General features: G+C 62.5%; 61 protein-coding genes and 1 tRNA gene (1 of these 62 cut by a window edge). 23 read left to right on the top strand and 39 right to left on the bottom strand.

Features of this window, described 5'->3' with window-relative positions:
- Both G6N73_RS02695 and melA read right to left on the bottom strand, forming a co-directional pair.
- On the bottom strand, positions 1–1,110 hold the 5' portion of the coding sequence (locus G6N73_RS02695; protein ID WP_165023017.1) for an ABC transporter substrate-binding protein. Its footprint begins 975 nt before the window's first position; only the first 1,110 of its 2,085 coding nucleotides appear in the window; its start codon is at positions 1,108–1,110; the stop codon falls past the left edge of the window.
- Between the two features lie 176 nt (positions 1,111–1,286).
- Complete coding sequence (gene melA / locus G6N73_RS02690; RefSeq protein WP_165023014.1) at positions 1,287–2,759, bottom strand: alpha-galactosidase; 1,473 nt, start codon at positions 2,757–2,759, stop codon at positions 1,287–1,289.
- 236 nt (positions 2,760–2,995) lie between these two features.
- Between melA and G6N73_RS02685 the strand changes: the two genes are divergently transcribed.
- Complete coding sequence (locus tag G6N73_RS02685) at positions 2,996–3,844, top strand: AraC family transcriptional regulator (RefSeq protein WP_165023582.1); 849 nt, start codon at positions 2,996–2,998, stop codon at positions 3,842–3,844.
- Between the two features lie 41 nt (positions 3,845–3,885).
- Here G6N73_RS02685 and G6N73_RS02680 read toward each other — a convergent pair whose 3' ends face one another.
- Positions 3,886–4,752, bottom strand: coding sequence for a helix-turn-helix domain-containing protein (locus G6N73_RS02680; protein ID WP_165023579.1), 867 nt, complete (start codon positions 4,750–4,752; stop codon positions 3,886–3,888).
- Positions 4,753–4,855: 103 nt separating this feature from the next.
- Here G6N73_RS02680 and G6N73_RS02675 point away from each other — a divergent pair, with 103 nt between their 5' ends.
- From G6N73_RS02675 to G6N73_RS02655, 5 genes are all read left to right on the top strand, one after another.
- Positions 4,856–6,127 (top strand): extracellular solute-binding protein, encoded by a 1,272-nt coding sequence (locus tag G6N73_RS02675; protein ID WP_165023011.1) that lies wholly within the window; start codon positions 4,856–4,858, stop codon positions 6,125–6,127.
- Positions 6,128–6,193: 66 nt separating this feature from the next.
- Positions 6,194–7,051, top strand: coding sequence for a carbohydrate ABC transporter permease (locus G6N73_RS02670; RefSeq protein WP_165023008.1), 858 nt, complete (start codon positions 6,194–6,196; stop codon positions 7,049–7,051).
- Positions 7,048–7,884: a carbohydrate ABC transporter permease gene (locus G6N73_RS02665; protein WP_165023005.1), complete on the top strand. Its 837-nt coding sequence runs from the start codon at positions 7,048–7,050 to the stop codon at positions 7,882–7,884. Before G6N73_RS02670 ends, G6N73_RS02665 begins: the two co-directional genes overlap by 4 nt.
- A 10-nt stretch (positions 7,885–7,894) precedes the next feature.
- On the top strand, positions 7,895–8,983 hold the full coding sequence (locus G6N73_RS02660; protein WP_165023002.1) for a sn-glycerol-3-phosphate ABC transporter ATP-binding protein UgpC: 1,089 nt from the start codon (positions 7,895–7,897) through the stop codon (positions 8,981–8,983).
- Positions 8,984–9,048: 65 nt separating this feature from the next.
- Positions 9,049–11,064 (top strand): aldo/keto reductase, encoded by a 2,016-nt coding sequence (locus G6N73_RS02655; protein WP_165022999.1) that lies wholly within the window; start codon positions 9,049–9,051, stop codon positions 11,062–11,064.
- Positions 11,065–11,158: 94 nt separating this feature from the next.
- Here the strand turns inward: G6N73_RS02655 and G6N73_RS02650 are convergent, their stop codons facing one another.
- From G6N73_RS02650 to G6N73_RS02625, 6 genes are all read right to left on the bottom strand, one after another.
- Complete coding sequence (locus tag G6N73_RS02650) at positions 11,159–12,010, bottom strand: NAD-dependent epimerase/dehydratase family protein (protein ID WP_165022995.1); 852 nt, start codon at positions 12,008–12,010, stop codon at positions 11,159–11,161.
- Positions 12,011–12,105: 95 nt separating this feature from the next.
- A complete protein-coding gene (locus G6N73_RS02645) occupies positions 12,106–12,819 on the bottom strand; it encodes an ABC transporter ATP-binding protein (protein ID WP_165022992.1) in 714 nt (237 codons plus the stop codon).
- Positions 12,812–13,573, bottom strand: a complete 762-nt coding sequence (locus tag G6N73_RS02640; protein ID WP_165022989.1) for an ABC transporter ATP-binding protein — start codon at positions 13,571–13,573, stop codon at positions 12,812–12,814. Before G6N73_RS02640 ends, G6N73_RS02645 begins: the two co-directional genes overlap by 8 nt.
- A complete protein-coding gene (locus G6N73_RS02635) occupies positions 13,573–14,559 on the bottom strand; it encodes a branched-chain amino acid ABC transporter permease (protein ID WP_165022986.1) in 987 nt (328 codons plus the stop codon). Before G6N73_RS02635 ends, G6N73_RS02640 begins: the two co-directional genes overlap by 1 nt.
- Positions 14,560–14,566: 7 nt before the next feature.
- A complete protein-coding gene (locus G6N73_RS02630) occupies positions 14,567–15,382 on the bottom strand; it encodes a branched-chain amino acid ABC transporter permease (protein ID WP_206078637.1) in 816 nt (271 codons plus the stop codon).
- A gap of 73 nt (positions 15,383–15,455) precedes the next feature.
- Positions 15,456–16,631: an ABC transporter substrate-binding protein gene (locus G6N73_RS02625; RefSeq protein WP_165022980.1), complete on the bottom strand. Its 1,176-nt coding sequence runs from the start codon at positions 16,629–16,631 to the stop codon at positions 15,456–15,458.
- Positions 16,632–17,063: 432 nt separating this feature from the next.
- On the opposite strand from G6N73_RS02625, the gene G6N73_RS02620 reads away from it, so the two are divergent.
- The 4 genes from G6N73_RS02620 (at position 17,064) to G6N73_RS02605 (ending at position 21,253) form a co-directional block, all read left to right on the top strand.
- Positions 17,064–17,831 (top strand): GntR family transcriptional regulator, encoded by a 768-nt coding sequence (locus G6N73_RS02620; RefSeq protein WP_165022977.1) that lies wholly within the window; start codon positions 17,064–17,066, stop codon positions 17,829–17,831.
- Between the two features lie 38 nt (positions 17,832–17,869).
- A complete protein-coding gene (locus G6N73_RS02615) occupies positions 17,870–18,790 on the top strand; it encodes a methylenetetrahydrofolate reductase (protein WP_246251577.1) in 921 nt (306 codons plus the stop codon).
- Positions 18,777–20,180 carry a vanillate/3-O-methylgallate O-demethylase gene (gene ligM, locus G6N73_RS02610; protein WP_165022970.1) on the top strand — a complete coding sequence of 468 codons (1,404 nt, stop codon included), beginning with the start codon at positions 18,777–18,779 and terminating at the stop codon, positions 20,178–20,180. Before G6N73_RS02615 ends, ligM begins: the two co-directional genes overlap by 14 nt.
- 95 nt (positions 20,181–20,275) lie before the next feature.
- Positions 20,276–21,253: a catechol 2,3-dioxygenase gene (locus G6N73_RS02605; protein ID WP_165022967.1), complete on the top strand. Its 978-nt coding sequence runs from the start codon at positions 20,276–20,278 to the stop codon at positions 21,251–21,253.
- A 24-nt stretch (positions 21,254–21,277) separates the two neighbouring features.
- Here G6N73_RS02605 and G6N73_RS02600 read toward each other — a convergent pair whose 3' ends face one another.
- From G6N73_RS02600 to G6N73_RS02580, 5 genes are read right to left on the bottom strand one after another with little or no spacing between them, the layout of a single operon-like run.
- Positions 21,278–22,564 (bottom strand): TRAP transporter large permease, encoded by a 1,287-nt coding sequence (locus G6N73_RS02600; RefSeq protein WP_165022964.1) that lies wholly within the window; start codon positions 22,562–22,564, stop codon positions 21,278–21,280.
- Complete coding sequence (locus G6N73_RS02595) at positions 22,561–23,058, bottom strand: TRAP transporter small permease (protein ID WP_165022961.1); 498 nt, start codon at positions 23,056–23,058, stop codon at positions 22,561–22,563. The genes G6N73_RS02600 and G6N73_RS02595 overlap by 4 nt, the downstream gene beginning before the upstream one ends.
- Positions 23,059–23,112: 54 nt before the next feature.
- The gene (locus G6N73_RS02590) at positions 23,113–24,105 is read right to left on the bottom strand and encodes a sialic acid TRAP transporter substrate-binding protein SiaP (protein WP_165022958.1); all 993 of its coding nucleotides are present in this window, start codon (positions 24,103–24,105) and stop codon (positions 23,113–23,115) included.
- A 45-nt stretch (positions 24,106–24,150) separates the two neighbouring features.
- Positions 24,151–24,816, bottom strand: coding sequence for a GntR family transcriptional regulator (locus G6N73_RS02585; protein WP_165022955.1), 666 nt, complete (start codon positions 24,814–24,816; stop codon positions 24,151–24,153).
- Positions 24,813–25,712 carry a dihydrodipicolinate synthase family protein gene (locus tag G6N73_RS02580; protein WP_165022952.1) on the bottom strand — a complete coding sequence of 300 codons (900 nt, stop codon included), beginning with the start codon at positions 25,710–25,712 and terminating at the stop codon, positions 24,813–24,815. The genes G6N73_RS02585 and G6N73_RS02580 overlap by 4 nt, the downstream gene beginning before the upstream one ends.
- 141 nt (positions 25,713–25,853) lie before the next feature.
- On the opposite strand from G6N73_RS02580, the gene G6N73_RS02575 reads away from it, so the two are divergent.
- From G6N73_RS02575 to G6N73_RS02565, 3 genes are read left to right on the top strand one after another with little or no spacing between them, the layout of a single operon-like run.
- On the top strand, positions 25,854–26,861 hold the full coding sequence (locus G6N73_RS02575) for a sialic acid TRAP transporter substrate-binding protein SiaP (RefSeq protein ID WP_206078625.1): 1,008 nt from the start codon (positions 25,854–25,856) through the stop codon (positions 26,859–26,861).
- A 15-nt stretch (positions 26,862–26,876) separates the two neighbouring features.
- Positions 26,877–27,377 (top strand): TRAP transporter small permease, encoded by a 501-nt coding sequence (locus tag G6N73_RS02570; protein ID WP_165022949.1) that lies wholly within the window; start codon positions 26,877–26,879, stop codon positions 27,375–27,377.
- Positions 27,374–28,669: a TRAP transporter large permease gene (locus G6N73_RS02565; RefSeq protein ID WP_165022946.1), complete on the top strand. Its 1,296-nt coding sequence runs from the start codon at positions 27,374–27,376 to the stop codon at positions 28,667–28,669. Before G6N73_RS02570 ends, G6N73_RS02565 begins: the two co-directional genes overlap by 4 nt.
- 48 nt (positions 28,670–28,717) lie before the next feature.
- Here the strand turns inward: G6N73_RS02565 and G6N73_RS02560 are convergent, their stop codons facing one another.
- Genes G6N73_RS02560 through G6N73_RS02545 form a run of 4 tightly spaced genes read right to left on the bottom strand, consistent with a single transcriptional unit; the run spans position 28,718 to position 32,120 of the window.
- On the bottom strand, positions 28,718–29,782 hold the full coding sequence (locus G6N73_RS02560; RefSeq protein ID WP_165022943.1) for a 4-oxalomesaconate tautomerase: 1,065 nt from the start codon (positions 29,780–29,782) through the stop codon (positions 28,718–28,720).
- A 10-nt stretch (positions 29,783–29,792) separates the two neighbouring features.
- The gene (locus G6N73_RS02555) at positions 29,793–30,671 is read right to left on the bottom strand and encodes an NAD(P)-dependent oxidoreductase (RefSeq protein ID WP_165022940.1); all 879 of its coding nucleotides are present in this window, start codon (positions 30,669–30,671) and stop codon (positions 29,793–29,795) included.
- A gap of 43 nt (positions 30,672–30,714) precedes the next feature.
- Entirely contained in the window at positions 30,715–31,389 is a 675-nt protein-coding gene (locus tag G6N73_RS02550; RefSeq protein WP_165022935.1) for a 4-carboxy-4-hydroxy-2-oxoadipate aldolase/oxaloacetate decarboxylase, read from the bottom strand.
- The gene (locus G6N73_RS02545) at positions 31,386–32,120 is read right to left on the bottom strand and encodes a PIG-L deacetylase family protein (protein ID WP_165022932.1); all 735 of its coding nucleotides are present in this window, start codon (positions 32,118–32,120) and stop codon (positions 31,386–31,388) included. Before G6N73_RS02545 ends, G6N73_RS02550 begins: the two co-directional genes overlap by 4 nt.
- Before the next feature lie 351 nt (positions 32,121–32,471).
- Between G6N73_RS02545 and G6N73_RS02540 the strand changes: the two genes are divergently transcribed.
- A complete protein-coding gene (locus G6N73_RS02540) occupies positions 32,472–32,702 on the top strand; it encodes a hypothetical protein (RefSeq protein WP_165022929.1) in 231 nt (76 codons plus the stop codon).
- A gap of 226 nt (positions 32,703–32,928) precedes the next feature.
- Here G6N73_RS02540 and G6N73_RS02535 read toward each other — a convergent pair.
- The 4 genes from G6N73_RS02535 to G6N73_RS02520 all read right to left on the bottom strand — a co-directional run bounded on the left by G6N73_RS02535 (position 32,929) and on the right by G6N73_RS02520 (position 36,058).
- Positions 32,929–33,004 (bottom strand) — tRNA-Lys (locus G6N73_RS02535).
- 104 nt (positions 33,005–33,108) lie between these two features.
- A complete protein-coding gene (locus G6N73_RS02530) occupies positions 33,109–34,017 on the bottom strand; it encodes a PhzF family phenazine biosynthesis protein (protein WP_165022927.1) in 909 nt (302 codons plus the stop codon).
- A gap of 195 nt (positions 34,018–34,212) precedes the next feature.
- Positions 34,213–34,929, bottom strand: a complete 717-nt coding sequence (locus G6N73_RS02525) for a hypothetical protein (RefSeq protein WP_165022924.1) — start codon at positions 34,927–34,929, stop codon at positions 34,213–34,215.
- Between the two features lie 13 nt (positions 34,930–34,942).
- Positions 34,943–36,058 (bottom strand): endonuclease/exonuclease/phosphatase family protein, encoded by a 1,116-nt coding sequence (locus G6N73_RS02520; RefSeq protein ID WP_165022921.1) that lies wholly within the window; start codon positions 36,056–36,058, stop codon positions 34,943–34,945.
- A 165-nt stretch (positions 36,059–36,223) separates the two neighbouring features.
- Between G6N73_RS02520 and G6N73_RS02515 the strand changes: the two genes are divergently transcribed.
- Positions 36,224–36,727 (top strand): BA14K family protein, encoded by a 504-nt coding sequence (locus G6N73_RS02515; protein WP_165022918.1) that lies wholly within the window; start codon positions 36,224–36,226, stop codon positions 36,725–36,727.
- Positions 36,728–36,789: 62 nt separating this feature from the next.
- Here G6N73_RS02515 and G6N73_RS02510 read toward each other — a convergent pair whose 3' ends face one another.
- The 5 genes from G6N73_RS02510 to G6N73_RS02490 form a co-directional block, all read right to left on the bottom strand.
- The gene (locus tag G6N73_RS02510) at positions 36,790–37,080 is read right to left on the bottom strand and encodes a PilZ domain-containing protein (protein WP_165022916.1); all 291 of its coding nucleotides are present in this window, start codon (positions 37,078–37,080) and stop codon (positions 36,790–36,792) included.
- A gap of 171 nt (positions 37,081–37,251) precedes the next feature.
- Positions 37,252–38,271, bottom strand: coding sequence for a ketol-acid reductoisomerase (gene ilvC / locus G6N73_RS02505; RefSeq protein ID WP_008837000.1), 1,020 nt, complete (start codon positions 38,269–38,271; stop codon positions 37,252–37,254).
- A 289-nt stretch (positions 38,272–38,560) separates the two neighbouring features.
- Entirely contained in the window at positions 38,561–39,196 is a 636-nt protein-coding gene (locus G6N73_RS02500; RefSeq protein ID WP_165022911.1) for a TetR/AcrR family transcriptional regulator, read from the bottom strand.
- Between the two features lie 99 nt (positions 39,197–39,295).
- Positions 39,296–39,673, bottom strand: a complete 378-nt coding sequence (locus G6N73_RS02495) for a VOC family protein (RefSeq protein WP_165022908.1) — start codon at positions 39,671–39,673, stop codon at positions 39,296–39,298.
- 51 nt (positions 39,674–39,724) lie between these two features.
- A complete protein-coding gene (locus tag G6N73_RS02490) occupies positions 39,725–40,465 on the bottom strand; it encodes a pyridoxine 5'-phosphate synthase (protein ID WP_165022905.1) in 741 nt (246 codons plus the stop codon).
- A 107-nt stretch (positions 40,466–40,572) separates the two neighbouring features.
- Here G6N73_RS02490 and G6N73_RS02485 point away from each other — a divergent pair, with 107 nt between their 5' ends.
- Positions 40,573–40,977: a SpoIIAA family protein gene (locus tag G6N73_RS02485; protein ID WP_165022902.1), complete on the top strand. Its 405-nt coding sequence runs from the start codon at positions 40,573–40,575 to the stop codon at positions 40,975–40,977.
- Here G6N73_RS02485 and G6N73_RS02480 read toward each other — a convergent pair whose 3' ends face one another.
- A complete protein-coding gene (locus G6N73_RS02480) occupies positions 40,978–42,105 on the bottom strand; it encodes an ATP-dependent DNA helicase (protein ID WP_165022899.1) in 1,128 nt (375 codons plus the stop codon).
- A 152-nt stretch (positions 42,106–42,257) separates the two neighbouring features.
- On the opposite strand from G6N73_RS02480, the gene G6N73_RS02475 reads away from it, so the two are divergent.
- The 6 genes from G6N73_RS02475 to G6N73_RS02450 all read left to right on the top strand — a co-directional run bounded on the left by G6N73_RS02475 (position 42,258) and on the right by G6N73_RS02450 (position 45,125).
- Positions 42,258–43,322, top strand: a complete 1,065-nt coding sequence (locus G6N73_RS02475; RefSeq protein WP_165022896.1) for a glycosyltransferase family 2 protein — start codon at positions 42,258–42,260, stop codon at positions 43,320–43,322.
- A 269-nt stretch (positions 43,323–43,591) separates the two neighbouring features.
- Complete coding sequence (locus G6N73_RS02470; RefSeq protein WP_165022893.1) at positions 43,592–43,801, top strand: cold-shock protein; 210 nt, start codon at positions 43,592–43,594, stop codon at positions 43,799–43,801.
- A 114-nt stretch (positions 43,802–43,915) separates the two neighbouring features.
- Entirely contained in the window at positions 43,916–44,125 is a 210-nt protein-coding gene (locus tag G6N73_RS02465; RefSeq protein WP_165022890.1) for a hypothetical protein, read from the top strand.
- Positions 44,125–44,502 carry a hypothetical protein gene (locus G6N73_RS02460; RefSeq protein ID WP_165022888.1) on the top strand — a complete coding sequence of 126 codons (378 nt, stop codon included), beginning with the start codon at positions 44,125–44,127 and terminating at the stop codon, positions 44,500–44,502. Before G6N73_RS02465 ends, G6N73_RS02460 begins: the two co-directional genes overlap by 1 nt.
- A 20-nt stretch (positions 44,503–44,522) precedes the next feature.
- Entirely contained in the window at positions 44,523–44,711 is a 189-nt protein-coding gene (locus G6N73_RS02455) for a hypothetical protein (protein WP_165022885.1), read from the top strand.
- 57 nt (positions 44,712–44,768) lie between these two features.
- The gene (locus G6N73_RS02450) at positions 44,769–45,125 is read left to right on the top strand and encodes a YkgJ family cysteine cluster protein (RefSeq protein ID WP_246251576.1); all 357 of its coding nucleotides are present in this window, start codon (positions 44,769–44,771) and stop codon (positions 45,123–45,125) included.
- A 17-nt stretch (positions 45,126–45,142) separates the two neighbouring features.
- On the opposite strand, the gene G6N73_RS02445 is transcribed toward G6N73_RS02450, so the two are convergent.
- The 11 genes from G6N73_RS02445 to G6N73_RS02395 form a co-directional block, all read right to left on the bottom strand.
- Positions 45,143–45,535, bottom strand: coding sequence for a nitrile hydratase accessory protein (locus G6N73_RS02445; RefSeq protein ID WP_281352821.1), 393 nt, complete (start codon positions 45,533–45,535; stop codon positions 45,143–45,145).
- A complete protein-coding gene (gene nthB, locus G6N73_RS02440) occupies positions 45,522–46,181 on the bottom strand; it encodes a nitrile hydratase subunit beta (protein ID WP_165022879.1) in 660 nt (219 codons plus the stop codon). Before nthB ends, G6N73_RS02445 begins: the two co-directional genes overlap by 14 nt.
- On the bottom strand, positions 46,178–46,795 hold the full coding sequence (gene nthA / locus G6N73_RS02435) for a nitrile hydratase subunit alpha (protein WP_165022876.1): 618 nt from the start codon (positions 46,793–46,795) through the stop codon (positions 46,178–46,180). Before nthA ends, nthB begins: the two co-directional genes overlap by 4 nt.
- Before the next feature lie 48 nt (positions 46,796–46,843).
- Complete coding sequence (locus tag G6N73_RS02430) at positions 46,844–47,440, bottom strand: LysE family translocator (RefSeq protein ID WP_165022874.1); 597 nt, start codon at positions 47,438–47,440, stop codon at positions 46,844–46,846.
- A gap of 117 nt (positions 47,441–47,557) precedes the next feature.
- On the bottom strand, positions 47,558–48,130 hold the full coding sequence (gene ilvN / locus G6N73_RS02425) for an acetolactate synthase small subunit (protein WP_008837017.1): 573 nt from the start codon (positions 48,128–48,130) through the stop codon (positions 47,558–47,560).
- 48 nt (positions 48,131–48,178) lie between these two features.
- Entirely contained in the window at positions 48,179–48,574 is a 396-nt protein-coding gene (locus G6N73_RS02420; protein ID WP_165022871.1) for a type II toxin-antitoxin system VapC family toxin, read from the bottom strand.
- The gene (locus G6N73_RS02415) at positions 48,558–48,839 is read right to left on the bottom strand and encodes an AbrB/MazE/SpoVT family DNA-binding domain-containing protein (protein ID WP_165022868.1); all 282 of its coding nucleotides are present in this window, start codon (positions 48,837–48,839) and stop codon (positions 48,558–48,560) included. Before G6N73_RS02415 ends, G6N73_RS02420 begins: the two co-directional genes overlap by 17 nt.
- A 72-nt stretch (positions 48,840–48,911) precedes the next feature.
- Positions 48,912–50,699: an acetolactate synthase 3 large subunit gene (locus G6N73_RS02410; RefSeq protein WP_165022865.1), complete on the bottom strand. Its 1,788-nt coding sequence runs from the start codon at positions 50,697–50,699 to the stop codon at positions 48,912–48,914.
- Positions 50,700–50,929: 230 nt separating this feature from the next.
- Positions 50,930–51,352 carry an OsmC family protein gene (locus G6N73_RS02405; RefSeq protein ID WP_165022862.1) on the bottom strand — a complete coding sequence of 141 codons (423 nt, stop codon included), beginning with the start codon at positions 51,350–51,352 and terminating at the stop codon, positions 50,930–50,932.
- Between the two features lie 68 nt (positions 51,353–51,420).
- Complete coding sequence (locus tag G6N73_RS02400) at positions 51,421–51,720, bottom strand: hypothetical protein (protein ID WP_165022859.1); 300 nt, start codon at positions 51,718–51,720, stop codon at positions 51,421–51,423.
- Positions 51,717–52,289, bottom strand: a complete 573-nt coding sequence (locus G6N73_RS02395; protein ID WP_165022856.1) for a helix-turn-helix domain-containing protein — start codon at positions 52,287–52,289, stop codon at positions 51,717–51,719. The genes G6N73_RS02400 and G6N73_RS02395 overlap by 4 nt, the downstream gene beginning before the upstream one ends.
- Positions 52,290–52,446: 157 nt before the next feature.
- Here G6N73_RS02395 and G6N73_RS02390 point away from each other — a divergent pair, with 157 nt between their 5' ends.
- Positions 52,447–54,282, top strand: coding sequence for an ATP-binding protein (locus G6N73_RS02390; RefSeq protein ID WP_165022852.1), 1,836 nt, complete (start codon positions 52,447–52,449; stop codon positions 54,280–54,282).
- Positions 54,283–54,574: the final 292 nt, after the last annotated feature.

The raw sequence follows: 54,574 nt of genomic DNA, 5'->3' as shown, positions 1-54,574 counted from the left end.
GGGAGCCGTTTCTTGTGCGGCGCGCTTCAGCGATTCCACGAAATTTTCCGGCTGCTCCAGGTTGGAGAAATCGCCGGAACCGGCGATCGCCTGGACGTCGCGGTCGGCCCAGGTCGACAGCTTGTAATGCAGTTCGTTGAGATAGGGCAGCTGATTGCCCTCTTCGTCCACCTTCCAATAGTAGGGGTTGCGGCGAAGCACGATAACGTCGTCCGAGCGGTACGCGACAGGCACCCAGGCGCCCATGACCGGCGTGTTCAGGTATTCCGGCGGAAACCCGTTCTTATATTCGTCATAGGTGGTGCCGGCATATTTTGGATGCTTGGTCTTCAGAATATGCGACGGGCCGGGGCAGAAGGTTCCGTAGGCCATCGTATAGAGATGCTGGCGCGGGAACGCGTCCTTGAAGGTCCATTCGATCGTGTACTTGTCGATCGCCTTCAAGGTCGTGCCTTCTCCGAAGGTTCCGGGCGTCGCACCGTTCAGCGGCGAGACGTTCGGATCGACGACGTTGTCGTCCCAGTAGAACATCACGTCCTCGGCGTCGAAGGCGTCGCCATCCGACCATTTTGCGCCTTCGATCAGTTTCATTGTCAGGGTGCGGCCATCTTCCGACCACTCCCAGCTTTTGGCCAGGTTCGGCAGCGGCTCGACGTCCCCGGCCTCGACCTGGAAGAGCGGCGCAGTGCGCGTCAGGCACTCGAACATGCCGATATCGATGCCGCCCCAGCCCTGCGTCTGGCCGGCGCTGTAGTTCCAGCCTTCGGGCCTGCCGCCGATCACATGGCGCATCGTGTCGCCATAGACGCCGACGCCGTCGGGCATGTTGCCCGTCTTGAAGACCATCGGCTCCTTCGGCAGGCGCTCGGCTACTGGCGGCAGTTTTCCGGTCTTGACGAATTTTTCGGTGACCCATTCCGGCTCGCTATATTCCGGCAAGGCCCTGAACTCGAGGATCGAGTCACGCGCGACATAGTTGATCTTGCCCTGCGCCGGAAACGGCGGCGGTTCGGGCACGACGGTCGGCTCGGAGGCCGAGGCATGGATGGTGAACGCCGATACGCCAAGCAGAAGCGCGGCGACGGTTTTCATTCGGCAAGAAATGTTCATTGTCCTGGTTTCTCCCTTATGCTTCAGGCCTGCCGCGATGGCATGGCCCTCCTCCTACAAGCATCGAACGAAGCGGTATTCCGCTTTCATAAATGACAGCGCAGTGCGTAGGCGCATTGCCGAGATGCAGCCTGTCCGCCCGGTTCTCCGGACATTGGCTTATCGCAACCAATGGCTCAGCCAGCCGCGCGCAACTTCATGGCTTCCTTTTCGGCCCTGATCTCTTCGATAGACCGAACCTCGCGGCGGGCGACGCCCTTCCATTCCCGCGTTTTTACCGTCGCCCGGCTCAGCCGCTCCTTGGCTCCCTCGGTCGCATGGGCGTATTGCGGCAGCCACTCAGCCTGCGCCACCACCATCTCGTCGACCATCTGCCAGACCTCTTCCGGCGTGCAGATGGCGCCGACCAGCGGATCGTGCAGCACGGCCAGTTTCAGGAGATCAATGTCTCCGGAGATCGCCGCGTGGACTGACATGCGCTGGACATTGATGGACGAAATGCAGGTAGCGGCACAGGCTTCCGGAAGCGTGATCCCCGCCACCATGTTGATGCCGAAGCGATCGACGAAGCCGGGCGATTCAATGATGGCGTCGGATGGAAGATTGGTGATCACGCCGTTGTTCTTGACGTTGAAGTGCCCGCGATAGACCCGCCCGGTCTCGAGCGCCTCCAAAATATGGCTGGCGTGCTCGTTCGAGCGGCGCGCCGGATCAATGGGCTTTCCCGCATCTTCGAGGAATTGCGGGAACTCGGTTTCGAACCAGTTCCGGGTTTCGGTCGAATAACGCAGATAACCGCCGGTTTCACCATGGATCCAGTCTGACATGTCGATCCACTTGGCAGTCTCCTCCGGCCGCTTGCGGTACCAGGGCAGGTATTCCGACAGGTGGCCGTTGCTTTCCGTCGAATAGACGCCGAAGCGCTTCAGCACGTCGATCCGAAGTTTTTCCTGCTGAGAGTACACCGGATGTGCCTCGAAGGCGGAGACGAGTTCGTTCTTACCGATCTTACGGCCCTTGACGCGAAGGTCGACAAACCAGGTCTGGTGATTGATGCCGGAGCAGATATAGTCGAGTTCGCCCTCCTCGGCGCCGAGGATCTCGGCGATCTGCTCGGCCCCATGCTGGACCCCATGGCAGAGACCGACGGTATCGACCTTGCCGTATTCGATCGCCGCCCAGGTGTTCATGGCCATCGGATTGGCATAGTTCAGGAATTTCGCGCCAGGCTCGGCGAGTTCGCGGATATCCTTGCAGAAATCCAGAATGACCGGGATGTTGCGCTGGCCGTAAAGAATGCCGCCGGCGCAGATCGTATCGCCGACGCACTGGTCGACGCCGTATTTGAGCGGAATGCGGATGTCGTCGGCGTAGGCGTCGAGCCCACCAACGCGCACGCAGCTGATTATGTAGCGAGCATCCTCGATCGCCTTGCGGCGATCCGTGGTGGCGGTAACACGGGTGGGAAGCCTGTTGGCCTCGACGACCCTGTCGAGGATCGTCTTGATCATGCCGAGATTATGCTCGCTCACGTCGGTAAGCGCGAATTCGACGTCGCTGAACTCCGGCACGCAGAGAATGTCGGTGAAGAGTTTTTTGGTGAAGCCGACGCTGCCGGCTCCGATGATAGCGATCTTGAAGCTGCTCACGCCGTCCTCGTCTCTGCTATAGAATGAATTAGAATAGGCAGGGTAAAATCAAAGCACCGAAACCGGCGGTTGCACGAGCGCCGCGATGCCTTTGCTTCCTCCCTGTGATGCCGTTTCATTCGGCCATCTTGCCATGTTTGGGATCAGTATGCGCATAATGCGGAGCCTCGCTAGAGAGGTATTATGCTTTCAAGGGTAATTTTGTGCTCAAGAAACTGATCGACAACGGCGCTGGCATGCGCACGGTTTCGCTGCCGCGCGGACGCCACAGCCTTCACACCATGCCGACCAGCACGGGCTATGAAATCCGCACGGATGCGAGCTACGACTGGGATGGCCGCAAGCGCGGGCAAACGCCGTTTACGGTGCTGCAGCATACGATCGCCGGCGCCGGCAACCTGCAATACGAGAACCGCAACTACCGGATCCGCGAGGGCGAGACGCTTCTGCTCCTCATCCCGCACAACCACCGCTACTGGCTGGAACAGAACGGGCGATGGGAGTTCTTCTGGATTTCCATGAACGGCGACGAGGCCCTGCGCATTCACAAGGCCATCCTCGCCGCGACAGGTCCGATCCTGAAGTTGAAGCCGGAGACGATCGAGCATCTCGCCGATTGCAGCCTGCGTTTGATATCAGGCGGCGCCGATGCCCCGGGCAGCGCCTCGGCGATAGCCTATGAGGCGGCGATGGCGCTTTTCGATGACGTATTCGGCTCGCATCCCGTGCTCAGCCTGGAATACCGCACGATGCAGCACGTCATCGATCACATCGCGGCCAATCTGGACCAGCCCCTCCCGGTCGGGGACCTGGCCAAGGTCTCCGGTCTCAGCCGGGCGCACTTCTCGCGCGTCTTTGCGGCCAGCGAAGGCATGCCACCAGCCGAATTCGTGCTGCGCAAGCGGCTGCAAAGAGCGACCAAGCTTTTGACAAAGACGGCTGACCTCTCTGTCAAGGAAGTCGCCATCATGTCCGGCTTCGAGGATCCGAATTATTTCGCCAAAGTGTTCCGCCGCTTCTTCGGTGCCAGCCCGACTGAATTCCGCACCACCGGAATGTATGCGAGCGTTCCGGCAGCATCATAAAGCCAATGGCGACTGGCTAATCGGCTGTCGATGGGGCTTTCTTACCTGATCGCCACCCGCCGGAAGTCGGATGGCGACATTCCGGCGAGCTTCCGGAAGGATTTGTTGAAGGCGCTCAGCGAGCCGAAGCCGCTCTCCATGGCGACCCGCAACACATTGGCGTCTTCTTTCATCAGCAGGGCCTGCGCGTAGCTGAGACGCAGCAGGTTGACGTATTCGTTCAGCGTCATGCCGGTCGATTTTTTGAAGACGTTCATCGCGTATTTGGGATGGATGTCGGCCGCTTCCGCTATATCGACGGAGTCGATCTCGTAGAGGAAATTCTCGGCGATGAAGTCGCACATGCGCCCGACATTGCGCGAAGATTGCTGATCGAAGGCGCCGGCGACGTCCCCGCCGGTCAAGGCTTCGGGCACGAGCCGGTAGGGCTCGAACCGCACCCGCTCCAGCCGCAACAGAAGCTCGTTGACGGCGTGCTGGGCTTTGACGGGATCGCCCGAACGCGCATAGCGGTTCCAGCGCTCGAAATTGTGATCGTCGGACGGATCGGTGGCGTTGGTCACCAGTGCGGCGCCCGTCATCAGGCGGTGCCGGATATCGGCCGGCAGATGCAGCCGGAAGAAATGCACCAGCGGCAGGTGCGCACCGGCGTAGACGGCGTCATCGGACGCCTCGTCCATCTGGTGCGGCAGGCCGCCCCAGAACAGGCACATGTCGCCCGCCGAAAGGGAAATCTCGTGATCGTTCATACGGTAGTGCACGTTGCCGCGCACAATGAAATTGACCTCGACCTGCGCGTGCCAATGCGGCTTGAGCATCACCAGCGGACGAGTGTGGAACATCTGCAGAACCAGCGGCCAGCCTTCCACACTGCTGGCGCCTGGCTGGTAGAACGGCCTATCCGATATCTTACTTTCCGCCAACTCCACTTTCCCTTTGTCGAGGACAGCCCCTTTTTTCCGCCTAGTCTAACCTCGCTCACGCTGAGAGCAAACGAAATGGGAGGACTTCATGCGTACCAAACTGGCATGCGCCACGCTTATGCTTGCCCTGGGCTCCGGCCCGGTCTTCGCGCAATCGGGGGAAATCACCATCTGGAGCTGGAACATCGCCGCTTCCTCGCTGAAGGCCACGGTCGCCGGCTTCAACAAGCAGTTCCCTGACGTGAAGGTCACGGTCGAGGACCTCGGAAACCAGCAGACTTTCGACAAGACGCTCGCGGGATGCGCCGCCGGCGGCGCCGGGCTCCCGGACATCCTTTCGATCGAAAACCACGAATCGGAAATCTTCTGGAGCCAGTTTCCCGATTGCTTCGTCGACTTGAAGACGCTGGGCTACACCGACGAGATCGCGGCGAAATTCCCCGACTTCAAGCGCACCGAACTCGAAGTCGACGGCAAGGCTTACGCGATGCCGTGGGATTCCGGTCCCGTCGCCATGTTCTACCGCCGCGACTTCTACGAGAAGGCCGGCATCGACCCGGCAACGATCAAGACCTGGGACGATTTCATCGCCGCGGGCAAGAAGATCCAGGAAGCCAATCCCGGCGTCACCATGACTCAGGCCGACATAAACGGCGACACCGAATTTTTCCGTATGATCGCGAACGAGCAGGGCTGCGGCTATTACAGCAAGGATTCCCAGGCAATCACGGTCAACCAGCCGGGCTGCGTGACCGCGCTGGAGAAGGTCAAGGCGCTTAAGGATGCCGGCGAATTGATCGCCGGAACCTGGGACGAGAAGATCCAGGCCAACAAGGCCGGCACAGTGGCCACGCAGATGTATGGCGGCTGGTACGAGGGAACCATCCGCTCGACCGCGCCGGACCTCGCCGGCAAATGGGGCGTCTACCTGATGCCTTCCGCCACCGCCGACGGGCCGCGCGCCGCCAATCTCGGCGGCTCCTCGCTCGCCATCACCTCGGCCTCTGAGAACAAGGAAGCCGCCTGGGCGTATCTGAACTACTCGCTCGGGACCAATGAGGGCCAGGTGACCATGCTGAAGGAGTTCGGCCTGGTGCCTTCGCTGCTCAGCGCGCTGGACGACCCGTATGTGAAAGCGGAACAGCCCTATTGGGGCGGCCAAAAGGTGTGGGTCGACATCCTGTCCACGCTGTCCAAGGTCAAGCCCAGCCGCGGTACGCCGTTCTTCCAGGACGCCGACAAGATCATGGTCGCCACGCAGCTCAAATACCTGAACGGCGAGTATGCTGACGCGAAGACCGCGCTCGACGACGCGGCCAACCAGATCGCGGGCGCAACCGGGCTGCCGATCGCCGAATAGAAGCGACGGCGCGGCCGGGCGGGCCCTTGGCCCGCCCGGCCATCCAACCGCACCTGGAATCCGATCATGCGGCTACGCACGCGGACGGCCTATGCCTTCCTGACACCCTATCTGCTCGTCTTCCTGACGTTCTGGATATGGCCGATCGCCAATTCGTTCTGGCTGTCTTTCCTGAACACCCGGTCGGCGAACTGGACATTCAATCCCCGGATGACCTGGGGCCGGCTGCTCGTCGATCCGGCTTTCGCCAACGCGCTCTGGAACACGCTGCTGATACTTGTGATCCAGGTGCCGGTCATGATCGCGCTGGCGACGGTGCTTGCCGTCCTCCTGAACTCGCCGATCCTGAAGGCTCGGGGGCTGTTCCGCTTCGCCTTCTTTGCGCCTGTGGTGGTCGGCGAGGTCGCCTATGCTGCGATGTTCCGCCTGCTGTTCAATGAGTTCGGCATCATCAACAAGTTGCTGGTGGCCACCGGCCTTGCCAGCATTCCATGGCTTTCCGATCCGAATGCGGCGATGGCGGTGATCATCATCGCGCTCACTTGGCGCTGGGCAGGATACAACGCCATCATTATCCTCGCCGGGCTGCAATCTATACCGGAGGACGTTTACGAGGCCGCGACGCTGGACGGCGTCTCGAAGGTCCGGCAGTTCTTCTACATCACGCTGCCGCTGCTCAAGCCCGTCATCGTGCTCTGCGTGGTTATCTCGGTCATCGGCACGATGCAGCTCTTCTCCGAGCCGTTCCTGATCACCAATCGGGGCGGCCCCGGCCAGGCGACCGAGACGCTCGGACTATTCCTCTACCGCCAAGGCTTCGGCGCCTTCAATTTCGGCTACGCATCGGCGATTGCCTACACCATCACCGCTCTCGCCGTCGCCATCTCGCTCCTCAATCTCTGGCTTGGAAAGGAACGCGAATGAGAAGCAAATCCTCTGCCGAACGCAGGCGCGGGATCGCGCTCCACGCGGCGCTCTTTCCGCTCGCCCTGATCTGGCTGTTCCCGTTGTGGATGATGTTCGTCTTCTCGACCCTGCCGGAAAATGGCATCTTCAGCCGCGACATCATCCTCACGCCGTCCGACCAATTCGTCGAGAATTTCAATCTTCTGGAGAGCGACACCGGCTTCATCCGGGCGACCACGATCTCGATCCTGGTTGCCGCGGCCTACACTTTCCTGTCCGTCGCCCTGACCTCGATGGCCGGCTGGTCGCTCGCCTGTTACCGTTTCGCGGGCAAGGGCGTCGTGCTGGCGACGATTTTGGGCACCCTGACGCTGCCTTACTTCGTCGTCGTCATTCCGCAATTCATCATGGTGGCGCGCGACTTCGGGCTCCACAACACCTTGTTCGCGCTGATCGTGCCGCCGCTGTTCAATTCGCTCGGCGTCCTGTTCATGCGCCAGACCTTCTCGATGATGCCGCATGAATTGTTCGACGCGGCCCGCGTCGAAGGCGTCAAGGAATGGCGCATCTTTCTCTTCATCGGCCTGCCGCTGGCGAGGCCGGCAGTCGCCGCGCTGTCCATCATTCTCTTCCTCCATAGCTGGAACAACTATCTGTGGCCGCTGCTGATCAACAGCAAGCCGGCGATGATGACCGCGCCGGTGGCGCTCGGCAGCCTGATCGGACTGACCAAGGTTTCCTGGGGCGGCATCATGACCGGCGCGGTGATGCTGACTGCGCCGATGCTGGTCCTGTTCGTCGCCCTGCAACGCCACTTCGTCGCCGGCATCTCCGCCGGCGCGGTCAAATAGGAGGGGCCGCGTGGCCGCAGTTTCGCTCAACAACGTCGTCAAGAAATTCGGTACGATGAGCGTCGTCCACGGCGCCAGCCTGGAAGTTGCCGACGGCGAATTCGTGGTCTTCGTCGGTCCCTCGGGCTGCGGCAAGTCCACCCTTCTGCGCATGATCGCCGGGCTCGAGGATATCTCGGCCGGCGAGATCGTGATCGGCGGCAGGGTCGTCAACGATGTCGAGCCCGCCGAGCGCGGCATCGCCATGGTGTTCCAGTCCTACGCGCTCTATCCGCATATGACGGTCGAACAGAACCTCTCCTTCGGCCTGCGCATGAATGGCAACGACAAGGCCGACACGCAACGCCGTGTCAGCCGGGCCGCCGATATCCTGCGCATTTCCGAACTCATGCACCGCCGGCCGCGGCAATTGTCCGGCGGGCAACGCCAGCGTGTCGCCATCGGCCGCGCCATCGTGCGCAACCCGCAGGTGTTCCTGTTCGACGAGCCGCTGTCCAACCTCGACGCCGAATTACGGGTGCAGATGCGGGTCGAGATCGCGCGCCTGCACAAGGAACTCGGCGTCACCATGATCTATGTGACGCACGACCAGACCGAGGCGATGACGCTGGCCGACAAGATCGTCGTGCTGCGCGCCGGCAATATCGAGCAGATCGGCCGCCCGCTCGATCTCTATGACGACCCTAACAATCAGTTCGTTGCCGGCTTCGTCGGCTCGCCCCGGATGAATTTCATGGCCGGCACGGTCGTGGAGAACAGCAGCAGCGTAGTCACGGTCAAGCTCGCCAACCAGGGCGGCGCGCTACTGAGAAAGCCTCTCGGCGGTCCGCTGCCGGCAATCGGCGCGGCGGTCGTGCTTGGCGTGCGCCCCGAGCATTTCGGGCTGGCCGGCAGGGGCGACAGCGACATCACGGTCAAAGTCGACGTTGCCGAGCATCTGGGGTCGACCAGCTACGTCTACGCCAATGCCGGCGGCGGCGAGGAACTTGTCATCGAGCGCGAGGAATCGCGGCATGAGGCAAGCCTCGACCGGATGACCGTCTCGCTGCGGGCGACCCATACCTACCTGTTCGACAGCGCCGGCCTGAGGCTGCGCTGACCTGTTTGCATCCGCCGCAGCGGCGCGGCGACCGGGCTTGCCCGGCTTCATCCAAGGAGATTTTCATGAATTCTGCGTCTTCACCCGTACGCTGGGGCATTCTCGGGCCGGGCAATATCGCCAAGGCGTTTGCCGGCGGCGTCGCTCATTCGCGAACCGGCAGGCTGGCGGCCATCGCCACCCGCAATCCAGGCAGGCCCGGCCTTGCCGAGGCTTTCCCGGGCGCGCGCGTCGTCGAGGGATACGAAGCGCTGCTTCGTGACCCGGACATCGACGCGGTCTATATCGCCATGCCGCATCCAAGCCACGCCCAATGGGCGATCAGGGCCGCCGAAGCCGGCAAGCATGTGCTTTGCGAAAAGCCGATGGGGCTGACCGCCTTCGAGGCCGAAGCGATGATCCATGCCGCGCGCAAGGCCGGCACGTTCCTCGGCGAAGCCTTCATGTACCGCTTGCATCCGCAGACATTGAAGCTGGTGGAACTGGTCAGGTCCGGCGTCATCGGCGAGGTGCGCATGATCAAGTCGAGCTTCGGCTTCGCCATGCCCGGCTTCATGCCCGAACACCGGCTCTATTCCAACGAACTCGCCGGCGGCGGCATTCTCGATGTCGGCGGCTATCCTGTTTCGATGGCGCGGCTGATCGCCGGCGCCGCTGCCGGGCAGCTCTTCCTGGAGCCGGACAAGGTCCGCGGCACAGCCCATCTCGGCAAGTCCGGCGTCGACGAATGGGCCTCCGCCCTGCTGCGTTTCCCGAACGGCATCGTCGCGGAAGTTTCCTGCAGCATCTCCCTGAACCAGGACAATGTGCTCCGGATCTTCGGCACCACGGGCCGCATAGAAGTCGCCGATTTCTGGTACGCCGGTGGCAAGGAAGGCGGCACTGGAAAAATCAGCATCATCCGGCCGGGTAACGGCAGCGAGATTGTCGAGGTCGCCGAAAGCGGCTGGCTCTACGCCTTCGAAGTCGATGCCGCTGGCGATGCCATTCTGGCGGGAAAGCAGGAGTTCGCGTGGCCCGGCATGGGCTGGGCCGACAGCATCGGCAATCTTACCGTGCTCGACAAATGGCGCGCGGCCGTCCGGCTCGAATACGACGTCGAAAAGACCGAAAGGCGGGTCAACACGATCTCCGGGCGGAAGCTCGGCCCCAATGGAACCGCTATTCCCAAACGCCGGATACCCGGCCTTGCCCGTCCGGCCTCGGTTCTGGCGCTCGGCTTCGAAGATTTCCGCACTTTCTCGTCGGGCTCGATACTGCTCGACGCCTTCTACGAAGCCGGCGGCAATCTCTTCGACACCGCCTTCGTCTATGGCGCCGGCAAGACCGAAGCGCTGCTGGGCGACTGGCTGAAAAACCGCGGCGTGCGCGAAACCTCCGTCGTAATCGGCAAGGGCGCGCATACGCCTCTCTGCTATCCGGACGTGATCGGCAAGCAACTCACCCAGTCGCTCGATCGGCTCAAGACCGACTATGTAGACATCTATTTCATGCACCGCGACAATCCGGATGTGCCGGTCGGCGAGTTCGTCGACGCGATGGACGCCGAGGTGAAGGCAGGCCGCATCCGCGGACCATTCGGCGGCTCGAACTGGACGCGCGAGCGCATGGACGAGGCGATCGCCTATGCCGACAGGAACGGCAAGCAGCGGCCCGGTGCGCTGTCCAACAATTTCTCGCTCGCCGAGATGCTTGAGCCGATCTGGCCGGGTTGTGTCACATCCTCCAGCGACGAATGGAAGGCCTGGCTCACAGCCCGGCAGATGCCGAACTTTGCCTGGTCGAGCCAGGGCCGCGGCTTCTTCACCGACCGCGCCGGTCGCGACAAGCGAAAAAACGAGGAACTGGTGCGCGTCTGGTATTCCGACAGGAATTTCGGCCGCCGCGACCGTGCGGTCGAGCTGGCCGCCAGGCTAGGCAAGAGCCCGATCCATGTGGCGCTTGCCTATGTGCTGGCGCAGCCGTTCCCGTCCATCCCGCTCATCGGTCCGCGCACGCTTGGCGAACTTGACGACAGCCTGCGGGCGCTCGACATCTCGCTTTCGCCGGATGATCTTAAATGGCTGGATGGGGTCAAATGACTCCGGACCGGTGAGTTGCTGCAGCGGAGCCTCGACTGCATTCGGCAGCAACGGTCAGACGGGCTACCGAAACTTTGACATTTTCGTCCAAAGCTCAGCCTCCACGCCAGCTGTATTGCGGCTCGTAACCGAGAAGCCGCCTCGCCTTTTCGATCGACAGCAGTGTCTCGTTGCCGCTTGCGCCTTGCGCCAGCGGCACGCCGGGATAGACCTCCGCCATCAGTTCCGCATTCGGCCGCGACATGACCGTGTCGGTATTGGCGATGACGAAGATTTCGGCGCCCCTGATCGGAGCTTCGAGCGCCCTTCGAATCGCCTGGGAGGCGTCGCGCGCGTCGATATAGGCCCAGAGGTTCCATTTCCTGAGGCGGGCATCGGCGTCGAACGAAGGAAATCGCGCGTAGTCTCCAGGCTCCATGACATTGGAGAAACGCAGCCCGATGATCTTAAGCTCAGGATCCCAACGGCAGAATTGCTTCGCCATTTCCTCGCCAAGCAGCTTGGAAAGCGAGTAAGCGGTCTCGGGCCGGCCGGCATAGTCCTCGTCCACAGGGGCATAGGGCGGCGGCTTGTCGAACGGAAGACCGAGCACGGTTTCGCTCGACGCCCAGACGACATTGCGGATCTTGAGGCGCCGGGCTGCCTCGAAGACGTTGTAGGTGCTGAGCGTATTGACCTTGAAGGTTGCCGCGTTCGGCTGCTTGCCGGGCGCCGGGATCGCTGCCAGATGGACGAGCGCTTCGATCTCGCCAAGCCGGTCATCGACCCCCGCCAGAACTTCGAATGCCTGGCCGAAATCGGTCAGGTCCGCCTGTACGAAGGGGCAATTTTCCTTGGCGGGCGGCATGGCGTCCACGTTCAAGACCTCATAGCCATGGCTCAGCAGGTCCTCCACGCATGCACGGCCGAGCTTGCCGCTACCGCCTGTTACGACCACACGCGTCATTTGCCATCTCCCCTGCGTTCGAAACTGCTATTGGGCGCGACAATGGCGAAAATTTATGGCCATTGCTATGGCACATCTTTGGCGGCGCCGGGTCCCTACCGCTCTTGCAGGCGCAAACCGAGATAGCGATCCAGCATGCCGGGATTGTCGAGGAGGTCCGACGACTGTGCGCGGTGGGCGATAATCCCGCGCTCGATCAGCACCGCCTCCTTCGTCAGCCTGAGCGCCACGTTGGCGTGCTGCTCAATCAGGACAAGCGCAATTCCATCCTCGGCCATCTGGCGGATCGCAGCGGTGAGTTCTTCGACGATGATGGGTGCAAGCCCTTCCAGCGGCTCGTCCAACAGGAGGACAGCGGGATTTGTCATCAGCGTGCGGGCGATCGTCAGCATCTGCTGCTCGCCGCCGGAAAGCTGGTGGCCCATGTTGACGCGCCGTTCCTTCAGCCGGGGAAAAAGCCCGTAGACAGCGTCGAGATCCCAGCGGCCGCGCCGCCATCCCACCTTCAGGTTCTCCTCGACGGTCAGCGAAGGAAAGATCTCGCGCTCCTGCGGCACCCAACCGAGGCCCATCCATGCGCGCTTGTGCGGCGGCAGGCGCGAAATGTCCCTGCCGTTGAACAGGACCGAGCCGCGCACCAGCGGGACGAATCCCATTGCAGTCAGAAGCAGCGTCGTCTTGCCGACACCATTGCGGCCGAGCACGGCGAGGCTGCCATGCGCCGGCAGCGCAAAGGACACGCCGTCCAGCACGACGGCCTCCGCGTAGCCGGAGCGCACATCGCGGAATTCCAGCAGCGGCTCAGGCATGGCTGGCTCGCCCCAGATAGACTTCGCGGACCCGCGGGTCGCTGCGCACGACCGCAGGCTCGGCCTCCAGCAGCACGCCGCCAGAGACCATAACGATGATGCGCGTTGCGAAGCTGAAGACGATATCCATATCGTGCTCGATGAAGAGCACGGAGATGTCATCGGGAAGCGCGGCGATGACGCTGAAGAGCGCCGCACTCTCGCCCTTCGGCACGCCCGCAGCGGGCTCATCGAGGAGCAACACCTTGGGCCTGGTGGCGAGCGCCAGCGCAATCTCCAGCAGCCTCTGCTGGCCGTAGGGCAAGGTGCGCGTCGGGCGGATCGCGACCTCGGCGAGTTGCAACTGGCGCAGGATCTCAAAGCCCTCGTCGATTGCCTCGCGATGAGCGGTGAGGCCTTTCCAGAACTGCCCGGCGAGCCGCTCGCGTTCGCAGATCGCCAGCGTGACCGCCTCGATCGGCGCAAGGTCGGGAAACAGCGTGTTGATCTGGAAGGTACGTGTCAGACCGTAGCGTACCCTCGCCATCGTCGGGTCCTGTGTAATATCCCTGCCGTCCAGCGCGATGCGCCCAGAATCGGCGCGCATCTCGCCGGTGATCAGGTTGATCAGCGTGGTCTTGCCGGCGCCGTTCGGGCCGATCAGCGCATGCCGCGCGCCGCGCGGCAACTCGATGGTGACGTCGCGCGCCACCTTGAGCGAGCCAAAGCTCTTGCACAGCGCCTCGGTGCGCAGGGCTGGCTGTTGCGTCTCCATCAGTCGCGCTCGCCCGCGAGCCGCGCCAAGCCGCCGAGGATGCCTTTCGGCATGACGAGAACGACAACCATCAGCAGCAGTCCGATCCAGAAGTACCAATATTGCGGGTTCATGTCGGCGAGCTGGTCGCGCGCCACCATGAAGATGATGGCGCCGATCACAGCCCCGTAAAGACGCCCGGTGCCGCCGAGTATCAGCATCACCACCACGTCGGCGGACCGCTGGAAGCTCAACGTGTCGAGTGAAACGGTGTCGGTGGTCTGGGTAAGCAACGCGCCCGCGCAGCCGGCCACGGCAGCCGAAATTGTGTAGATCTTCTGCAGGTGGCCGCGATAATCCGAGCCGACCGCCGGCATGCGTCTCACGTTCTCGCGAATACCGCGAAGCGAAAGACCAAAGGAGGAATGGACGATACGCCGGCTGAGCACGAGGCCGAGGAAGAGCGCGGCAAGCGCGTAGCCATAGGCGGTGTAGCCCCACAGATCGAAGCGGAAGACGCCGAGGATCGGCCAGGTCTCGACGCCCTGGAGGCCGTCCGTGCCACCGGTCAGCCAACTCATCGAATTGGCCAGTTCATAGGTCAGGAAGCCGAGGCCGAGGGTGATCATTATCAGGGCGAGGTGCTGGACACGCACGATGATGAAGCTCGCGACGTAGCCGACCAGTCCGGCGAAGGCCGCCGCAAAGATGAGGCCGGTCAGAGGTTCGCCCCAGCCGGCCTTGCTGATCAGGCCGGCCGCATAGGCGCCGAGACCGAAGAACATTGCGTGGCCGAGCGTTATGATGCCGGCATAGCCAAGCACAAGATCGACGGAGACGGCGAAAAGCGCGGTGACGGCGATCTGGCTGGCCAGCGGCAGGTATGTCTGAAACAGGAAGAACGGCAGCAGTGACGCGACCCAAAAGGCGATCTCGAAGGCCGACCAACGGCCCTTGCGCTCCAACCAGTCGTGCGGATCAGCGAGTGTGGGCGTCTCGACCGTCATTGCGCAGCTAACGCCTCCCGAACAGGCCGAGCGGCCGCACGAAGAGGATCGCCACGAGCAGCAGGTAGATGAGGAACGAGCCGATCTCCGGCACGAAATATTTGCCGGCCACATCGCAGATTCCCAACAAGGCAGCGCCGAAGAAGGAGCCCGCGACCGAGCCGAGACCGCCGACAGAGACCACGATCAGCACATAGACGAGATAATGGAAGCCGAAGGACGGATCGAGCCCGACGATCTCGATCGCCAGCGCCCCGCCGAGGCCGGCCAGCCCGCTGCCAAGTGCGAAGGTGACGGCGAATATCTTCTCCACATCGAGACCCAGTCCCTGGGCGACGCGCTGATTGTCCACCGCAGCGCGTATGCGGGCGCCGAGCCGGGTGCGTTCCAGCCCGAACACGAGAAGCCCGGTGACGGCCAGCGCCACGGCGATGATGAATATCCGATAGGCGCCGAGCCGCAGCCCTGCGACCTCGACCGAGCCGCGCAGCCAGCCGGGAAGCTGGATCACCTGCTGGACTGTGCCGAAGGCGTACGTCGCCATCGCGGTGGCGACGAAGACCACGCCGATGGTGAACAGCACCTGGTTTAGTTCGCCGGCCCTGTAGAGCCGGCGAAAGAGCGTCCGCTCGAGTAGGATGCTGATTGCTGCGGCCGCAAGAAAGGCGGCCGGCAGTGCGGCGAGAAAGGGCAGGCCGAGCCCGCGCATAGCCGTCACGGCGACATAGCCGCCCAGCATGCCGAACGCACCGTGCGCAAGGTTGATGAAGTTCATCAGCCCGAGCGTAACGGAGAGGCCCACGGACAGGACGAACAGAAGCATTCCGAAGGCGAACCCGTCGAAGAGGACGATGGCAAGCTGACTGATCACGATCCGCCCTTGGACCCGGTTCGTGCTACTTCGCCCCGTGCAGCGGATCCTTCACGTCCGGGATTTCGTGGATGATGACGTTCTGGAGCTCTCCGTCAACCTCCTTCACCTCGCGGATGTAGACGGTCTGCACGACGTCGCGCGTCTCGGGGTCGATGGACATCGGCCCGCGGGGGCTCATCCAGGACATGCCCTTGGCCGCCTCCAGCAGCGCGTCGCCGCTGGCGTCGCCATTTGTCTTCTTCAGCGCCTCGTAGATGAGGTGCATCCCGTCATAGCCGCCTATCGAGAACAGATCCGGGCTGCGCCCGTTATTCGCATCGCGATAAGCCTTCACATATTCATTGTTCAACGGATCGTCGCGCTCCAGCGTATAGTGGAACGTCGTGATGATGCCCTTTGCCGTCTCACCCATGCTTTCAAGCGCTTCGGGATGCGTCAGCTCGCCCTGGCCGAAAAGCTTGACGCTGGGGGGCGTGAGACCGCGGTCGGCGAGCGCCTTGCCGAGGGCCGCCGGCTGTGCGCCGCCGGGAATGAACACGTAGACGGCTTCAGGATTGGCGTCCTTCACGCGCTGGACGAAGGCAGAGAAATCCGGATTGGCGACCGGCGTCTTGTCGGAGCCGATGATCTTGCCGCCGGCCTCGGTGAAGCCTTTCGAGAACGAGCTTTCAGCGTCATGGCCCGGCCCGTAGTCGGAGACGAGCGTGTATGCCTCCTTGATGCCCCCCTGCTCGGCCGCCCATTTGCCGAAGACGTAGTTGACCTGCGGGATCGTCACCGATGTGCGGACGATATAGGGCGATTTCTCGGTGACGACCGACGTGGCGGCGTTCATCACCACCATCAGTTTCTGGGCCTCCGCGGAAACGTCCGCCGCGCCGAGTGCTTCAGGCGTCAGCGCGAAACCGGCGAGGATGTCAACTTGATCGCGCACGACCAGTTCCTGGGCGACACGCTTGGCGACGTCCGGCGCCGGGCCGCCGGTATCCTTGCGGACGATCTCGATTTTCTTGCCGGCGACCTCATCGCCGTTCTGCTGCATATAGAGCTTGATGCCGGCCTCGAGCTGGTTCGCGGCGTCGGCGAACGGACCCGAATAGGGCAGGATGACGCCGATCTTCACGGTTTCCTGCGCGAATGCACCCGAGGACAAACCCAGGCCCACGGCCACTACGGCAGCTGTTCTTCTTATAGACATGCCAAAATCCTCCCTTGCCTGCATACCTCCCGAGCCGTGAGCGCTTCACGGCTGCCGACCAAATGTATACAGTTGTTGCCTCATAAGCCAAGGGGCGCAGGCAAAGGGACCATCATTGCTTGCGCCAGCGAGCAGCTCCAGCGCGCAACGATTGCAGAGCGTCGGTTCCGGCGCACAGGAGCGGCGAAAAGGTACATTTGTGCCTGACAAAGCATTGGGGGGTCCCATTCTGTCGCGAACCGGCATTGCTTTGGTCTGGCCAGGTGGCGATCACGGCCATGGCGCCCATATCTGGTGGAACTGGTGACAAGCGCTTGGAAGTAAGCGTCGACCGACGACGCTGTTGACACTGCAGAGACGCCAGAACAGTATACAGGCTGCATGCAGCGGCAGCGTCATTGCTCTGTGGATGAAAATATGGAGCGTCAGAAAATGAGCCAGGTGGCGGAGCTTCCTTCGGCGTCGGAAGCCGACAAGGGCCAGTCGCGAACGGTAAAGGCCCTACTCATCATGCGCGAACTGATCCTTGAGGGCGCGCTCGCGCCAGGGAAACGCATTTCCGAGCTTTCGGTCGCGGAGCGAACCGGGATTTCCCGCACCCCCATTCGCGCGGCGCTGCAGCGGCTCGAAGAGGAAGGCCTCGTCGAAACCATTCCTTCCGGCGGCTTCGCGGTGAAATCCTTCTCGCAGCAGGATGTATTCGATGCCATCGAGATCCGCGGCACGCTGGAAGGTCTGGCCGCGCGTCTTGCGGCGGAGCGCGGCTCGATGGCGCGACTTGGACCGCTCAATGCTTGCCTGCAGGAACTCGACGAGGTGGTCGAATCCGCCATTGCCACCGAGGAAGGGTTCTCCCGCTACGTGACGGCGAATGCGCGCCTTCACGCGCTCATCGTCGATATGGCGGAAAGCCCGACGCTGGAGCGGCAGATCGAAAGGGCGGTTTCCCTGCCTTTCGCCTCTCCCAGCGGCTTTGTCATGGCCCAGGCACTGATGCCGGAATCGCACAGGGTCCTTTTTGTCGCCCAGGATCAGCATCGCTGCGTCGTCGAGGCGATAGCCAATCGCGAGGGTGCTCGCGCCGAAGCGATCATGCAGGAACACGCCCGCCTCGCCGGCCGGAATCTCAGGCTTGCGTTGCACCATGAGAAGGCGCTCGAACGCGTGCCGGGCGGCGCGCTCATTCGCAAGGTCCGATGACAATGAACTGGTCGCCCGCTCGCGCAGATATGAACCGAATGGCCGGCACTTCGGACCATGCGGTGCTGGCGCGGTTCCTCGGAAACTACTCCGTCGAAGTCACCGCGCGTGACGCCGACGCAGCGGTGCATCGCTTGCCGCCGGGCACGGAGGTGTTCATCGCCAATCTGCCGAAGGATAGCCCCGATATGCTGGTGGCTGCCGCCGCTCGATTGCACCGGGCCGAACTGGTCCCCGTCCCCCATATCGTCGCGCGCAAGATTCGCGACCGCCGTGAATTCGACGATCTGGTCGGTCGGCTGGCTGACGAAGCGGGAGTGGACCGCGTTCTGGCCCTCGGCGGTGACCATGACCGGCCCACGGGTGAATTCGACGCAAGCCTGCAACTGATCCGGACCGGATCGTTCGAGCGGCATGGCATCCGGCAGATCGCGATCGGCTGTTATCCCGAAGGCCATCCGCGCATTGCAAACCAGGTGCTGCAGGATGCTTTGGAAGCAAAGCTCGCCGCCATCGCGGAAAGGGGCCTTGCAGCGCGCCTTGTGAGCCAGTTCGCGTTCAAGCCGGAGCCGGTGCTGGACTTCGCGCGCGAGCTTCGGGCCGCGGGCGTTTCGGCGCCCTTGCGGATCGGCGTCGCCGGCCCTGCCCAGCGCGCCAAATTGGTGAAATATGCGATACGCTGCGGCGTCGGCGCGTCGTTGCGCGCCTTGACCGAGCGCAGGCAACTGCTGGGCGGCCTTCTCCGCGCCGAAACACCCGAAAAATTGCTGACGGCGATCGCCCTCGCCCATCGCGACGACCCGTCGCTGCGCTTTGAGGGCGCCCACTTCTTCACATTCGGCGCACCGGAACAATCGATCGAATGGGCGAATAGCCAGATCGAGGACGGCAGGAACGCTGCTGTACAGCCAACAATCAATTCGAGGCATCAGGGAGGTATGAGCCATGAAGAATCTTGAACAACTGCTGAGCGAAACCGACAACACCGTCGACATGCTCCGCAATTCCCAGATCGGAGCCTACATCTATCCGGTGGTCCCCAACGAATTCACCAGCTGGCGCGACGAGCAGTGGGCCTGGCGCAACACGGCGGTGCTGTTCGATCAGACCCACCACATGGCCGAGCTGATGATCGAAGGGCCGGACGCGCTGAAGCTCGTCTCGCATCTCGGCATCAACAGCTTCACCAATTTCCCGGTGAACCGCGCCAAGCAGTTCGTGCCGACGAGCTACAGCGGTCACGTCATCGGCGATGTGATCCTGTTCAATCTCGCCCAGAACCAGCTGTTGATCGTCGGTCGTGTTCCGACAATCAACTGGGTCGAGTTCCACGGCAAGACCGGCGGCTACAATGTCCAGATGGAGCGGGACGACCGCTCGCCCGCGCGGCCCGGACCGAAAGCCGTGTTCCGCAAGCGCTACCGCTATCAGGTGCAGGGACCGAACGCCTGGAAGATACTGGAGAAGGTTAATGGCGGCCCGATCCCCGACGTCAGGTTCTTCACGATGGATGCGATCAACATCGGCGGCCGCAAGGTGCGATGCCTGCGCCACGGCATGTCCGGCGCGCCCGGGCTCGAAGTCTGGGGTCCATACGAGGAGGCGGAAGAAATCCGCAATACGATCTTCGAAGCGGGCAAGGAATTCGGCATGCGGCTGTGCGGCTCGCGCGCCTACGCCACCAACACGCTGGAATCGGGCTGGATCCCCTCGCCTCTGCCGGCCGTCTACACTGACGAGCGGATGAAATCCTATCGCCAATATCTGCCGGCCCAGGGCTATGAGGGCCTTGGCGGTTCGATCGGCGGCAGCTTCGCCTCGGAGAACATCGAGGACTACTACCTCACGCCTTACGAACTCGGTTACGGCCCGTTCGTGAAGTTCGACCACGATTTCATCGGGCGCGAGGCGCTGGAGAAGATCGCCGGCAAGCCGCACCGCAAGAAGGTCACCTTCGCGTGGAACGCAGACGACGTGGCGAAGGTATTCCGCTCGTTCTTCGAGCCGGGCATCGAGAACTACAAATATATCGACGTGCCGAACGCCAACTACGCGTCCGCCAATTACGACATGGTTCTGAACGGCAGCAAGATGGTTGGCCTCTCGATGTTCGCCGGCTACTCCTATAATGAGCGCTCATACCTGTCGCTTGGCATCATCGACCCCGATATCCAGATCGGCGATGTGCTGACGCTCGTCTGGGGTGAAGAGAATGGCGGCACGAAGAAGACGACTGTGGAGCCGCACAAGCAGACCGAAATCCGGGTCAAGGTCTCGCCGGCTCCATATTCGCGCGAAGTGCGCGAGAACTATGCCGAAAGCTGGCGCACGCGCCAGCCGGCGGAGTAGCAGCGTCGACGGCACGCGCGCCCCGTGGGCGCGCGTGCCGTCGTTTGCGGATTAATGTATACAGAACTTGCATGGATCCCGCTCGGAAGCCATCGATGAAGAGCAACCAATTGACAGAAGAGCCCTGCTTCGACGTAGCGCATCTCGGCCATCTCGAACTGCTGACGAACAGGCCCGAGGAAAGCCTCGACTTCTTCGTCAATGTCTACGGCCTGACGGAAAGCGGCCGTGAGGGCGATTCCGTCTATCTGCGCGGCTGGGACGACTACGAATTCCACACCTTGAAGCTGACGGCTTCGAACACTACAGGGATGGCCCATGTCGGCTACCGGACCTCATCGCCGGCGGCGCTGGAGCGCCGGGTGGCCGCCATCGAGGCAATGGGCTGCGGGATCGGCTGGAACGAAGGCGACCTCGGCCATGGCCGGGCCTATCGTTTCAGAAGCCCCGACGGCCAGGTCTTCGAACTCTACTACGACACCCGCAAATACGAGCCGCCGGAGGGCGAGCGGCCGGCGCTGAAGAACGTCGCCCAACGCTTCCATGGCCGCGGCGCGGCGGTGCGCCGGCTCGACCATTTCAACCTGCTCGCGACTGACGTTTCGCAGATGCGCGACTTCATGATCGGCGCGCTCGGCAGCCGCGTGACCGAGCAGATCAGGCTCGACAATGGCCGCCTCGGCGGCTGCTGGTTCACGGTCAACAACAAAAGCTACGACATGGCCGTGACCGAGGACCATTCCGGCGCGCATGGCCGTTTCCACCACATCACCTATGCTGTCGACCAGCGCGACGACGTGCTGCGCGCCGCCGACATCTTCCTCGAGAATGGCGTCTTCATAGAGACCGGCCCGCACAAGCACGCAATCCAGGGCACCTTCTTCCTCTATGTCTACGAGCCGGCCGGCAACCGGGTCGAGGTGGCGAATGCCGGCGCCCGGCTTATCCTGCAGCCGGACTGGCAGCCGATCACCTGGACCGAGGCCGAGCGGAAGAAGGGTCAAGCGTGGGGGCTGAAGACGATCCCGAGTTTTCATTCCCACGGCACGCCGCCGGTGGAGACCTCAAAATAGGAGGCTCACGGCGGGGCCAGCCGATCATCTGCCCAGGAAGTAGTTGGGCAGAAAGGTGGTCAGGGGCGGCCAGAGCGACGCCGCGGCAAGGACAGCCAGGAGCGGAATCATCCAGGGCACGATGGCGCGCGACATCGCCTCGAAGCTGATGCCGGCGATCTTCGATGTGATGAAGAGCACCACGCCCACCGGCGGCGTTATCGTTCCGATCATCAGGTTGAGCACGAAGATCAGGCCGAACTGGATCGGGTCGATGCCCAGTTGCGCCGCGACCGGCGTCAGGATCGGAATGAGGATAAGCATCGCGGCCAGCGCTTCCATGAAGCAGCCGATGAAAATAAGAACGAGATTGACGACCAGCAGGAACAGCAGCGGATGGCCGATGGAATCGACGATCAGCGGCGTCACCAGTTGCGGGATGCGGGCGATGGAAAGGCACCAGGCAAGTGCTGCCGCGGTCATCACCAGGGCCAGCACCAGTCCGGTCGTCTCCACCGTATCGACGACCAGTTTCGGCAATTCCCGTATATCGAATTCGCGGTAGATGAAGAGCCCTAGAAACAGCGCATAGACGGTGGCGATCGCGGCCGCTTCCGTCGGTGTCATGATGCCCGCCATCATACCGCCAAACAGGATGACGGGCGTCATCAGCGCCCAATGCGCCCGGCGATAGGCGCGCCACAGATCGCCGAAACCGGGAAACGGATGCCGCGCCATGCCGCGCCGGGTGGCGACGGCGGTCACCATCGCCGAAAGCGCGCCTGCCATCAGCAGGCCAGGAACCACGCCCGCCAGAAACAGGCCGCCGATCGAGACGTCGGCGCTGACGCCGTAGATGACCATGGGCAGGGATGGCGGAATGATCGGGCCGATTGTCGCCGACGCCGCAGTGATCGCTGCGGCGGTCTCCGGGTCGTAGCCTTCCTTCTTCATGGCGCGGATTTCGAGCGACCCGACGCCGCCGGCATCGGCCACGGCCGAGCCGGACATGCCAGCGAAGATGACGCTGGCCAGGATGTTGGCGTGGCAAAGACCGCCCCGGACCCAGCCGACACAGGCGGTGGCGAAGGTGAAAATGCGGTCGGTAATGCCGGCCGAGTTCATGATGTTGCCCATCAGAATGAACAGCGGCGCGGCCAGCAGCGGGAAAGAGTTGACGGATTGCGCGATCTTCTGCGGCACGATATCGATGGGCATGCCGTTCAGGGCGACGAAGGCGAAAGCAGCGAGCCCCATGGAGGCGAACATCGGCACGCCGAACATCAGCGCGGCGAACCACACCACCAGTATCTGCAGCATCGAGGCGGTCAAAGCAGCAATTCCTGGCTGGCATCAGCCTTGACCTCGCCGAGCAGCGCCTCGATGGCTTGCAGCACTGCCTGGAAAATAACCGCCATCCCCGCAATCGGCATCGGTATGTAGACCAGCGCGACCGAAAGCGGCAGGCTCACCCATTCAACGTCGGTATTGCGCCCGATCAGGCCGAAGCTCTTGATCAGCAGAATGACGCCGAGCGCTGCGACCAGCAGCTGAATCACCACCTCCACCAGCCGCCGCGGCAGGCCTTTCAGGCGGTCAACAATCAGGCCGATCCGAATGTGCGAGCGCCGGCGCGACGCGATGATCCAGCCCGCAAAAGCAGTCCAGACGAGCAGGTACTGCCCCAGTTCATCCGACCAGGCGAGCGGCTCCCCGGCGAGGCGGAAGGCCACGCCGAGAGAGACGGTCGCCAGCATGGTCAGCAGCAGCACGACGGCTGCGGCCTCGACAAGTCGGTCCGATATCCTGCCGGCGATCTCAAGCATCAAATCTCTCGTCGATCATGGGGCCGCGCTATCTCGCGGCGCCCATGCGAGGCGTCAGAGCGCGGCCAGGGCATCCCATGTGCCCTTGCCCCATTTCTCTTCGAACAGGGGCGGCACCTTTTCGAGCACAGGCTTGCGGAAGCTTTCCACGTCGGGCTCGATCACCGTCATCCCGGCTCCCTTCAACGTGCCAAGGAGTTCCGCCTCCTGCCTCGCCAGTTCCGCGTCCTGCCAGGTGATGGCCTCGGCGATGGCCTCGTCGAGGATGGCGCGGTCGGCCGGATCGATCGCCTGGAGCGCCGCCTCGTTGGCGATGATCAGGCGCGGCGTGATGATGTGGCCGGTCAGGACCAGATATTTCTGCACTTCCTGTAGCTTCGCACTGGCGATCGTCGGCAGCGGATTCTCCTGGCCGTCGACGGCTCCCTGGCTCAATGCGAGATAGAGTTCGTTGAAATTGATGGGCGTCGCTTTCGCGCCCCAAGCCTCGGCCATGGCCCGGAAGGTGTCGACCGGCGGAACGCGCAGCTTGAAGCCCGCCATGTCCGCGACGGTCTTCACTTCCTTCGCGCCGGTGGTGAGGTGACGTATGCCGTAATAGGTCACGCCCAGCATGCGCAGTCCTCGTTTGGCGACGAGGTCGTCGTTCATCGCGGCGAACTGCGGCGAGGCCCCGACCTTCGACATGTGGGCGGCATCCCTCCAGAGATACGGCGCCTCGATGACAGAGAGCTGCGGCAGCAGCGCACCGAGCGCGGCGGCCCCGTCGGTGGTGAAGGTCAGCGCTCCGGAAACGACGGAATCCATCATGTCCTTGCCCGAGCCGAGCTGGCCATTGGGGAAGCTCTGGATATCGATGCGACCGCCCGACTTTTCCCGAGCCGTGTTGGCGATACGGTCGACCATCTGCACCTGCGGATGGGTCGTGGCCAGCATCTCGCCCCAGCGGATCGTGGTTGCCTGCGCGCGCAGCACGGTCGGCATGAATACGCCGGCGGCCGCGATAGCGCTGCCGGCAACGAAGTGGCGTCTGGTCAAGCTGCTCATGGACTTCTCCTCCCTGGTGATCTCATGCGGCGACGGCGGTATTCCTCAAATGTTGACCGCCCTGCGCCGGGCAATTCCTATGTGGTCGGCAATGGCGCGCGCCGCTTCATCCTCGTCGCGGCGCTCGATGGCTTCGATAATCCTCATATGCTCGCCCATCACCGAAGGGATCATCGGTACATAGAGCCGCGTCTCGGCGAGGCGGATCAGCTTGATCTTGATCCAGTTCACCCGGTACGCGTTGCTGATGATCTCGTTGCCGAGATGATCGATGATCGCCTCGTGTAGCATCAAATCGGTGGCCTCCGCCTCCTCCATCAGGTCCTTATCGTCTCCGGAAACATGACGGGCGATGACGCGCTCGTGCCTCTGCCGCAGCTCGGCAATCAGTTCGGTCGGGGCCGTGCGCGCAAAGATGCGGGCGGCGGGCTCCTCGAGGAAAAGCCGGAACTGGAAAGCATTGCGCACCAGATTGATGTCGACCTGCGGAACCTGCATGCCGCGATGCGGCGCGGTGCGGATCAGGCCCTCCGCCTCCAGCCGCGGCACGAGTTCGCGGATGGCGCCGAGCGGCAGCCCGGTAATCGCCACCAGCTGGCGCTGCGTGATGAACTGGCCGGGCTTGATCTCGCGCGCGAACAGGCTGCGCGTGTAGCCTTCATAGGCCTGCTCGCGCAGTTTGAGGGGTTCCGTGTTCGCGTCTTCGCTCATGCGGATTTCCGGATGGCTCCCCCTGCAAGAATGGCGTCGAAGGCGGAGGCAAGCTCGACCCGTCGAGAATATGGCAGATCGGTCAAAGGCGGGCGCATCGCCACGAAGCCCTCGTCGCCGTGAATGTGCGCGACCAGCGCCTTGACGGCGGGAAGCACCGGGTAGGAGACGATCAGGTTCACTAGCGGCTCCAGGCGCGGATCGTCCTTGCCATCATGGATCAGCGCGCGCAGCATCTCCGGCTGGAGGTTCGCCAGGCCGCAAATCGAGCCCTCGGCGCCTTTGGCCATGGCGCGCGCAAGCTGCCGCTCGTCGCCGACCAGGATAGAGAGTTCGCCATGGGCGGCCAGGAACGCTTGCGTCGTCGCCCAGTCCCCCGAAGAATCCTTGACTCCGCTGACGACGCCGGGAAACGCCCGCTTCAGCCGATCGACAAGATCGACCGACAACGGCACGGCTGTCTGGCCCGGAATGTGATAGAGGATGAGGCCCCGCGCCGACGCCCCGATCCCCTCGATGGCTCTGCAGAACCAGGCGTAGAGACCGTCCTCGTCGGGGTCCTTGAAATAGTAGGGCGGCGCCAGAAGCAGGCCGCGGGCGCCGTGATCGAGCGCAAGGCGCGACTGTTCGACCGCCTCATCGAGGGCCGTGGCGGAAACGCCGGCATAGATGCGAGAGGCATCCACGCCGGCCGACACGGCATCGAGCATGGACGCGCGGTCGCGCATTCCGATCGAGAAGCCTTCGCCGGTGGTCCCGAACAGGGTGATGGTGTCGCATCCGCATGAGAGCACATGCCGGGCGTGAATGGTCAAGCGTCTGAGGTCGACCGCGCCATCGGCTCCGAAAGGCGTCACCATTGCAGCCGAGAGGCCGAAAATCGTTTTCTTTGTCATGAGTATCCACGCAGCCGTATGTTGCTAACATGTTGCTGAGTTTTTGCCATGCGTCAAGGCTTGAGTTGGCGTTTGACTTGTGTAACTTTGATGCGATGCACGCCGGCAAAGGGACCGGACGGGATTACCAGGGAGGAAAAGATGAACAGCAGTAATGTCACCCGGCGTGGCGTATTGGGCGCGGCCGCACTCGGATTGGCCGGCGCCACACTTGGCCTGGGCTTCGGCAGCGCATTCGCGCAGGACAAGATCAAGCTCCGGCTCTCGTCGCCGGCGACACCGACCGATCAGCGCGCCGTTTCGCTGACCGAGGTTTTCGGGCCGGCGGTCGCCGGCTTTGCCGATTTCGAGCCGCACTGGAACGCTTCGCTGTTCAAGCAGGGGACCGAACTCGAAGCGATCGCCCGCGGCAATCTCGAAATGTCGATCGCCTCCGCGCAGGAACTCGCCACGATCTTCCCGGAATGGTCGATTTTCGCCGCCGGCTACCTGCATCGCGACGCCGAGCATCAGAAGAAGGTGTTCGCCGCTGATTTCATGGACGACATGAAGAAGAAGGTCGAGGACGAGCTTGGCGTCAAGCTCCTGACGGTGATGTATCTCGGTCGCCGCCAGCTCAACCTGCGCGTCGACAAGGAGATCAAGACGCCGGCGGATATGGCCGGCATCAAGCTGCGTATGCCGGGGACCGATGCCTGGCAGTTCCTCGGCTCGGCGCTGGGCGCCAATCCGGTGCCGATCGCCTTTACCGAGATCTACACGGCGTTGCAGACAGGCGCGGTCGATGGCCAGGACAACCCCCTGCCCTCGACGAAGGATTCCAAATTCTACGAGGTCACCAAGCAGATCGTGCTGACCAGTCATCTTGTCGATCTGAACTACCTGGCGTTTTCCAAGAAGGTCTGGGACGAACTGACCCCGGAGCAGCAGGCGACCGTGCAGAAGGCAGCAGACGATGCGGCCGAACTTGGCCGTCAGCGGCAGCTCAAGCTCGAAGGCGAGCTCGAACAGTTCTTCAAGGATCAGGGCCTGAAGGTCTATACGCCGGACGTCGACGCGTTCCGCACGCAGGTGCAGAAGGCCTATCTGGAGTCCGACATCTCCAAATCCTGGCCGGAAGGCATGGTCGACAAGATCAACGCGCTCTGACCGGAGGTATCCTCGATGCGGGCAGCCATCGGCTGGCTGCGGTCGCGGGCTGACAATGTGGCGGCGGGCCTGCTCGCCGCCATGTTCTGCGCCTTCATACTGCAGATCGTAACACGATACGTGTTCAACAATCCGTTGAGCTGGACGCAGGAAGTCTGCGTCACCACTTGGCTTTGGCTCGTGTTCTGGGGCAGCGCCTTCACGCTGGGCGAGCGCGACCAGGTCCGCTTCGACTTGATCTATCACTGGGTCGGCTACCGGACCCGGCGCTGGTTCGCGATCACATCCGCCGCAGCGCTCTTTGCTGGGTTTCTGGCGTCCTTCCCGGCTAGCATGGACTACATCACCTTTTATCGCATAAAGCGCAGTCCCACCCTCGGCATCCGCCTCGACATTGTCTTCAGCGTCTATGCGCTTTTCGCCATAGCGGTGATCGTGCGCAGCGGCTGGGAAGTTTGGCGGCTCCTGCGTGGCGGAAAACTGCCCGAGGAACAGCCGGAGGTTCCCACCATATGAGTCTCCCGTTCCTCCTTTGCCTCGTGACTTTGTTCGCGCTGGCCGGCATCGGCGCGCCGATCGCCCATTCGATGATCGTCGCCGCTGTCGTCTACCTTGCCATCGCCGGACAGGATCTCGGGCTCGCTGCCGAGCAGATCATCCAGGGCATCTACGACAGCTTCATCATCCTGGCGGTGCCGCTTTTCATCGTCGCGGCCAACATCATGAATGAGGGCGCGATCAGCGACCGCCTGCTCGCCTTCTGCAAGGCCGTGGTCGGCCGCTTCCGCGGCGGGCTGGCGCAGGTCGACATCATGGTCAGCCTGATCTTCTCCGGCATGTCGGGCTCGGCGGTCGCCGACGCCGCCGGTATCGGCAAAATCACCATCAACATGATGGTCAAGAGCGGGCATTATTCGCCCGGCCTTGCCGCTGCAGTGGTCGCCGCCTCGGCAACCATCGGGCCGATCATTCCGCCATCGATCCCGATGGTTATGTATGCGCTCGTCTCCGATGCCTCGATCGGATACCTCTTTCTTGGTGGCGTCGTTCCGGGCCTCATCATGACCGTCGTGATGATGGCGATAACAACATGGATCGCCCACAAGCGCGATATTCCTCCGGAGACGAAAGTGCCGGTGCGGAAATTGCCCGGGATCACCTTCCGGGCGATGCCGGCCCTATTGATGCCGATCATCCTCCTGGCGGGAATCTATGGCGGCGCCACGACGCCTACGGAAGCCGCCGCCGTCGCCGCGGCCTATGCGCTGCTGATTGCAGCCTTCCTCTACCGCTCAGTGACGTGGTCGTCGCTCTACAACGTGTTTTCAGAAAGCGCGCGGTCCTCGGCCTCAGTCGGCCTCGTCATCGGCAGCGCACTTATCTTCAACTACATCGTCGCGGCCGAGAACGTTCCGACCTCGATCGCGTCCACGCTGGACTATTTGGACCTGCAGCCGCTGGCTTTCATGCTGTTCGCCAATTTGCTGTTCCTGCTGCTCGGCTGCATCCTCGACGCCACGACCATCATCCTGGTGATCGTCCCGCTGTTTATCCCGGCCTGCAGGGTGCTGGGGATCGATCTGGTCTATTTCGGCGTGGTGATGGTGGTGAACGTCATGATCGGACTGATCACGCCGCCCTACGGCATGCTGCTTTTCGTCATCAATGGAGCCACGGGCATACCGATCCGAGAGATCGTGCGCGAGATCATCCCCTATATGCTCTCGCTGTTCCTGGCGCTGCTTGTCCTGATCCTGGCGCCCGACCTTACGCTCTGGCTTCCGCGGCAATTCGGATATCAGGGATGAGTAGCGACGTGATCTGGACCCTTGCCAAGGGACGGTGACAACAATCCGTCACGCAAATACGCGGCCGTCGAACAATTTGCGCGCCGTGCGCACGAACGACGCCTGACCCAGGCTGTAGGGTTGCGTATCGTCAAGCCGAAGCAATATATCCATCTGGCCGGTCGGATGCTCGACCGTGACAGTCTTCTCCTCGCCGTCCGGAAGCGTTGCCAGGGCAGCAGCCGGACTTTCGGGGAACAGACACGCCGTGGCGACACTCAGAGCGCCGAACACACCGATCGACGCATGCACGCGATGGGGGATGAAACTCCGCGTCATGATCGCTCCGCCGTGCTGCGGTAGCGCGACCAGCGTCATCTTGGGCACGGATTTCTGCGACACGTCGCCAAGATTCATCAGCGGCCCGGCTGCCAGCCGGATCTTCTCGATCCGCGCCTTGACCTCGTCCACGGCTTCCAGTTCGGCCCTGCTTTCATATCCCGTCAGCCCGAAATCGGAAGCCCGCATCACGACGACCGGCATACCGTTGTCGATCAGGGTGCAAGCCACGCCATCAATTTCCGTGAGCGCCGTGCCCGTCGGCAGAAGCGCGCCGCAACTGGAACCGGCCGCGTCCGCAAAGCTAAGAAACACAGGAGCAGCCGGATTGGGGACGCCGTCGATGCGGGCATCGCCATCATAGACGGGTCGTCCATTCTCCGTACGGATTGTCGCGACAGCCGTTTGCGCCGTGTTCTCCATATAGATGCGCACCTGCGTTTCGCTTTCGGCGGGCTTGACAAGCCCGCGCTCGATGGCGAAGGCGCCGATGCCGGCAAGGATGTTGCCGCAATTCTGGCTGTCCGACACCAGCGCCTGATCTACGAACACCTGCAGGAAAAGGTAGTCCACGTCGATGCCGGGCCGCTCGGACTTGCGGACGACCGCCACCTTGCTGGTCAGCGGGTCGGCGCCGCCGATGCCATCGATCTGACGCGGATCGGGCGAGCCCATGATGCGCAGCAGGAGCGCGTCTCGCGCGGCCTTGTTGGCCGGCAGGTCGTCGGCGAGGAAGTAGGCGCCCTTCGATGTGCCGCCCCTCATCATCATGCAGACAATGCCGTCAGGGTTCATGTCGCAACACCTATTTGCCCAAGGAGCGGGAAAGCACCGGCACGAAACCGCGATAACCGTCCTCGACGCTCAGGCCCTTGTCCTTCATTGCGGCATGAGCCGCTCCGATCGTCCGGCACGCCGCCCGTGACATATGCGGCTCCAGCCCAAGCGACTCGATCGTCTCGGCGGCCTCCGTCATTTCGGTGACGCGCCGCGCGCCGTGCTCGAAGGTGCGGGAGAGATAATAGTCGGCGACCTCGCGCCAGTTCAGGCCAGGGAAGGTCTCCTGAACGGAATCCAGGATGCGCTCGGTCACGCCGGCGCGTTCGGCCGAGGTCAGCGCCTCGATCAAGAGGGCTTCGATCCCCTTGATCATCACGGAGCGAATCATCTTCAGCGCCGACGCCTGCCCCGGCTTGTCCCCTACTGCCTCAAAATTCATTCCAAGACCGTTGAGGCGCTCGGCGATCTCAGCTGCGCGCTCTCCGGCCACCAGGATCGGCACCTTCTCGGCATAGGGAAGCACGCGCGCCATCACCGCGCCTTCGACGAAGCTTCCCCTGCCTAGCGCGATTTCCTTCGCCGCTAACGCCTTGGTTTCGGGGCCTACCGAGTTCAGGTCGATATAGACCGCCCCGTCTGACAGATGCGGCGCGGCCGAAGCGGCGGCATTGCGCGTCGCAGCGCCCACGACCAGCGACATCACCACGTCGGCCGAACCGATTCCCGAAATGTCCTCCAGGGGCGTTACGCCGCGTTCGGTCGCGGCGCGCGAGAGCGTGTCGGCTGCAGCCGGATCGCAGAAGCGCAGATCGAAAGCCGTCAATTGCAATCCGGCCCGGCCGTTCAGGCCTCCGGCGATCGACTGCGCCGCTTCGCCGAATCCGATGAAAGCAATGGTGGTCATTTGTCCTCCGGGCGCTGATGGGCTCCTCAACCCGGCCCATGCATCAGTCGATGTATTTCAGACCCTTCGCCGCGAGCGCATCACGCATTCCGTAGATGTCGAGCCCCAGCTCTCCGGCAGCGAGACGTGCACGCGTGCGCGCCTCCTTCTCCAGTCGATCCCGGGAAGCGGACAGCGCCTGATTAGCATGTTCGCGCGGCACCACCATCACGCCGTCCTCGTCGGCGATGATCACATCGCCCGGGTTCACTTGCGCTCCCGCACAGACGATCGGCACGTTCACCGAGCCCAGCGTCGCCTTCACCGTTCCCTGCGCCGATATCGAGCGGGACCAGACCGGAAAGCCCATCTCCTCGAGTTCAATCACGTCGCGCACGCCCGCTTCGATGATCAGACCACGAACGCCGCGCGCCTTTAGAGATGTCGCCAAAAGTTCGCCGAAATAGCCGGCGTCGCTCGGCGAGGTCGGCGCGACGACCAGAATGTCACCGTCCCGGCACTGTTCCACCGCGACATGGATCATCCAATTGTCGGCCGGCGGTGTCGAAACCGTGACAGCGCTGCCTGCAATGCGCGCGCCGCGCCAGATCGGACGCATATGCGACTGCATCAGGCCAACGCGGCCCATGGCTTCATGTACGGTTGCGACGCCGCACTCGGCCAGTGCATCGACGATTGCGGGCTCGGCTCGGGCAATGTTTCGGCGAACGACGTTCATGCCAGCGCTCCATGGCCAAGCGTGCCGGTGACGTGCGGGAAAACCGCCTCGTATCCCTCGCCATAAGTGATCTTGTAGTCGGAGTTGCGGGAGGCCTGCGCGCCGCGCTGCAGCGCGGCGCGGGTATAATATTCCCAAAGGTGCTCCTGCCCCTCCATGCACTTGATGGCGGCCAGCTTCTTCTCCCAGACCGCGGTGATGTCGAGCAGGAAGTTTGGCTTCCAGTTACACTGTTCAGGCTGGTGCGGCTCGAAAAGATAGACCGGAGGCGCGCCAAGAACCGCTTGTCCCGGCTTGTGCCCGTGCGCCTGGGCGATGACCCGCGCATGCTGCGCGAACTCGGTCGCCATCGGGTGATCGAAATTATAAGGGTCTTGCCGCGAATGCGTCAGCATGAACTCCGGCCGGATTTCGCGGTAGAGATCGACCAGTTTGTCGAACGCATCCGGAGTGATGTGCATCGGATAATCGCCGAGGTCGTAGAACCGGATATCGTGCACGCCAAGTGCTTTGGCGGCGTTCTCGGCCTCGCGGCGGCGATCCGCCTTGACCGCCTCGAGCGTCATTCCGGCCTTGCGCCACAACTTGGCGGACTCGCCGCGCTCGCCGAATGACAGGCATACGACCGTGACCGCATAGCCTTGCTCGGCATGGGCGGCGATCGCTCCGCCGGCCCGCCATACGAAATCCGCTGAATGCGCGCTGACGACCAGTGCGGTCTTCTGGGGCATTTCCGCTCCTCCTCAAACTTTCGGACTTCATCATGGCCGAGCCTGCTCTGTTTCGCCAGCATTCCACGCCTGATCGGCCCAGGCTGCCTGAAACGTCCCTGATCCTATAATCACGCAAGAGCTGGAGCGCGAACGTCCCCTAACGGAACAAAGGTTGTCTATGGGAGTTTGAGTGGCTTCGCTCCGCTAGGAGGTGATCTGCAAGGTGGACTAATCCTCCTTCCCACATCCTTTAGGCTCGTATCATTTAGTGAACTTCTCGCCTCGGAACCTTCGACCGGATTACGAGTTCGTGCTGACTTGGCAGCCCAATCCGAACAGTCGCAACCATGGTGGGAGGATGATAGCGCTATGGCCAAAACGGAAAATGGAACTTCCCAGATTCTAGAAGTGCGCGTCGCAGACCTAGCATCGAAAATGCGAAGCGCCCAGGTTACCGAGGACGAGATGAAAGCTTTCCAAAAGGTCGCTGCTTTGATGGGAGGCGGAGCGGGTTCCCTGCGGCTCAATGCCGATGACCTGATTGCTGCTTCTTTCGTCGCAGAGGCGCTCAGCAATTCGACGCCGAGCCGACAGCGCTAGCGGCGCCGAGCGAACAAATGCTTCGCCACTACGGCGGCGAGGTTAGCCTCGAGGCCCTGGCGAGGAACGGAATGAAGCTTTTGGAGAGCCTGTCGAAGGACGTGAGACTGGTCGCGCCGGAACAGGAACAGAATGCGAATTGGAAACAGTCGGTCCGAATTGGAAACCGCCGGACCCGGGATATGCTCTCATCAGAGCGAAAAGATAAGTAAATACCAGCGGTCAATGGTGGGTGCGACAGGGATCGAACCTGTGACCCGCTGATTAAGAGTCAGCTGCTCTACCAACTGAGCTACGCACCCACACCATCGGACGACCGATGCAGGCGCGATATAGCCATAGCTCCGGGGACTGTCCAGCCCCCGGCACGTTCATTTGCGGCAAATCGTCTGCATGTGCCATTCGGTCACGCGTAGAGCACGCCCTCGGCCACCTTCACCGCATTGCCGCCGATGCGGGCCGCAGCCATGGCTCCACTCTCGACGTCAATCTCCAGCCTTATGCGCGAGGGACGTCCCATCTCGACGCCCTGCTCGATCCAGAACCGCGACGGCCCATCAGTCGGCGCATCGAACTGCATGATCACGCCGGCGAAAGCCGCCGCCGCCGAGCCTGTCGCCGGGTCCTCGTAGGAGGGATTGCCCGGCACGAACATGCGCGCGTGGAAGGAGTTGTCCCTGCTGGCCGTCTCGCGGCAATAGACATAGGCGCTGGCCCTCTTGCCGTCGCCACGTTCGGGCGAAAGTTCCCGCCACGCCTGGTTGTCGAGCCGCGCCCGCCGCGCCGCGTCGAGGCCGGAAACCGGAATGGTGATATAGGGTACCCCGGCCGACCACAGGCCGACGCGGTGGTTCTCGAAGCCGATCTCGTGCGGCGCAAGGCCAACCGCAGCGCCGATAGCTGCTGCATCCGCCGAGAGCGCCAGCTTTTCAGGCAATTGCGGCAGGTCGAATTCGGCGAACGTTGCCGCCTTCCCTCCGGTGACGGCGCAGCGCACCGGGCCGATATTCTCCTCCAGCACGAAAATCGCGGCGCCCTCGCCCGCTTCGGCCTCGTGCAGCGCTATCGCCGTGCCGACCGTCGGATGGCCGGCAAACGGCATCTCGTAGACCGGCGTGAAGATGCGTACCCGAGCGCGGTGCGAGCCGTCCTGCGGCGGCGTCACGAAACTCGTCTCGGAAAGGTTGAATTCGCCGGCTATGCGCTGCATGGCGGCAGTGTCGAGCCCCTCGGCATCGAGCACTATGGCGAGCGGATTGCCGGCCAGCCGCTCCCCGGTGAACACGTCGTAAACTGCGTATTGGCGTCCCTGCATCGCAATCGTGCCTCACAAGATGAGCAAATCTGGTGGAATCCCCTTATCGGCATGGCCTGCGGACAAGAAGGATTTCGTAACGCATGAGGGTCTGGCACGGCCCCGCTTGTCAACCGGCCGGAAGCGGAAACTCCGCATTTCTCAAGCCGAAGTTCGGCGCTCGGTTCGACCGGCATGCTACAGGCCGAGTAGCGTTCAGCCTTGCCCCGCAAAATGCCATTCGATGAGCGGCTTCATGTGCGGCATCAGCCCCTCGGGCAGGTCGTCGGCGCCGCGTATGATCACCGGTCCGCTGATCTCCGCATCCGGCTCGCCGGCTACGAACGTCTCGATGCGCCGGGAAACTTCATCGGCATTCTCGTCCAAAAAATAGCGGCGAAAAAGCACGGTGCCGCGCTCGGTCGACAGTGCATAATAACGTTCGCCACGCGGGATGGACGAAATGTCCAAGCCGGTTTCCTCAGCCACCTCGCGAATCATGTTGAAATCGACATCGGCCGCGCCGTCGGCGAAATCCACCGGCTCGAACGATCCGGCAGCGAAATAGACGCGGCCGGCATTGACGGTGTTAGCGGCCATGCGGATGGCGACCAGCGCATTGTCGCGCGAGACCAGCATCGCATGCGCAAAGACATGTCCCGCCGCGGTGTTGGCGCGTTCGCGCCGCCAATGCATGAAGGTCGCGTAGCGAACGGCGTGGCAGCGGCCCTCGAAGCGTCCTCCTTCATAGGCGAGGCGCGACAGAAGCACGACGGTGCCGTCAAACAAAGACGGATTGGCCCGCGTCTCCGCGCGCCAGTTCTCCTCGATAGCCGCCGCGTTGACCGTCTCGAAGGGATGCGGCTCGGGATCGAGCCTGACGTCGACCACGTCGACCGGAACGATGAGGTTGCTCGGAATATCGAAGGTCACAAGCCCGCTCCGCTCAGGCGATGTTCAGGGTCACGACGACCGGGCAATGGTCGGATGCCTTGGGCCGGTCCCAGCCGGTGCGCGGATAGCGGCCGGTCTCCTGGCCGGGCGGGAAGATGGTCCGGTAAGGTTGGCCGCCCCGGATGATTTCGGGGATTGCGCGCGCATTGCGCCGCGCCAGCGCCGGCGACAGCAGGATGTAGTCGAGCTGGCAGAGATGCCGCTCCTCCGGCCCGCGCGTGTGATAGAGCGTCCAGCGGTCGAGTTCAGGCCGCCTTTCGACGACATTCTCGGAGAAGCCGTCGGCCACGAGCTCGTCCACGCTCGTTTCCACGGTCTCGTCGACGACTTCGAACTCGTATCCGCCATGGTCGCTCCCGCCGATCACCACGCGCTGGCGGTAATCGTTCATGTCGCCGCAGATGGCCCAGTGGCGATTGCCGGCATGGTCCTTGCCGAAGCGTTTTTCGATGATCCGCCGTACTGCCGTAGCCTCAGCCACACGGATCGGCATCGAGGAATCGCGACCGGGAACGCCGTTGCGCGCCGATCCCATCGACTTGAAATGTACGGAATAGATCGTCAGCGGCCTTCCGCCGACCTTGACGTCGATCTCCAGGCAGTCGCGCCGGAATATTCTTTCATGCGCTTCGTTGCCGAGTTCCGAAAGCAGCGGATTGTGCAGGCCGAGTTCCGCGTAGGTGATGTGGGCGTGGCTGGTCATGCGCACGAACTCGATCGGTTGGCCGTCTTCGGTTTCTTCGCGCATCATCACCGCCACGTCGATGCCGCGCGAATCATTGCCGGTGCTGGTGTATTTGTGGCGATAGCCGCGCCCGACCATCTTGAACAGATAGCCATATTCGAAGGCTTTTAGCGCCTCGATATTGTCGACTTCCTGCAGGCACAGAATGTCGGCGCGGGTTTCGGCTATGGCCAGCGCCGTCAGTTGGCGATTGTCGTCGGCATGCGCGATGGCGCGGCCCTGTTCGAGCAGCCGGTATTCGGCCTCGTCCTTGATATGGAACAGCGCCAGCGTCCGGTCCTGATGCAACTGGTTGCGGAAGCCCGAAAAATCGAACCTGTTCATCAGGTTCTCGACGTTGAAGGTGGCAAGGCGCAGCGACATGGCGCGAGCATTGCCCGCTCGGCAGGACAATGACAAGGGCAGACAGCGTGAGTGCTGCCGGAACCATTCCGTTCATCCCCCGTTCATCCGTCAGACGGCAATGTGTCCCTACTCCATCGAACAATGGGGGCGTGGGGCCGACCGTTTCGTTTCTGGAGACAGACAATGATACCGAACCTTTCGTCCTTGCTTCGCTCGGGCCTGATCGCGCTCGGCGTCGCAGCAGGCGTTTCAGCTCCCGCCTTCGCGGTTCCGATCGCCGCCGGCTTCAATCCGGCGGTACAGCCGCAGGCCGACGCGGGAATAACGTTGATACAGGATGGCCGGTACTGGCGGCGACACCGGGGTGACGGCGACCGCTGGCGTTCCCGGCGCCACTGGAGGGACGGGGACCGCTGGCGCGATCGACGCCATTTCCGGCGGAACTGGCGCCGCTACGATCGGCGGCCGAGCATCTATCTCGACTTCTCATTCCCTGGCTACCGGTACTATGAGCCGCGCTACTACGCACCGCGCTATTATGCGCCGCGCCGGGTGTACCGCTCCGGCCGTCTGTCGAGCGCCCATGTGCGATGGTGCTACGACCGCTACCGGTCCTACAGGCCCTACGACAACACCTTCCAGCCCTACAACGGGCCGCGCCGGCAGTGCTGGTCGCCTTATAGCTGAACCGGCCTGACATCCGGCAGATGCCAAAAACGGCGCCTTCGCAAGAGGCGCTGTTTTGATTCCTATTCGAATTTCACGCCAACCGCATTCATCGATCGCCAGCGCACCCGCGCCCTTCGCAGTGTTTCCTCGCCCGAGATCAGCACTTCGAACCGCGCCGGAAGCGAAAATGTCTCGGCAAGGGACAGCAGCGCACCGTCCGCCGACTGGTTGCGAACGACGCATTCGAAGGCGCTGAAGCCGCTGTTGAAGGTCAGCGTCGCGCCCTTCAGCACGCGGCGGCGCAACGCCGCCCTGCGTTCGGAAAATACCCGCCCGTCTACGCCAATGGACTTCTCGGTGATCGGGTTCATCGCACACCTCCTTGGATGACAGGCTGCGCGATGCGAAAGGCGTGCCACACAGGCTGTGCCACGTCGGCACAGGTGGCCCGAGGGGACAGTTTACTTTTTGCCGCCCGCGCGAATGCGCAAACCGCCCCGCCCTTCTGCGGCAAGAAAGTAAACTGTCCCCCAGCAGTTCCCTCAGTTCTTCGCCTTGTCGACCAGCTTGTTCTTGGAGATCCACGGCATCATTGCGCGCAGCTTCTCGCCGACTTCCTCGATCTGGTGGCTGTCGTTCATGCGGCGGATGCCCTTGAAGCGGGCGGCGCCAGAACGGTATTCCTGCATCCATTCCGAGGTGAACTTGCCGGTCTGGATGTCATTCAGCACGCGCTTCATCTCGGCCTTGGTCTCGGCGGTGATGATGCGCGGACCCGAGACGTATTCGCCCCATTCGGCGGTGTTGGAGATCGAGTAGTTCATGTTGGCTATGCCGCCTTCATAGATCAGGTCGACGATCAGCTTCACCTCGTGCAGGCACTCGAAATAGGCCATTTCCGGCGCGTAGCCGGCTTCCACCAGCGTCTCGAAGCCGGCGCGGATCAGTTCGACCAGGCCGCCGCAAAGCACGACCTGCTCGCCGAACAGGTCGGTCTCGCACTCTTCCTTGAAATTGGTCTCGATGATGCCGGAACGTCCGCCGCCGACGCCGCAGGCGTAGCTGAGGCCGAGTTCGAGTGCATTGCCCGAAGCGTCCTGGTGGACGGCGACCAGGCACGGCACGCCGCCGCCCTTCTGGTATTCGCCGCGAACCGTGTGGCCGGGGCCCTTCGGCGCGACCATCAAAACGTCGACCGTCTTCTTCGGCTCGATCAGGCCGAAATGCACGTTGAGGCCGTGCGCGAAGGCAATCGCAGCGCCGTCGCGGATGTTCGGAGCGATCTCGTCGCGATAGATGTCGGCCTGAAGCTCGTCGGGCGTCGCCATCATCATCAGGTCGGCCCACTTCGCGGCTTCCGCCACGCTCATCACCTTCAAGCCGTCGGCTTCTACCTTCTTGGCCGTGGCGGAGCCTGCCTTCAGGCCGACCGCGAGTTCCTTGGCGCCCGAATCCTTGAGGTTGAGCGCATGCGCCCTGCCCTGGCTGCCATAGCCGATGATGGCGACCTTCTTGCCCTTGATAAGGTTGAGATCGGCGTCACGATCGTAATAAACGCGCATGTTGTTTCCTTCCTTTGTTTAGATCCAGTATCTCGGTTCAACGCGTCCTTCGAGGCTCGCCCCCGGAAGGAAAGGTGCTGAATTTGCACGGCGTCCTGCAGGCTCGCACCTCAGGATGAGGGAGGGTGTGCCCGGACCGCAAATCGTCAACGGCGTGCCCCCAAGGATTGGCGCCAACCGCCATGATTGGCCTTCGCAGGCACGCCGCTCCTCATCCTGAGGTGCGAGCCCGCACTGCACTGGTGATTAAGCGCCAGACTTCCATGGGCGAGCCTCAAAGGACGCACCATCATCTCTCGCCCCCATAAAGCGCCAGAAACTGCCGCGTCGCCAGCGCCGCGTCGCGGCCGATCTCCGCCTCGGTCAATTTCAGCCTGTCGCCGAGCAGCAGCCGGATCTGCACGTCGCGGGCGACCAGCCCGAAAAAGCTCCGGAACGCCGTCTCGGCGTCGTCGAATGCGAGCAGGCCCTTGCCGCGCGCCGCTTCCAGCACCGGCTTCAGCCGCCGCGCCAAGGCTATGCGGCCATTGTCGAGCACGATTGCGCCGAGCCCGTGGCCGTCGGATCCGGCGCGGGCGATCGCCACCCGGTTGAGCGCAATCGAGGTTTCCGACGAGATCACGCTCAGCCAGTCGGAAGCAAAACCTTCCAGGCTCGCCGTTAGCGACGGCAGGTCGATGCGGGCGCGATCGACCGGCGCGACGCGCACCTTCGACGCCTGCCACTGTACCGTAGCGATGAGCAGCCCATCGCGGTCGCCGAACCATTTGTAGAGCGTTTCCTTGGAGCAGCTGGCGCGGCGCGCGACGGCCGTCATGGTCAGCCGGTCGCCTTCCTCGACGAGCAGGCGCAGAGCCGCATTCAGAACGTCCTTTTGACGTTCCGTCAGCTCGCCGCCGCCATCAATTTCAAGGCTTGCCTGCATATCCTGCCTGCGTTCGGCAGATCGCGACCCGCCGTACCGTACGTTACGGTTCGGCTCTATGCAGCATATTTCCCCGCGGCGCAAGCGCCGTTGCAACGCTCAACGCCGTGCCGGCTCGAAAAGCTCGATGGCGTTGCCCGATGGATCGTCGAGCAGGATTTGCTTGCCGCCGTTGCCCATGATGATATCGCTGCGGAACCGGCATCCCTTGGCCTTCAAATCCGCAACCATCGCTTCCAGATCGTTGCATTCGACCTGAAAACGGTTCCAGCCGCCCGGCGCGGGCGTCGCGCCTTCCGGCATCGCCTGGCCTGCACCTCCGGCTCCAGGACGGTTCAGAAGCAGCCTGAGGTCACCGCGCGAAAGCGCGGCAAAGCCGGGGGCGGGATGAAAATCGACTTTGAAGCCGAGCAGGTCGCGATAAAAGCTGATCGCCTGCTCGACGTCGTTCACGATATAGCGGACTGCAACAGCCATGGTCTCCTCCGTATTTGGGCCCAAGGAGATATAGTCTGCCGGGCCGCATGGCTACCAGCCGCAGGCCTTCAGGAATCTGCGAACCGTTTCGGCCATGCCGTGTTCCAGGGCGTCCGCCGTCAGGCCGTGCCCTATCGACACTTCGGCCAGTTGCGGAATTCGCCTGGCGAGCGCCGGCAGATTGCTGACAACGAGATCGTGCCCGGCATTGACGCCGAGCCCGGCAGCAAGTGCGACGTCAGCGGCTTTGCCCAATCTTTCCAGCTCCTTGTTGGCTTTTTCTGAATCGGAATGGCAGCTGCCATAGGGGCCGGTGTAGAGTTCGATACGGTCGGCGCCGATGTCGCGGGCGACTGCAATTCCAGCCGGGTCGGGATCGGCGAACAGCGACACTCGGAAACCGCCTTTCTTCAGCCGCCTGACTATCGGTGTCAGGAAGGCAGCATTCGCGGCGAAATCCCAGCCATGGTCGGACGTCGCCTGCGCCGGATCGTCCGGCACCAGCGTCACCTGTTCCGGCTGGTTCTTCTCCACAAGGCCCAGAAACTCTTCGGCTGGATAGCCTTCGATGTTGAACTCGGCCTGCGGAAACTCGTCGTCGATCAGCGCGCGGAGTTCGGGCAGGTCGGAATAGCGCGTATGGCGCTGGTCGGGCCGCGGATGCACCGTCAGCCCATGCGCGCCGGCGGCGAGCGCGATGCGCCCCAACCCGCTGACGCTCGGCCAAGGCAGGTCGCGCCGGTTGCGCAGCATGGCGATTGCATTCAAATTGACGGAAAGTTTTGCGGGCATGGGGCGTCTCGAAACTGTTGCAGCGTCTCTATAGCCGCTCCGGCGGGAACTGACACGACCATTCATGTGTTCCAGTGCAAGACCGACTTCCCTCGAAAGGACGCCGCATGCATCCGCTCGACCATGTGCCGGCCATTCGCCGCATCGACACCAACCGCGAGGATTTGTGCGCGCTGGAAATCGTCGGCCGTTTCACCGCGGCCGATCTGGAAAATGCCTACGGCCTGCTCGAGGGCGCATACGCCGTGCATGACAAGATCGACCTTCTCGTCCGCATCTCCCGTTATGAGGGCTTCGACTGGAGCGCCGCCTTCACCGATGCCACGATCCGCGGCAAGACCCGCGCGCTGCGCCACATCCGCAAATATGCGGTGGTCGGCGGGCCGGCATGGTTGCGCACCGTGATCGGCATATTCGGGCCGCTCACCTCTATCGAGACCCGCTATTTCGATGCCGATGAGGAAGCGGCGGCATGGGAGTGGATCGATGCCAGGCCTGTCGCTACGGCCTGATCAGCGAACGATCGTCAGTGTCTGCGCCGCCCTCGTGATCGCGGTATAGAGCCAGCGCTGGCGGGTGTCCTTGAACGCGTAGCTTTCGTCGAACAGCACGATGTCGTTCCATTGCGAGCCCTGCGCCTTGTGCACGGTCAGCGCGTAACCATAGTCGAAATCGTCGAAGCGCTTCTTCTGGGTCCACGGAATGTCGGCGTCCGGATCCTCGAATGCCGCCTTGAGCAGCTTGATCTTGGCGACGCCGCGATCGGGATCGTCCTCCTCCGGCGAGACCAGGAGATTGATGCCCGGCTTCACCGTCTCGCGCGACGAGGTCATCACCTTCCACAGCGAGCCGTTGAGCAGGCCTTTCGCCGGATCGTTGCGCAGGCAGACCAGCTTGTCGCCGGCCTGCGGATAGCTCGCCGTGAATCCTTTCAACTCGCGAAGCCGGTAGTTGTAGCGCTTTCGCGTGCGGTTCGTGCCGACCAGCACCTGGTCGGCGGCGAGCACCAGTTCCCGCGTCACCTCCTCCTTGCCGATCACTTTCGCCGTGCCGTAATCACCGCGCATGAATTCACGGCCTTCGCGCACGTCGAGCGCCAGCCGGATGATCGGATTGTCGCGCGCCTGCCGGTGGATTTCGGTCAGGAGAATGTCGGGTTCATGCTCGGTGAAGAAGCCGCCGCCCGAGATCGGCGGCAACTGCGCGGGATCGCCGAGCACCAGAACCGGCGTGCCGAACGACAGGAGGTCGCGGCCAAGCTGCTCGTCGACCATCGAGCACTCGTCGATGATGACCAGCGTCGCCTTCGAAATCGGGCTCTGCCGGTTGAGTGCAAATGTCGGCGACATCGAGGTCTTGCCGGTCGTCTCGTCGGCGACCGCTTCCTCGCCGCGCGGCCGGTAGATCAGCGAATGGATGGTGCGGGCGTTGACCGCGCCCTTGGAGCGTAGCACCTGCGCCGCCTTGCCGGTGAAGGCGGCGAATTGCACCTGGCCGTCGACATGCTCGGCGAAATAGCGCGCAAGCGTGGTCTTGCCGGTGCCGGCATAGCCGAACAGCCGGAAGACCTGCGGCCTGCCCGCCTTCAGCCACCGCGCCACCGCCTTCAGCGCATCATCCTGCTGGGGAGAAAATTCCATCACATGGAGAGACAAGATTCGGGCGGAGAGGGCAAGAGGCCTTCCCGATCCCTGGCGGCTGCGTTTTTTTGTCAAACTTGGCTGCTAGGCCCGTCGGACTCCCACGAGAAGACCGCCGCTATCTCCCCGAAAAAGACTGCGAGGTTCATCCGATGCGATATCCCACACCGGTCGTTCCGGTATCGATCATAATCACGAATTTCAATTATGCGCGGTTTCTTCGACGCTGCATCGACAGCGCTTTGGGTCAGATCCATCCCGCCGTGGAAGTGATCGTCGTCGACGATGTCTCGACCGATGGATCGGCGGAAATCATAAAATCGTTTGGCGACAAGATTGTACCGCGTTTCAGGGCCGAGAATGGTGGGCATGCGGCGGCCTTCAACACGGGCTTTGCGGCCTCCAAAGGGCAGATCGTTTTCTTCCTGGATGCCGATGATTACCTCTACCCGAACGCGGTATCGGAGGTTATCGACAAGTGGAACATGAAAACCGCGCAGGCCCAATTCAGGCTGCATCTGGTCGATGAGGGCCACGAAATCCTGGATGTTTTCCCGCCCCCGGAACTGCCGTTCGACGGCGGCAATGTGGTTCCCAAGCTTCTGCGCCGCGGGCGATATCAGACGACCGTAACAAGCGGCTTGGCCTTCGATCGTTCGACGCTCGAGTCCGTATTTCCAATTCCGGAAGCCGATTTCAGGCAAGGAGCGGACGGCTATCTCGTGACAGTCGCACCGCTATATGGATGCGTGAAATCGATCGATACCTGCCTTGGGGCCTATCGCCAGCACGGCACAAACCATTCGACATTTGGAGAAAAGCTTGGCGAACGTGCGCGGTGGCGGCTACGGCACGATTTCAATCGCTTTGCGGCGCTGTCCCGCCAGGCCGCCGACGTGGGACTGGAGTTGCCGGAAAATATCGGCCTGCGCGATCCGGGTCACCTCGAAGAGCGACTGGCCTCGTTGTGCATGGACAGGACCCATCATCCCGTACGCAGCGACAACAAGCTGGCGTTGGCTGCTGCCGGCGTCGCGGCGAGCATGGAGATGAATGCCTCCTTGCGCAGGCGCGCATTTCTGGCGGCGTGGTTTCTGTCCATCGGCGTGCTTCCGCGGCGGATGGCCCGCACAATCTTGTCGTGGAAGCTTGTCGCATCGTCGAGACCCCCTGTCCTTGCGCGTATGTCAAAGACCGTCCGGCGCGTCATGGGCTAGCGCGAAGACAGCCGGCGGCCTCCGGTGGTGGAGATTTTCAACCGCAACCGCGTGACAACCGATGAGCGAACCGAAATGCCGGAAAAACCAAAAGTTGACATCGGCGATTAAGAAGATTACACACGCTCAATCGATATTTGCTTGTCTGACTTTTGTTTATCTGCGCGTCTGGCGCGCCCTTGGCGAACCTCTCCCTTCAAACATCGAGACAAACCTCCGTTTTGCATTCGCACGGCGGTAAACTAATATTTCTATGGAAAGGGTTCATCATGAGCACCGGCACAGTTAAATGGTTCAACGCCACAAAAGGCTTCGGCTTTATTCAACCTGACGATGGCGGCCAGGACGTATTCGTCCACATCTCGGCTGTCGAGCGCGCTGGAATGCGCGATATCGCGGAAGGCCAGAAGCTCGGCTACGAGATGGTGCGCGACGCGAAGTCGGGCAAAATGTCGGCCGACCAGCTTAAAGCTGCATAAATCGGCATTCGCCTCACCGATGACCACGGATGTACTGGCATCGTTGAAGAGGTGAATGTCACAGGGAGGCCGGGCTTTTGCCTGGCCTTTTTCTTTTGATCGATGGATATAGGTGTGACCGAGAACTCGAAGAAATCCCGCGACCAGGCTGAATCGTTTTTCAGCAAAACGCAGACGCAGTCTATGGCGCTCAACCGCATCATTTCGGAACACGACGCCGTCAGCCAGGCGCGCGAGGCAAAGACCGCGCGACTGAGAGAACTGCGCCTGGAGAAGGAAGCGGAAGAGCTTGCCGCGGCCTCCAAACGCAAGGGCAAACGCTGATGGCGAGGCGCGCGGTTCTGGTGTCGATGGCGGCGGATTCCACCATCGCCGATGTCGTGCAAACGCTCGACAATCCGGTCGAATATGTCCGGCGCATCCTCGAGAAGCTGGAACGCTGCCGGCGCGCTCATGGCGACGCACAGGTGCGGATCGGCGTGCGCGGCCGGGTCGAATGCCCGAACTACCTGATCGAATATGTCCGCCACGATGCCAGGACAGACCGGACGTCAGTCCATCCGGACGCCGCCTATAGCGGCAGCACGCATCGCGAACTCGCCCCCAGGCATATCGAGGAGGCCAGAAACTGGTCGCCCGAAGAAATGAACATCACCGCTGTTTCAGCGCTGATCGGCCGCCTCCGCAATCCGCGCGACTGATCGCCAGTTCAGGATCGACCATGGCCATAAAATTTACCGTCAAGGACGAACCCAAAGCGGCGGCTCCGGTCAAGGCCGCCAGGAAAACCGAACCCGAAATTGACGGGAACCCGGCCAGCGGGACGCACGAGGCGCCGCCTGCCGCCGAAGTGGGGACCGATCTCTTCAACGCCGAGCCCGCAGCGCCGCGCAAACGCCGCAAGAAATAGCGCTTTGCAGGGAACGCACCTGAACCGGAATTTCCCTACCGTCGGCAGTGCACGCGCTTGACCGAGCCTCTGTTGAGCGGCAGCTTTGATTGCAACGCATGCGGCGCTTGCTGCTCCCACTCGTCGGCATGGCCGAGATTCTCCACCGAACCCGACTCCCGGCTCGATCGAATCCCCGCCGAACACGTGTCCCGCGACGAAAGCGGCATGCGCTGCGACGGCGCGCGCTGTTCGGCACTTGTTGGCAAGGTCGGCAAATCGACGTCCTGTTCGATCTATGAGATCCGCCCCGACGTCTGCCGCGCCTGCTTGCCGGGCGGCGGCGACTGCCTCATCGCGCGCCGAGGCCGAGGGCTGTCGGCGCCCGACGCACAGGTGTGGCCGACAGTCGATCCGTATCTGCAAAAGGCCTGATCACGTAGAAGAACCCTTTACGATCTCGAATCCCACTCCGGATCGTTCTCCAGCAGGATCGGCTTGCCATGCGGCGTCGCATGCGCGGCGCGATGCCAGGCGGCGGCCAGCGCATCGATTTCATTCCCGCCGGCAACGCCTTTTGCAGCCAGCAGGTTTTCCAGCGCACGCAGCCAGCAATCGTAGTAATCGCTGCCGTCCGGCGCAGCGTTGGAACTTTTCACTTCCGCCGACAGCGCGTCCGCCCATTCGCTCCACGAAAACATCCCGCGCTCATTGAGCGCCACAACCATGGCGAAGGCTTCGGCTTGCCAGGGTTCGGCGAAGACCGGGCTGTCCTTCGGAAGCGCACCATTGATGGGTTCGCCGGTTATTTTCGACGGCCCGGAGTCGGCCTCACGCCGGCTCAAGGTAGCTCTCCCAGGCATCGATCGAGACCGTCAGCGTCGGGTCGGCTCCCTCGCCCCAGATTTCCGCAGCTGAGAAGACAACCGTGTAGACCCGCTGCGGGTTTTCGCCGCCCCCATGCGCGTTGCTGTCGGGGAAGACAAACCCATCGTGCACTGCCTCGACCACGCCGAGCTTGCCGCGGGCATAGCGCGGCAGCCTTGTGTGGCCAGTGGGGTGAAAATTCTTGGTCCGCACCCGGTCGCCTGCCTCGAACCGTGCCGGCGCCTCGACCGGCCGGTCGCATGGCCCGCCCTTCGCCAGCACGGCGGCGACGTTCTCGGCCTTCAGCACACGTTTCGGCGTCGTTCCTGAGCCCAGCGCCTTGCCGGCGGCCACTTCCTCGTCCATGACGAAACCGTGGCGCTTGAGCAGCGTTTCCAGCGCCTTAATCCAGATTTCATAGTAGCTCGAGGAATAGTAATCCGCTGGATGCAGGCATTCGCGAGCGTGGCGGCTTTCGTCGATGGTCCAGTGGCCCATCGCGCCTGAGGTCAGCGTTACGCCGAGCGCACGCTTCTCCCACTCGGCGTGGAAATACGGCTCGTCCTTTTCCGGCGCGACTGGCCCGAACCCCATCTGCCCGCCGAGATCGTGCGGCCCGTTCATGCTGCTTGCGGCTCCAGCGCCAGTCCCGTGCCGATCATCGAATCGCGTGTGACCAGTTCAGCCAATCTTTCCTCGCTCCAGCCTTCCGTGCCGTTTGGCCGCATCGGCACCACGAGGTAGCGGAGTTCGGCGGTCGAATCCCATACCCGGATCTTTGTCTCCGCCGGCAGCGAGACGCCGAATTCGGCAAGAACGCCGCGCGGGTCAATCACCGCTTTCGAGCGATAGGGCGGCGACTTGTACCATACGGGCGGCAGCCCGAGCACCGACCAGGGATAGCAGGAGCACAGCGTGCAGACGAGGAGGTTGTGCGTATCGGCGATGTTGAACACCGCCTGCATGTGCTCGCCCTGCCTGCCGGTGAAGCCGAGCGAAGCGATCGCCGCCGTCGCATCCTTCTTCAGCCGTTCGGCGTAAGCGGGATCGCTCCACGCCTTGGCGACGACTTTCGCGCCGTTACGCGGGCCGATCTTCGTCTCGTAGGTCTCGACGATCGCGTCGATCGCCGCCGGGTCGATCAGCCCTTTCTGGGTCAGGATCGTCTCCAGCGCCTTGGCCCGCGCGGCCATAGGGTCGAGTTCGTTGTCGTGATAATGATCGTGGTCATGGGGCATACGACGGAATCTAGGCCGCGCCGCCGAAGCGCGCAAGCAGGCCAGGCCTCACCGAAACATTGGCCACAATGTGGCTGCGAGGAGCACGCCCATGGCGATATTGAACCATTTCAACCTGACCGGATCGGAGAGAAATCCGCGCAGCGCCATGCCGAAGCCGGCCCAGACCGATACCGACGGCAGATTGACCACGGCGAACGCGACGGTGACCAGCAGCATGGAAAGGAACGGTGCCTGCGGGTTGGTGTAGACGGCCATCGCCGTCACCGCCATCACCCAGGCCTTGGGATTGACCCATTGAAATGCGGCGGCTTGCAAGAAGGTCATCGGCACGGCCTTCGCCTCGCCCTTCGCCGCCATCGATCGCGACATGGCGATCTTCCAGGCGAGACAGAGCAGGTATGCGCCGCCGGCGATCTTCAGTGCCAGATCGAGCGCCGGATAGGCCTTCAGCAGCGCGCCCAAGCCCAAACCGACCCCGAAAAGCAGCGTGGCGAAACCGGCGGCGATGCCGAACATATGCGGCACGGTGCGCCAGAAGCCGAAATTCACGCCCGACGCCAGCAGCATGAAATTGTTCGGCCCCGGCGTTACCGAGGTGACGAAGGCAAAAACAAGCAGGGCCAGGAAGACTTCAGGGGACATGGATCGCCGCTATCCATATGTCAGCAGTGTTGACCTATAATGACGGATTCCCGATGCGAACGCAGCGGCCATGGTCATCAGACGCTTATGCCAAGGTTCAGAAGCGCGGCTCTGTCCTCACATCCCCTGCGGGCCGCGATTCATCGCTGCAACTCCGGTGCGGCAGACCTCAACCAGGCCGAGGGGCTGCATGATGGCGATGAACTGCTCGATCTTTGACACCTTGCCGGTGATCTCGAAAATGAAATGCTCGGTATTGGCGTCGATGACATTGGCGCGGAACGCTTCGGCGAGCCGCAGCGCCTCGACGCGAGCGTCGCCTGTGCCCGAAACCTTGACCAGCGCCAGTTCGCGCGCCAGCGGCTTGTCCTGGCCGAGTTCGCCAGCGCGCACCGACAGGTCGACCACGCGGTGCACCGGCACGATGCGCTCTAGCTGGTGCTTGATCTGCTCTAGCACATGCGGCGTGCCGCGCGTCACGATGGTTATGCGCGACAGGTGCTTCTCGTGCTCGGTTTCCGAAACCGTCAGGCTTTCGATGTTATAGCCGCGGCCGGAAAACAGGCCGATGACCCGCGCCAGCACGCCTGGCTCGTTGTCGACCAGCACCGATAGCGTGTGGATTTCAGGCCGTTCGGTCTCCTTGGCGATGAAATAGGCGGAGCCGGTGGGTTGGAGATGGGCGCTCATGGGGTCTTGTCTTCCTTCTGCGGCTCCGCTTCAAAGCATGCCGTCTGTTTAAGGTTCCCGAACTGCCGGGGCATTGGGGTATGATTTGGCGCTTCGTGTGAGATCCTTGTCGAAGGTCAGAAATTCGTTGCATTCGGCGGCGCCGAACAAGTGAAGCGCATCTGCGAAATCCATTCCGTCGCCATGGGCGGCGATCGCATCTCGAACCATAGATTCGTTGCCGAATTGAATGTTCGGACTTGTGACAAGCGCTGTCATAAGTCGATTTACCGTTTGAGCCGACAAGCCGTATCGGCTTCGCAGAACCCACTCGGTTTCGAGAAGCACCGAAGGTCCGACAATCAATCCTCCGGTCTCGAAGCGGGCCATTGCACGCGCGCCATGCTCGCTGTTCTCGTCAATCATTATCCGCAGCAGGACGTTTGTATCAATCGCGCTCGGCATCGTACCGCCGCGCAGCTTCTCTAAGCACCACCTCCCTTATTTCCTCGTCGGTTATCGGCGGACCGAAAACCTTCGGCCTCATAGCCTTGAATTCCTCCAGCGTAATGGGTGGAAACCGGCTATCGTGAACGGCCTTTGGCCTGAGCACCACTTCACTGGCCCGATCGACGACTTCGAGTTCCGTACCTGCCATCCATCCATGCGCGTCCCGAACAGCCTTGGGTAGAACGACCTGCCCCTTGCTGGATACTCTGGTAGTAGTCATCTTTCGGTCCTGCTCGGTAAGACACGGTAAGACATAGCGCCTTTCACGCGCCATTTCAAACTGCGTCTGCTCTCACACCAGCTCCCGGCCCTTCGCGTCGATCGCGTTGGCAACCATTTCGTCCGTCGCCTCGTCGGGCAGAAGCATTTCGTTGTGCGCCTTGCCCGAGGGGATCATCGGAAAGCAGTTGGCGAGTGCCGCCACCCGGCAGTCGAAGATCACCGGCTTCTTCACCGAGATCATTTCCTTGATCGCGCCGTCGAGATCGCCGGGTTTTTCGCAGCGTATGCCGTGGCCGCCATAGGCTTCCGCCAGCTTGACGAAATCCGGCATCGCCTCGGTATAGGAATGCGACAGCCGGTTGCCGTGCAGCAGTTGCTGCCACTGCCGTACCATGCCCATATACTGGTTGTTCAGGATGAAGATCTTTATCGGCGCCTCGTACTGAACCGCGCAGCTCATCTCCTGAATCGTCATCTGCACCGAAGCGTCGCCGGCAATGTCGATGACAAGCGAGTCCGGATGCGCGATCTGCACGCCCAGCGCCGCCGGCAGGCCGTAGCCCATCGTGCCCAGCCCGCCCGAAGTCATCCAGCGGTTCGGCTTCTCGAAATGGAAATGCTGCGCCGCCCACATCTGGTGCTGGCCGACTTCCGTCGTGATGTATGTGTCGAGATGCTTGGTCAGCTCGTAGAGCCGCTGCACCGCATATTGCGGCATGATCACCTCGTCATTCGGCCGGAAGGCCAATGAATCGCGGGCGCGCCAGCGGGCGATCTGCTCCCACCATGGATACAGCGCCTTCTTGTCGGCCTTGGCGGTCGCACGCCACAGCCGCACCATATCTTCCAGCACGCGGCCGACATCGCCGATGATCGGCACGTCGGCCCGGACATTCTTGTTGATAGAGGACGGGTCGATATCGACGTGGATCTTCTTCGAATTGGGCGAAAACGCGTTGAGCCGCCCGGTAATGCGGTCGTCGAAGCGCGCGCCGATGCAGATCATGACGTCGCAATCGTGCATCGCCATATTGGCTTCGTAGGTGCCGTGCATGCCGAGCATGCCGAGCCAGTTCTTGCCGCTCGCCGGATAGGCGCCGAGGCCCATCAGCGTCGAGGTGATCGGGAAGCCGGTCAGGTCGACCAGTTCGCGCAAGAGGTGGCTGGCTTCCGCGCCCGAATTGATGACACCGCCGCCGGAATAGATGATCGGCCTTTTGGCCTCCATCATCAGCGCTACTGCAGCCTTGATCTTGTCGAGGTCACCCTGGACCTTGGGCTGGTAGCTGGTGCGCGGCGCCGTCTGCGGCGGCGTGTACATGCCTTTCGCGAACTGCACGTCCTTCGGAACGTCGACGACCACCGGCCCTGGCCGGCCGGTCGTCGCGACATGGAACGCCTCGTGCAGGATGCCTGCCAGTTGGTTGACGTCCTTCACCAGCCAATTGTGCTTGGTGCAGGGCCGCGTGATGCCGATCGTGTCGCATTCCTGGAACGCGTCCGAGCCGATCAGCGAAGTCGGAACCTGGCCGGTGATGCAGACCAGCGGGATCGAATCCATCAGCGCATCCTGCAGCGGCGTCACCGCATTGGTCGCCCCGGGCCCGGACGTCACCAACATCACGCCGGCCTTGCCGGTCGAGCGTGCATAGCCCTCGGCCGCGTGGCCAGCGCCCTGTTCGTGGCGCACCAGAATGTGCTCCACCTCGTCCTGCTGAAAAAGCTCGTCATAAATCGGGAGAACCGCGCCGCCGGGATAGCCGAAGAGATGCTTGACGCCATTGTCCTTCAGCGCCTGCACGACCATTTCGGCGCCCGTCATCTCACGCCGTCCGGTTTCGTCCTGTCGGTTGCTCATCGATCTGTCCCGTTTCTTGCCGCCTGCGGGCGATTGCTGGTCGTTTAGTCTTGTTTCGGTCAATAAAAAAGGCCCCCGAGGGAGCCTGTGTTTAGCGCATGGGAGGTTTTCGCCCGGCGGTTACACCGCCTTGCCCACGCGCCTTCCTACTACGAGAATGAGTGTCATCTTCATGGGCGCGAAGACTAATTGCCGGAAAGCCATGGTGTCAATGCACAAATTGCGCCGGCCTAAGGGAGAGTGTCGACGATCTCGAAATCGTGGGTGATCGTAGCTGTCTTGGCGAGCATTGCCGACGCTGAGCAGTATTTCTCGACCGAGAGATCAATGGCGCGCTGCACCTTTGCCGGCGCCAGGCCTTGGCCTTTCACCACGAAGTGCATATGAATGCGGGTGAACACCTTCGGGTCTTTCTCCGCACGCTCCGCTTCAAGCTCGATCACGCAATCCTCGATTGCCTCGCGGCCCTTTTCGAGGATGTGAACGACATCGAAGGCCGAGCAGCCTCCGGTTCCAATCAGCACCAGCTCCATCGGGCTCGGTCCAGGGGTTTGTCCCTCCGCTCCGAAGGCCGTTCCGAGCACCAATTTGTGCCCGCTGCCGGACTCGCTGATGAATGTCCGACCCTCGACCCATTTGATGCGCGCTTTCATGAAGCTCATCCCGCGATTGAACTCACTCATCATAACGCGGGAAGTAGCTGCGGCCATCCCAGGAAGCATCATGCCCGCCTTCGCCGCTTCCTTGCCGCCTTGATCTCGGCGATGCGGCCGGCATCCTCCGGCTGCAGATGCCGTCCGCGCTCCAGTATCTCCAGTGTGTATTCTTCGTAGGTGAGCCCGATCCTCTCCGCCCGCTCGAGCCGCATCAGCATCACCTGCGGGCTCGGCGCCTTCCAGGCTTTCTTGCGGGCGGCTTCCCAGCAGAGATAGAGGAACGCGTCGCCCTTGCCCCAAGGCGGTCCTTCGTAGTCGTCGAGCGGCGGGCCGCCATTGTGGTTGCGCCGAAGACGCCGCGTCATTGGCTGCCCCGCATCAGCGCGACGAGATAGATCGCGGCAGCAGGTCCCGGCGCATGAAAAGTGCAGTCGGCGGGCGGGCCAAGCGCCAGGCAGTCGCCAGCTTCCATGACGTGGACGACGTCGCCTTCCGTGAACCCCAGGCGCCCTTCCATCAGCCAGATCTGCTGCCTGATGAAGGCGTAGGACGACGCAGGCAGGCTGACTGTCGCGCCGGCGGGCATTTCGACCCTGATCAGTTCCAGCGGCATGTCGGATGCCGGCGAAAGATGCCGGCGGACATAGCCCGTCCCGGGGTCCCGCCAGATGGGCTGGTCCTTTTCGCGCATCAGACCGCCGCCACGCAGTTCGGCTTGGGCGATGAGCGATGACAAAGTCATTCCGAATGCCGAAGCGATACGCACCAGAAGGGCTGCGGTCGGACTTGTCCCGTTCCGCTCTATGGCGCTGAGCATCGCTTTGGAGACGCCGGAGCGTTCAGAGAGTTCGGCCAGCGACCACTCCCGCTGCGTGCGCTCGGCGTGGATGCGATGGGCTATCCCTTGCGAAAGATCGTCTCTTATATCGCTCATTCGGCTAATATAGAGGATACGTACGTGACGTAAAGTCCCGCCTGTTCCAATTGCAGCGATTGTCCTAACCGCTTGTAAACCATGCCCTATGACGCGGCCTTAACCCCACTTCGCTTAGTGTCGCGATCCAACGGGAAGTGGAAGCGGGTGTACCTGAATGTTCGTGGAGCGGGAAAAATCCGCCGGTGAAGCAACGTCGCAGGAACGCCGCGACGCGGCGCAGAGCGATGCACGAATCCTCGGCCATGTCGTGCAGTGCGACGGCGCTCGCGCCACGATAAGCGCGTTAGCCGATACCGGCGAAGGCGCTGTCACCGGCCTGTGGACAGTCGGCAAGATGATCTCGATCAATCTCGGCTCGTCGCGCACCGTCGGGCTCGTCTATGCCATCGGCAAGGCCGACGGCACCTGGCACAGCCATGAGCAAAACGCCATCGAGGTCAGTGTCGAACTGATCGGCGAGGTCCGCGACAGCGCCGCACCAGCCAAACCGGTCTTCGACCGCGGTATCACCACCTATCCCCATATCGGCGCGGTCGCGCACCGCATCCGCAACCGGGATCTCCAGGCGGTCTACGATCTGGCGGGGCGCCATTCTGTAACCATCGGGACATTGTCGCAGGACGAGACGATCGACGCCTGCATCGCCATCGACGATACGCTGGCCCGCCACTTCGCTGTGGTCGGCACCACTGGTGTCGGCAAATCGACGGCCGTCTCGCTGCTGCTGCGCAAATCGATCGAGGCCAGGCCGGATCTCAGGGTGCTGATCCTCGATCCGCACAATGAGTTCGCCGCAGCCCTGCCCGACAACAGCGTCAAAGTCGACACATCGACGCTCGACCTGCCCTTCTGGCTTTTCCGGCTGGAGGAATTTGCCGAAGTGCTGTTTCGCGGCCGCGAGATCGTGCCCGAGGAACTGGATGTGCTGCGCGACCTGATCCCGGCCGCCAAGAACCTTTACCGCAATCCGGGCGCCGGAACCTTCATCCGCCGCGGCGGCGATTCGATGACCGCCGATACACCGGTACCCTACAGGATCGCCGACCTCATCAAGCAGATCGACGAGCGCATGGGGCTGCTGGAGAGCAAGGATTACCGCCCGACCTACCGCTCGCTCAAGACGCGTATCGAATCGGCCATCAACGACCCGCGCTACCGCTTCATGTTCGCTTCGCGGCTGATCGAGGACACGCTGCACCAGACCATCGGCAACATCTTCCGCATTCCGCATGGCGGCCGGCCGATCACCTGTTTCGAAATGGCCGGCATGCCCTCCGAAGTGGTCAATTCGGTCTGTTCGGTTTTGGCGCGGCTGGCCTTCGACCTGGCGCTGTGGAGCGAAGGCAAGCTTAAGCTTCTGGTGCTGTGCGAAGAGGCTCACCGCTACATGCCTTCCGATCCGCGGCTCGGCTTCGCGCCTACCCGGCACGCTCTGTCGCGCATCGCCAAGGAAGGCCGAAAATATGGCTGCTATCTCGGCGTCGTGACCCAGCGCCCGGGCGAACTTGATCCGACCATCCTGTCGCAATGCTCCACCGTGTTCGCAATGCGCCTCGCCAACGAGCAGGATCAAGCGATCATTCGCTCGGCCATAGCCGATTCGTCGGCGTCCACCCTGTCGTTCCTGTCCTCGATGGGCCAGCGAGAAGCCATCGCCTTCGGCGAAGGCGTGGCGACTACCATGCGCCTGAAATTCGAGCGGCTTGCCTCGAACCTGATACCCGGCGCAGGCAAGCGCCACGCGGTGGACGCACCGACCGGCAATGGCGAAGATGTCGACCTCGTCACCATCGTGGAGCGCCTGCGAAACGTGCCGAAGCCGCAGCAGAATCTCGGTTTCGCCGAACCCGTGGATATGCAGCGCCAGGCCGGCGATTCCGGCTATCGCAAGCCGGCGGTCGAAGCCGCGCCGCCGTCCGCCCCCGAGGATCTCGATGTCAGTTTCGGCCTGAAGCCGAGCACATTCGGCCTGCGCCCGAGGTCGGACTGAGTTTGAGGCCGTCAGCGCTGCGGGTATAGCCACAACCGCTCAGCATCATTGCGAACCTGGGAAGAATTCTTGCTGGAATTCGTCAGGCCGAGACTTATGGCGCGGATTTCGAGAACCGTAGCGGAGCGGACATTCAAGTCCGCGAGCACCGGAAGCACAGAAAATCCGCGTCAGAAGGCCAGCATCACGAATTCATGCTGAATTCCCGAAAAGTTGCAGACTTTTCGGATAAGATCATGCGGCAAACAAAAGGTTAGAGCCCCATTCCGATTCAATCGGAATGGATCAGGCT

The sequence above is a fragment of the Allomesorhizobium camelthorni genome, assembly GCF_011045125.1.
Lineage (GTDB): Bacteria > Pseudomonadota > Alphaproteobacteria > Rhizobiales > Rhizobiaceae > Allomesorhizobium > Allomesorhizobium camelthorni.
The sequence above is the reverse complement of the archived record's forward strand: the minus strand, read 5'-3'. Positions and strand labels throughout refer to the sequence as shown.

What these genes read in the sequence shown, in the direction of transcription:
- G6N73_RS02605 (WP_165022967.1), top strand. Translation starts at nt 20,276, where the DNA reads ATGAAGAGCAACCAATTGACAGAAGAGCCCTGCTTCGACGTAGCGCAT.
- G6N73_RS02640 (WP_165022989.1), bottom strand. Translation starts at nt 13,573, where the DNA reads ATGGAGACGCAACAGCCAGCCCTGCGCACCGAGGCGCTGTGCAAGAGC.
- G6N73_RS02585 (WP_165022955.1), bottom strand. Translation starts at nt 24,816, where the DNA reads ATGAGCGAAGACGCGAACACGGAACCCCTCAAACTGCGCGAGCAGGCC.
- G6N73_RS02590 (WP_165022958.1), bottom strand. Translation starts at nt 24,105, where the DNA reads ATGAGCAGCTTGACCAGACGCCACTTCGTTGCCGGCAGCGCTATCGCG.
- G6N73_RS02630 (WP_206078637.1), bottom strand. Translation starts at nt 15,382, where the DNA reads ATGCTTCTGTTCGTCCTGTCCGTGGGCCTCTCCGTTACGCTCGGGCTG.
- G6N73_RS02645 (WP_165022992.1), bottom strand. Translation starts at nt 12,819, where the DNA reads ATGCCTGAGCCGCTGCTGGAATTCCGCGATGTGCGCTCCGGCTACGCG.
- G6N73_RS02565 (WP_165022946.1), top strand. Translation starts at nt 27,374, where the DNA reads ATGAGTCTCCCGTTCCTCCTTTGCCTCGTGACTTTGTTCGCGCTGGCC.
- nthA (WP_165022876.1), bottom strand. Translation starts at nt 46,795, where the DNA reads ATGCCCCATGACCACGATCATTATCACGACAACGAACTCGACCCTATG.
- G6N73_RS02670 (WP_165023008.1), top strand. Translation starts at nt 6,194, where the DNA reads ATGCGGCTACGCACGCGGACGGCCTATGCCTTCCTGACACCCTATCTG.
- G6N73_RS02515 (WP_165022918.1), top strand. Translation starts at nt 36,224, where the DNA reads ATGATACCGAACCTTTCGTCCTTGCTTCGCTCGGGCCTGATCGCGCTC.
- G6N73_RS02460 (WP_165022888.1), top strand. Translation starts at nt 44,125, where the DNA reads ATGGCGAGGCGCGCGGTTCTGGTGTCGATGGCGGCGGATTCCACCATC.
- G6N73_RS02520 (WP_165022921.1), bottom strand. Translation starts at nt 36,058, where the DNA reads ATGTCGCTGCGCCTTGCCACCTTCAACGTCGAGAACCTGATGAACAGG.
- G6N73_RS02500 (WP_165022911.1), bottom strand. Translation starts at nt 39,196, where the DNA reads ATGCAGGCAAGCCTTGAAATTGATGGCGGCGGCGAGCTGACGGAACGT.
- G6N73_RS02455 (WP_165022885.1), top strand. Translation starts at nt 44,523, where the DNA reads ATGGCCATAAAATTTACCGTCAAGGACGAACCCAAAGCGGCGGCTCCG.
- G6N73_RS02665 (WP_165023005.1), top strand. Translation starts at nt 7,048, where the DNA reads ATGAGAAGCAAATCCTCTGCCGAACGCAGGCGCGGGATCGCGCTCCAC.
- G6N73_RS02490 (WP_165022905.1), bottom strand. Translation starts at nt 40,465, where the DNA reads ATGCCCGCAAAACTTTCCGTCAATTTGAATGCAATCGCCATGCTGCGC.
- G6N73_RS02615 (WP_246251577.1), top strand. Translation starts at nt 17,870, where the DNA reads ATGGCCGGCACTTCGGACCATGCGGTGCTGGCGCGGTTCCTCGGAAAC.
- G6N73_RS02655 (WP_165022999.1), top strand. Translation starts at nt 9,049, where the DNA reads ATGAATTCTGCGTCTTCACCCGTACGCTGGGGCATTCTCGGGCCGGGC.
- G6N73_RS02650 (WP_165022995.1), bottom strand. Translation starts at nt 12,010, where the DNA reads ATGACGCGTGTGGTCGTAACAGGCGGTAGCGGCAAGCTCGGCCGTGCA.
- G6N73_RS02580 (WP_165022952.1), bottom strand. Translation starts at nt 25,712, where the DNA reads ATGACAAAGAAAACGATTTTCGGCCTCTCGGCTGCAATGGTGACGCCT.
- G6N73_RS02560 (WP_165022943.1), bottom strand. Translation starts at nt 29,782, where the DNA reads ATGAACCCTGACGGCATTGTCTGCATGATGATGAGGGGCGGCACATCG.
- G6N73_RS02685 (WP_165023582.1), top strand. Translation starts at nt 2,996, where the DNA reads ATGCGCACGGTTTCGCTGCCGCGCGGACGCCACAGCCTTCACACCATG.
- G6N73_RS02485 (WP_165022902.1), top strand. Translation starts at nt 40,573, where the DNA reads ATGCATCCGCTCGACCATGTGCCGGCCATTCGCCGCATCGACACCAAC.
- G6N73_RS02420 (WP_165022871.1), bottom strand. Translation starts at nt 48,574, where the DNA reads ATGCCGAGCGCGATTGATACAAACGTCCTGCTGCGGATAATGATTGAC.
- G6N73_RS02625 (WP_165022980.1), bottom strand. Translation starts at nt 16,631, where the DNA reads ATGTCTATAAGAAGAACAGCTGCCGTAGTGGCCGTGGGCCTGGGTTTG.
- G6N73_RS02405 (WP_165022862.1), bottom strand. Translation starts at nt 51,352, where the DNA reads ATGAAAGCGCGCATCAAATGGGTCGAGGGTCGGACATTCATCAGCGAG.
- ligM (WP_165022970.1), top strand. Translation starts at nt 18,777, where the DNA reads ATGAAGAATCTTGAACAACTGCTGAGCGAAACCGACAACACCGTCGAC.
- G6N73_RS02480 (WP_165022899.1), bottom strand. Translation starts at nt 42,105, where the DNA reads ATGGAATTTTCTCCCCAGCAGGATGATGCGCTGAAGGCGGTGGCGCGG.
- G6N73_RS02495 (WP_165022908.1), bottom strand. Translation starts at nt 39,673, where the DNA reads ATGGCTGTTGCAGTCCGCTATATCGTGAACGACGTCGAGCAGGCGATC.
- G6N73_RS02635 (WP_165022986.1), bottom strand. Translation starts at nt 14,559, where the DNA reads ATGACGGTCGAGACGCCCACACTCGCTGATCCGCACGACTGGTTGGAG.
- G6N73_RS02400 (WP_165022859.1), bottom strand. Translation starts at nt 51,720, where the DNA reads ATGACGCGGCGTCTTCGGCGCAACCACAATGGCGGCCCGCCGCTCGAC.
- G6N73_RS02530 (WP_165022927.1), bottom strand. Translation starts at nt 34,017, where the DNA reads ATGCAGGGACGCCAATACGCAGTTTACGACGTGTTCACCGGGGAGCGG.
- G6N73_RS02595 (WP_165022961.1), bottom strand. Translation starts at nt 23,058, where the DNA reads ATGCTTGAGATCGCCGGCAGGATATCGGACCGACTTGTCGAGGCCGCA.
- G6N73_RS02675 (WP_165023011.1), top strand. Translation starts at nt 4,856, where the DNA reads ATGCGTACCAAACTGGCATGCGCCACGCTTATGCTTGCCCTGGGCTCC.
- ilvN (WP_008837017.1), bottom strand. Translation starts at nt 48,130, where the DNA reads ATGAGCGCCCATCTCCAACCCACCGGCTCCGCCTATTTCATCGCCAAG.
- G6N73_RS02620 (WP_165022977.1), top strand. Translation starts at nt 17,064, where the DNA reads ATGAGCCAGGTGGCGGAGCTTCCTTCGGCGTCGGAAGCCGACAAGGGC.
- G6N73_RS02410 (WP_165022865.1), bottom strand. Translation starts at nt 50,699, where the DNA reads ATGAGCAACCGACAGGACGAAACCGGACGGCGTGAGATGACGGGCGCC.
- G6N73_RS02390 (WP_165022852.1), top strand. Translation starts at nt 52,447, where the DNA reads ATGTTCGTGGAGCGGGAAAAATCCGCCGGTGAAGCAACGTCGCAGGAA.
- G6N73_RS02570 (WP_165022949.1), top strand. Translation starts at nt 26,877, where the DNA reads ATGCGGGCAGCCATCGGCTGGCTGCGGTCGCGGGCTGACAATGTGGCG.
- G6N73_RS02415 (WP_165022868.1), bottom strand. Translation starts at nt 48,839, where the DNA reads ATGACTACTACCAGAGTATCCAGCAAGGGGCAGGTCGTTCTACCCAAG.
- G6N73_RS02430 (WP_165022874.1), bottom strand. Translation starts at nt 47,440, where the DNA reads ATGTCCCCTGAAGTCTTCCTGGCCCTGCTTGTTTTTGCCTTCGTCACC.
- G6N73_RS02540 (WP_165022929.1), top strand. Translation starts at nt 32,472, where the DNA reads ATGGCCAAAACGGAAAATGGAACTTCCCAGATTCTAGAAGTGCGCGTC.
- G6N73_RS02550 (WP_165022935.1), bottom strand. Translation starts at nt 31,389, where the DNA reads ATGAACGTCGTTCGCCGAAACATTGCCCGAGCCGAGCCCGCAATCGTC.
- G6N73_RS02555 (WP_165022940.1), bottom strand. Translation starts at nt 30,671, where the DNA reads ATGACCACCATTGCTTTCATCGGATTCGGCGAAGCGGCGCAGTCGATC.
- G6N73_RS02475 (WP_165022896.1), top strand. Translation starts at nt 42,258, where the DNA reads ATGCGATATCCCACACCGGTCGTTCCGGTATCGATCATAATCACGAAT.
- ilvC (WP_008837000.1), bottom strand. Translation starts at nt 38,271, where the DNA reads ATGCGCGTTTATTACGATCGTGACGCCGATCTCAACCTTATCAAGGGC.
- G6N73_RS02470 (WP_165022893.1), top strand. Translation starts at nt 43,592, where the DNA reads ATGAGCACCGGCACAGTTAAATGGTTCAACGCCACAAAAGGCTTCGGC.
- G6N73_RS02545 (WP_165022932.1), bottom strand. Translation starts at nt 32,120, where the DNA reads ATGCCCCAGAAGACCGCACTGGTCGTCAGCGCGCATTCAGCGGATTTC.
- G6N73_RS02510 (WP_165022916.1), bottom strand. Translation starts at nt 37,080, where the DNA reads ATGAACCCGATCACCGAGAAGTCCATTGGCGTAGACGGGCGGGTATTT.
- G6N73_RS02395 (WP_165022856.1), bottom strand. Translation starts at nt 52,289, where the DNA reads ATGAGCGATATAAGAGACGATCTTTCGCAAGGGATAGCCCATCGCATC.
- nthB (WP_165022879.1), bottom strand. Translation starts at nt 46,181, where the DNA reads ATGAACGGGCCGCACGATCTCGGCGGGCAGATGGGGTTCGGGCCAGTC.
- G6N73_RS02575 (WP_206078625.1), top strand. Translation starts at nt 25,854, where the DNA reads ATGAACAGCAGTAATGTCACCCGGCGTGGCGTATTGGGCGCGGCCGCA.